Consider the following 43758-nt stretch of genomic DNA (forward strand, 5'->3'; position numbering starts at 1 on the left):
TCTTGACGATCCCGTCAGCCAGGTTGGACACCGCCGACGCCGACCAGAGTCGCCAGAACCGGCCCCCGAGTCCGCGCTCGTCGACTCGGCTCGCCGCCCCTTCATCGGTACGTTCCTCGACCCCCGCCACGCCGCCGATCATCGCAGCATCCCGCCCGCCAGCGACCGGCAGCGCCAGCGCCAGACAAATCCCGGCAGCGACAGCGGCAGCCGAGCTTTCACTCAGTGAAACCGGAGCTGCCGATCAGCGGCCCGGTCACGGGATCATCCGACCGCACCCCCGACCCGTCGGCGAGAGAGGTGGGGTCCACCATGGCGTTCGCCCGCAACCAGTGGTACGTGACGGCCTACAGCAACGAGGTCGGGCGGGATCTGCTCGCCCGCACCGTGCTGGGCGAACCGCTGGTGCTCTACCGCACCGAGTCCGGGGAGGCGGTGGCGCTCGCCGACCGGTGCGTACACCGCCGCTATCCGCTGTCGGAGAGCCGCCTCGACGGCGACACCATCGTCTGCGGTTACCACGGCTTCACTTACGACCGGACCGGCACCTGCGTCTTCGTCCCCGGTCAGCAGCGCATCCCGCGTACCGCCCGGGTTCCCGCGTACCGGGTGGTGGAGCAGGATTCGCTCATCTGGGTCTGGATCGGCGACGCCGACCGGGCCGATCCGACCACCATCCCCCGCGCGCCCTGGTTGGACGACCCCCGGTACGCGGTGGTTCGCGGCATGGCGCCGCTGAACGCCCGGTACGGCCTGCTGGTGGACAACCTGATGGACCTGTCGCACGAGACCTACCTGCACGGCGGTTACATCGGCACCCCCGAGGTGGCGAACACGCCGATCACCACGGAGGTGGACGAGGAACGGGGCATCGTCTATGTCAGCCGACACATGGACGACGCCGAGTGTCCGCCGTTCTACGCCAAGTCGACCGGCATCCAGGGCCGGATCACCCGCTGGCAGGACATCGAGTTCCACCCGCCGTGCCTGTACCTGCTGCACAGCCGGATCGCGCCGCAGGGCGTCTACCCGCCGGCCGAGGGTGAGGACAGCGACGCCTTCCACGCCGAGATCGTGTACGCCATCACCCCGTCGACGGAGAACACCACCTACGACTTCTGGGCGGTGGCCCGCGACTTCGCCATCGACGACGAGTCGGTGAGCGAGTACCTGCACCAGAGCAACCACACGGTGGTCATGCAGGACGTGACGGCGCTGAACATCCTGGAGCAGGTGATCGCGTCCGAGCCGGACAAGTACCAGGAACTCAGCATCAACATCGACACCGGTGGTCTCGCCGCCCGACGTCTGATCGCGCGGATGGTCGAGGCGGGGGCGGTGGGGGCGCCCCGATGACCGGCCCGACCCGCATGCTCACCGGCGACCGGATCTACCGGATCCACTGGATGCCGGGCACCGACACCCTGCGCGGTATCTGTCACTGCGGTGCCGAGCGCGTCGCCGAGGAACCGGTCGAGCTGTGGGAGTGGCTGCTCGCCCACCCGTACGGCCACCAGCCGCCGGAGGTGGTCACGCCGAGCCCGCCGGCCGCGCCGACCCGGTCGGCGGTGCCGGCGTGACCGCCGACGAGCTGGACGGCGCGGAGCTGGTGGTGGCCCACCGGGACCGGGCGGCGGCGGGTGTCGCCGTGTTGAGCCTGTGCCGCCCCGGCGGCGGCGACCTGCCCGCCTGGTCCCCCGGCGCGCACCTGGACCTGGAACTCGGGCCCGGGTTGGTACGCCAGTACTCGCTCTGCGGCGACCCGGCCGACCGGGCCACCCTGCGGATCGCGGTCCAGTTGGAGCCGGAGGGGCGCGGTGGTTCGCGCCACGTGCACGAGCGACTCACCCCGGGCGCGACCGTCCGGGTACGCGGTCCACGGAACAACTTCCCGCTGGTGGCGGCGGCGCGGTACCTGTTCGTCGCCGGTGGCATCGGGATCACCCCGCTCAGGCCGATGGTCGCCGCCGCCGACGCCGCCGGAGCCGACTGGCGGCTGGTGTACGGCGGGCGCAGCCGCGCCACGATGGCGTTCGCCGACGCCCTGCGGGAGAAGTACGGCGATCGGGTGAGCCTGTACCCGCAGGACGAGACCGGCCTGCTCGACCTGGACGAGCTGCTGGGGCGGCCGGTCGACGGGCTCGTCTACTGCTGCGGCCCGGAATCGTTGATCACGGCGGTGGAACAGCGTTGCCGGACCTGGCCCGCCGGAGCCCTGCACGTCGAACGCTTCACGCCGCTGGCTCCCGTCGAGGGTGCCGACACCACCGTCGAGGTCGAGCTCGCCCTCAGCGGCCGGACGCTGACCGTACCGCCGGGCACGTCGATCCTGGAGGCGGTGGAGGCGGCGGGCGTGCAGGTGTTGTCCTCGTGTCGGGAGGGCACCTGCGGCACCTGCGAGACGGGCGTCCTGGGCGGCGTGCCGGAGCACCGGGACAGTCTGCTCACCGAGGCGGAACGGGCGGTCGGCGACACCATGATGATCTGCGTTTCCCGGGCCGTGACGCCCCGACTCACGCTCGAGTTGTGACCGTCGGGGTCGGCATGATGGCGAGATGAGCGCGCAACCCGGACGGTCGGTGACCAGCAAGGTGCTGGCCCTGCTCGACTCGTTCACCCCGGCCAGTCCGGCGCTGACCCTCAGCGAGTTGGCCCGGCGTGCCGGGCTGCCGTTGCCGACCGCGTCCCGCCGGGTCGCCGAGTTGGTCGCCTGGGGTGCCCTGGAACGCGGCGACGACGGGCGGTACCGGATCGGGTTGCGGCTGTGGGAGGTGGGTTCGCTCGCGCCCCGGGGACTCGGGCTGCGTGAACTGGCGCTGCCGACCATGGAGGACCTGTACGAGGTGACCCACGAGAACGTCCAGCTCGCCGTGCGGCAGGACGTCGAACTCGTCTTCATCGAACGCATCGCCGGGCGGCACGCGGTGCCGGTACTCACCCGGGTCGGTGGCCGCTTCGCGTTGCACGCCACGGGGGTCGGGTTGGTGCTGCTGGCGTACGCGCCGGCCGAGGTCCAGGAACAGGTGCTGGCCGCGCCGCTGGAGCGCTACACCCCGCTGACCGTCACCGATCCCGGGCGGCTGCGGCGCGGTCTCGCCGAGGTGCGCCGCACCGGGTACGCGGTCAGCGACCGGCAGGTCACCATGGACGCCCTCTCGGTCGCCGCGCCGATCTGTGGACCGGAGGGCTCGGTGGTCGCCGCGATCTCACTGGTGGTCGCCCAGCACCGGGCGGACCCGGTGGCGCTGGCCCCGCTGGTGCAGGCGGCGGGCCGGACGATCTCCCGGGCACTGGGCACGCCGTACGGGTCGCAGCAGTCGGTCGGGTGAGGCGACGTCACCGGGCCCGGCGCGGTGACCGCCTGGTTCAGTCCGGAAAGGCGAGCAGCCGCAGCAGCCCGGCGAGCCGCTCGTGCTCCTCGGGCGTCACCGTGGCCAGCAGGCCCAACTCGACGGCGCGGGCGGCCTGCTGGGCACGGGCGAAGAGGTCCCGCCCGGCGTCGGTGGCGACGAGGACGTTGGCCCGCCGGTCGGCCGGATCCGTACGGCGCTCCACCAGCTGACGTTTCTCGAGACCGTCGACGAGCGCCACGACCTGGCTCGGGTCGAGGCGGAGGAACTCGGCGAGTTCCCGCTGCGTGGGTCGGGCCCCGTCGGCGGCCAACGCGAGCACCGAGTAGGACCGCGCCTTGAGCCCGTGCTCGGCGAGGGCGGCGTTGGCCGCCGCCAGGGTGAGCGCGTTGGCGCGGGCCAGCAGAAAGACCAGGTCGCCGCCGAGCACGCTGTCCCGCAGGGCGTCGCGCCCCGGCAGCCGGGTCTTCCCGCTAGACATGGCGACGATGGTAGCAAGATTCACCAATGATTGACATTTTCAACGGTCCGTGCTCAGATCGGGTGGACACGAAGGAGTTCGCATGTCCCTGGACGGCAAGGTCGCCATCGTCACCGGATCCGGGCGCGGTCTCGGCCTCGCGTACGCGCAGGAGCTGGCCCGGCAGGGCGCTTCCGTGGTGGTCAACGATGTCGACGCGCAGACCACGGCCGACGCCGTCGCGGCGATCGAGGCGCTCGGCGGCCGGGCCGTCGCGGTGGTCGCACCGGTCGGCCCGACCGAGACCGCCGAGCAGCTGGTCGCCACCGCGGTCGAGAGCTTCGGTCGGCTCGACATCCTGGTCACCAACGCCGGTGTCCTGCGCGACACCGTGCTGTGGAAGATGACCGACGAGGACTTCGACACCGTCATCAACGTGCATCTGCGCGGCACCTTCACCACGGTGCGCGCGGCGGTGCGGCACATGCGGGCGGCAGGTGAGGGCGGGCGCATCATCTGCATCGGCTCCCCCACCGGCCAGCGCGGCAACTTCGGCCAGACCAACTACGCCGCCGCCAAGGCGGGCATCGTCGGCATGACGCGGACCTGGGCGCTGGAGCTCAAGCGCGCCGGCATCACCGCCAACACCGTCGTACCGGTGGCCGCGACCGCCATGACCGCTACCGTGCCCTACTTCGCCGCCGCCGTGCAGGCAGCCGACAAGGGCGAGCCGATGCCCGCGTTCTTCCGGCACGACCTCGGCTTCGGCACGGCGGACGACGTCGCCGGGCTGGTCGCGTTCCTCGGCTCCGACGCCGCCGGTGGCATCACCGGGCAGGTGATCGGGGTGGGCGGCGACCGGCTCCAGATCTGGACCCACCCGGAGGCGGCGCTGACCGCGCACCGTGCCGGTGGCTGGACGTACGATGCCCTGCTCGAAGCCTGGCCGGAGCAGTTCGCCGGCGCGGTTCAGAGTGTCGGCGAGCAGTTCCCGGATCTCCCCGAGGAGTTCAAGACCGCCGCCTCCTGACCCGCTGGACGAAGGCTTCCACCATGTACCGACCCGCCATCGACGTCGACGCCGTCACCGCGATCGACATGCACGTGCACATCGAGGTCGACGCGCACGGCCACAACTCGCTGCCCGACGACCTGGTGGCCGCGGTGTCGAAGTACTTCAAGGCCGACGGGCCACGCCCGGCGATCGACGCGGTGGCGCAGTACTACCGGGAACGCCAGATGGCGGCCGTGGTGTTCACGGTGGACGCCCGCACCCAGCTGGCCCACCAGCCGCTGTCGAGCGTGGAGATCGCCCGCGCGGCGGCCGAGCACGCCGACGTGCTGATCCCCTTCGGCTCCGTCGACCCGCGCACCGGGGCGGCGGCGCTGGACCTCGCCACCCGGCTGATCGAGGACGAGGGCGTACGCGGCTTCAAGTTCCATCCCACCGTGCAGGGCTTCGACCCGAGCCACGAGGAGTACGCCCCGCTGTGGGGTCTGCTGGAGAAGGCCGGCGTGCCCGCGCTGTTCCACACCGGGCAGACCGGGATCGGTGCCGGGATGCCGGGCGGCTACGGTCTCCGGCTCGGCCTGTCGAACCCGATGCTGCTCGATCCCATCGCGGCCGAGTTCCCGGATCTCCAGATCATCATGGCCCATCCGTCGGTGCCCTGGCAGGACGAGGCGTTGTCGGTGGCCACCCACAAGCCCAACACCTGGATCGACCTGTCCGGCTGGAGCCCGAAGTACTTCCCGGCGGAGCTGGTGCGGTACGCCAACTCGCTGCTCAAGCGCCGGGTGCTCTTCGGCACCGACTACCCGCTGCTCACCCCCGACCGTTGGCTCCGGGATGTGCGCAGCACCGAACTCAAGCCCGAGGTGCTCCCCGGCATCCTGAAGGACAACGCCGTCCGGCTGTTGCGCCTGTCCAGCTGACGACGAGAGGGAAGCTCATGACGACGACGATCACCTACGAACAGCTCACCGACCTTGCCGGCACCGACCTCGGCTACACCGAGTACCGGACGGTGACCCAGGACCAGGTGAACCTCTTCGCCGACGCCACCGACGACCACCAGTGGATCCACGTCGACCCGGAGCGGGCGAAGAACGGGCCGTTCGGCGCGCCCATCGCCCACGGCTTCCTGACGCTCTCCCTGGCGGTGCCCTTCTGGACCGAACTGCTCGACGTCAAGGGTGTCACCACGAAGGTCAACTACGGCCTCGACAAGGTGCGCTTCCCGGCTCCCGTCAAGGTCGGATCCCGGGTACGCATGAAGGCGACCGTCGTCGACGTCGTCGAGGTGACCGGCGGCTACCAGATCTCCGTCGACCAGACGATCGAGATCGAGGGCGGCACCAAGCCCGCCGTGGTGGCCCGCGGCCTCTACCGCTTCTACGCCTGAGCAGCACGGGCGGACCGGCCGGGACGGTCACGCGCCGACGCACCCCTCCACCACCGGGAGACCGCTGATGCACGAACAGGGAATCGGTGCCTGGTTGGCCAAGCGCCGGCTCAAATCCCCCGACAAGGTCGCCCTCGTCCACGGCGAGGACGCCACGGTGACGTACCGCCAGTTCGCCGACGGCGCGGACCGGGTCACCGCGCTGCTGCGGAGCCTCGGCGTCGGCAAGGGCGACGCGGTGGCCTACCTGGGCGAGAACAGCCCGGACTTCCTCCAGGTGATGTTCGGCGCGGCCCGGATGGGTGCGGTCTTCGTCCCGGTCAACACCCGGCTGGCGCCGCCCGAGGTCGCCCACGTCCTCACCGACTGCGGTGCGCGGGTGCTGATCCACGATGCCGAGTTCACGCCACGGGTGCAGGCCGCCACCGACGCCGGGCCGTCGCCGCACGTCGTCGTCACCGGCGCGGGCACCGCCGACCGGCCGGGCCTGGCCCACCTGCTGAGCACGGTCGCCGGGGACGACGCGGTCGCCGCCGAGGTGGGCATGGACGACCCGGCCGCGATCATCTACACCTCGGGTACGACCGGCCGGGCCAAGGGCGCGGTGCTGACCCACGGCAACCTCACCTGGGTCGCGCTCAACTGCGTGGTCGATTACGACGTCGTCTCGACCGACATCGCGCTGATGATCTCGCCGTTGTTCCACGTCGCGTCCCTCGGCATGGGGGCGCTGCCGGTGATCCTCAAGGGCGCCACGCTCGTGCTGGAGAAGGGCTTCGAGCCGGGTCGGGCGCTCGCCCAGATCGAACGGCACGGCGTCACCATGCTCAGCGGCGTCCCGACCACCTACCAGTTGATGGCCGACCACCCGAACTGGGCCACCACCGATCTGTCCACGTTGGCCAAGCTGACCTGTGGTGGTTCGGCCGTGCCCACCCGGATCCTCACCGCCTACGAGGAACGCGGCCTGTCCTTCTCGCAGGGCTACGGCATGACGGAGGCGTCGCCGGGCGCGACGTCGCTGCCACCGGCGATGACCCGCGCCAAGCAGGGCAGCGTGGGCCTGCCGCACTTCTTCACCAGCGTGCGGATCGCCGACGAACACGGCAAGCCGATCGCCGACGACGGCATCGGCGAGATCCAGATCTGCGGCCCGAACGTCTTCCCCGGTTACCACCTGCTGCCCGAGGCGACGGCCGACGCGTTCACCGAGGACGGCTGGTTCCGCTCCGGCGACCTCGGCTACCTGGACGCCGACGGCTACCTCTACATCGCGGGCCGACTCAAAGACATGATCATCTCGGGGGGCGAGAACATCTACCCGGCCGAGATCGAAGTCCTGATCGGCGAGATCGACGGGGTGACCGGGGTGGCGGTCATCGGCGTACCGGACGAGCAGTGGGGCGAGGTTCCCTGGGCGATCCTGACGGTACGGGAGGGCACGACGATCGACGTGTTCGCCGTGCGGCAGTTCCTCAACGGCAAGGTCGCCCGCTACAAGCTGCCCAAGAACGTCATCGTCGTCGACGAGCTACCGCGTACCGCGTCGGGCAAGGTGCGCAAGGCCGAGCTGCGGAACCGGTTCGGTGGGGCCGGGTGACAGCCTGACGCCGGGCGGTCCGGCGCGGCGCTACACCTTGCCGGAGCGCCGCCCGGATCGCACCGCGACCCGGGACCCGGCACCGCCCCCGTTGACGAGCGTGTCGAACTCCTCGGCGGAGGCCGCCGCCAACCGCTCGTGCATCTGCCGGTAGACCTGGGTGGAACGCCCGGCCGGCCACTGCGCGTCCATGAACTCACGCGGCAGTCGCGGGTCGGCGCGCAGCAACGCCAGCCAGTCGGCCACCAGCATCGTCCGCAGGGTCAACGCGCTCGACGCCTGGGCCGTGGCCCCCGGGTCGTCCCACACCTCGATGAACGCCAGGTGCTCACGGCGGATCGCCTCGATGTCCCACGCCGAGCGGACACTGTCGGCGATCGGGAACCCGGCCATCTCCCGGGCGTGGAAGGCGATGACCGTCTTGGGGGGAAGGTCCCGGCACAGCGGCTCCAACGACCCGGCGAGCTCCACCTCGCCGGGAGCGAGCCAGAGCCCGTCGCGCAACGGCGCAAAGCCCTCCCAGGTGAGGGTGGACCGCAACCGGTGCCGCAGGGTCCGCTGCCCCTCCGGGATCGTGAACGTCACGAGGGTCCACCCGGTGCCCTGTGGATCGAACGGGCGCGGGCCACGCACCCGGGCGGTGGCCTCGCGCAACACCGCCACCCCGTGCTCGGTCAGCGAGAACAGGATCTCCCGGCCGCTCTTGCTCCGGTCGAGAATGCCGGTCTGCACCAGCCGGTCCAGGGTGGCCCGCGTCGCCGGTGCGGCGACGCCGGCTCCTTCGAGCACCCCGATCAGGACGCTGGCGCGAATGGGGCCCGGATCATCGTCGACGACGTGCTCACCAAAGAACGCGAGCAACAGTTGCTTCGGCTGACGACTGCGCACAGCTCTTCCTCCCGGGCGAAACAGCCCCTCGGCACGATCACGGGGCGACGGTCTGCCCGCGCTTCGCCCGCTGGATCTGGTCGTAGACGTGGGTACGCAGCTCGGTGAAGCGCGGCATCGCCCGGGTGCTGATCTGGTCCCGCTCCGCCGGTAGGTCAACGGTCAGATCCTCCTGCACCCAGGTCGGCGACGCGGACAACACCAGCACCCGCTCGCCAAGGTAGACGGACTCGTCGATGTCGTGGGTCACGAAGAGGACCGAGATGCCCCGTGTCGTGTGCAGCTCACGGACGAGGTCCTCCAGGTCCGCGCGGGTCTGCGCGTCGACCGCGGCGAACGGCTCGTCCATGATGAGCACCTCGGGTTGGTACGCGATGGCCCGCGCGATCGCCACCCGTTGCTGCATACCGCCCGACAGTTGCCACGGGTGGCTGCGTCCCGCGTGGCCCAACCCGACCGCCTCGATGGCGTCGGTGACGAGCTTCTCGCGGGCCGCCCGGGAGAGTCGCTTGTGGCGCAGCGGCAGCTCCACGTTGCCCCGGACGGTCAGCCACGGGTAGAGGCTGCGGCCGTACTCCTGGAAGACCACGGCCATCGCGGGGCTCGGCCCGGTCACCGGCTGCCCGTCCATCTCGACCAGGCCGCTGGTGGGTCGCAGCAGGCCGGCGAGGCATTTCAACAGGGTCGTCTTGCCGCAGCCCGACGGCCCGACGATGCAGACGAGTTCACCCGAGCGCATGGTGAAGCTGATGTCCCCGATCGCCTCGACGTCGCCGTTCGCGGACTCGTAGACCTTGCGCAGGTGCTCCACCCGCAGCAGCGTGCTCCGGTCAGGCACGATTGACCTCCCTGATTCCGTGGTACCAGCGCAGCACCCGTCGCTCGACGACACCGAAGGTCGCGGCGAGGAGAACGCCGACGAGGCCGAGCAGGAGAATGCCGCTCCACATCTCGGCGATGAGGTAGTTACGTTGGAAGTAGGCGATCCGGTAGCCCAGACCGGCGGACGAGGCGAACATCTCCGAGATGACCATCAGGATCAGCGCGACCGAGAGCCCCTGCCGCACTCCGGTCATGATCCGCGGGCTGGCCGCCGGGAGCACCAGGAACCAGAGCCGCTCCCACCAGGTGATCTGGAACGAGTCGGCGGTCTCGGACATCACGCTGTCGGTGGACCGGACCCCGTCGATCGTGTTCAACAGGATGGGCCAGACCGCGCCGAAGACGATGACGGCCACCTTCATCGTGTCGGTGATGCCCAGCAGCAGCATCATCACCGGGATCAACACCGGCGGTGGGATGGCGCGGAAGAACTCCAGCAACGGTTCGAGCAGTTCGCGTAGCCATTGGAACAGCCCGATGAGCGTGCCGGCGGCGACCCCGACCACGATCGAGGCGGCGATGCCGAGGGCGAGCCGGTAGAGGCTCGGCAACACGTCGTCGACGAACGCGGGGCCGATCCAGGTCTCCCGGAAGGCCTCCAGGATGGTGAGCGGGCCGGGGAAGAAGCGGTTGGTCGACGAGGTCGACGCCACTGCCCAGATCACCAGCAGCAGGAAGGGCAGCCCGAGCGAGTAGAGGAAGCCGGCGGCGACGCGACGCCCGAGGGCGCGACCGCGCGACCGGTTGGCGATCCGTGCGGTGTGGCCGGTCACAGGACCTCCTCTCCGCGTACGGACTGGTGCCAGGACAGCGAGCGCCGCTCGATGAACCGGAAGACCAGGTTCACCAGGAGCCCGAGCAGTCCGGTGACCACCACGAGGGCGTACAGCCCGACGGCGTCACCGGCGGAGCGGGACAGCTCGATCATGCGTCCCAGGCCGGGATTGCCGATCACCATCTCGGCGGTGATGGCGAGGATGAGGGCGACCGCCGCGGCGAGCCGGACACCCGTCATGAGGTACGGCAGGGCGGTCGGCAGCACCAGGTGCGACAACCGTTCCCGGCGGGTGAGTCCGAAACTGCGGGCGGTGTCTCGGGCTACCGAGTCGACGTCGGCGACGCCGTAGATCACCTGCACGAACACCTGCCAGAACGACGCGTAGATGATGATGAGGAGCGCGGCCTGCATCCGGATGCCGAACACCAGCACGGCGAGCGGGATGAGCGCCACTGAGGGGATGGGCCGCAGGAATTCCACCACCGTGTGGGTGGCGCGGCGCAGGAAGGGCACCAGCCCGACGATCGTGCCGAGGACGACCGCGGCGAGAGTGGCCACGGTCAGCCCGATCGCCCAGGAGGTCATGGTGTGCCCGAGCCGACGCCAGAAGGCGAGGTCGCGAAGCTCCTCGGCGAGCCGGGCGAGCACGTCTGTGACGTACGGCAGGTACTCCGAGTTGACCAGGCCCAGCGTCGGGATCAGCTGCCAGACGACGAGGAACCCGGTCAGCCCGACGACGCCCAGCAGCACCTTGCGTAGCGAACGGGGACGCCGGATGGACAAGACGTGCATGTTGCTCCCGTGGTCGGCGGCGACGCCCTTCCCGGTCGGTCACCGGGAAGGGCGGGACCGCGCCGGCTACTGCTGTTGGATGAGGCGATCGAAGTTGGGCTGCTGGTCGAGCACCTGGTACTTGCTGGCGAGCGTGGCCAGCGACTCCAGGCTCGCCCGGTCCAGCTCCCAGCTGAACCGGGGCAGCTTCACCGAGTCCGCGACCGCCTCCGGGAGTTCCAGGTTGTCCTTGATCGCCTGACGGACGGCCGCCTCGTTGGCGGAGTCCTCCGCCCAGGCGAGCGTCTCCTTCATCGCCGCCGTGAAGTCGGCGATCAGCTTGGCGTCGGAGTCCAGCCGCTCCTTGGTCGCGATGGTGGTCAGCGTCGCGAGCCCGGGAGCGACCGCCTGGTAGGGCGCGACGATGAAGGTGTCACCACGATTGCGCAGCTGGGTGACGAAGGGCTCCGGCACCCAGGCGGCGTCGATGTTGTCGGCTTCGAGTTGGGCCGGGACGTCGGGGAAGGCGACCTCGACGAACTTGATGCTCTTGGGGTCACCACCGTCCTTCTCCACCGCAGCCATGATCGTCACATCGCCGGCCGCGCCCAGGCTGTTGACCGACACCCGCTTGCCGGCGAGCTCCGCCGGCCTGGTGATGCCCGACTTGGCCGAGGCCACGACGGCGTTGATGTCGTCGCCCTCGGCGTAGGACGACGCGTAGTTGCCGATCATCACAACGCCGAGGTCCTGCAGGTCGGCCCGGAACGGGCCGAACGGCTGACCGATGGCGAAGTCGATGTCACCGTTGATGAGCGCCGGGATGGCCTGGGCGCCACCCTGGGCGGGCAGCACCTCGACGGTGAGCCCGTGCTTGGCGAAGATGCCGGCCTTCATCCCGCCCCACAACGCGGCGGTCTCGGTGATGGGCAGTGCCGCGACGCGAACCTGGCGCAGTTCGCCGCTGCTCTCGTCCGAGGGGGTGGCATCCGAGTCCGTACATCCGGCGAGCGCGACCGCGAGACCCGCGATCAGCCCGAGCGTGAATACCTTCTTCATCGACAAGGCCCTTCCTGGGCGGGGGTGGTGGGTGCGTGAACACCGACAGGTGCCTTGGGACCTGCGGCCGGTGCATGTGAGTGAGATCACCCGGCCGTGTTGGCCATCGTCGGCCACCGTCCCGCAAATGTCAAGAAATTCTGACGCCCGTCAAGGATCGTTTAAATATCGGTTTCGAAGGTGGTCAGCCCAGCGCTCGGACCAGCTCAGTGCGGGAGCGGATGCCCAGCCGGTGGTAGATGTTGCGCAGGTGGTGGTCCACCGTCCGGGTGGACAGGAACATCTGGGTGGCGACCTCCCGGTTGGTGGCGCCGGAGGCGACCAGGCGGGCGATGCGCAGCTGTTGACCGGTGAGCAACCGCACGGCGTGCGGGTCCGGCGCGCCGACGGACTCCCCCGCCGCCCGCAGCTCCACGGTGGCCTGCCGCGCCCAGCTCTGCGCACCGAGCAGGGTGAAGTCCTGCCAGGCCCGGTGCAGATGACCGCGCGCCTCGCGGGGGCGGCGAGCGCGGCGGAGTTCCCGACCGAACAGCAACTCGGTACGCGCCCGTTCGAAGGTCGCCGCGTCGGAGGGGTGCAGGGACAGCGCCCTACGGAACTGCTGCTCGGCCTCGGCGCTACCGCGCGGGGCGAGCAGGGCGTGGCAGCGGGCCGACAGGGCCCGACGCAGCGGGCTGGCGGTACTGCCGGCCCAGTGGTCGAAGACGGCGAGCGCGGTGCGGGCCCGAGCCGGCCGACCGTCGTACGCGGCGGCCTCGACCAGGTGCGGTGTGGCCATCACCTGCACCAGGACCTGGCCGCGCCCGGTGCCGGAGCGGGCCAGCGCGGCCAGCCGGTCCGCCGCGTCGGCGTACCTGGCGTCGACCAGGTCCAGCAAGGCCAGAGCCCACTGGGCGAGGGCGTGCGACCGGCTGCCCGGTACGGCGGCGTCGCCCAGCTCGGCGACGTACGCGAGGCTGGCCTCGCGGTCGGCCCGGACCGCCGCGAGCACGGCGAGCAGGCCCAGGTGCACGCCGGCACTGGTGTGCTGGCCGGCGGCCCGCGCCACCCGTAACCCCTCGCGGCAGCTCCTCGTCGCGGCGTCGTGCCGGCCCAGCCAGTACTCGCTCATCGCGCGCAGTTCCAGCGCCCTGGGCAGCAGGGACACCTCGCCCCGGTCGGTCGCCAGGTCGATGGCGCGGTCGGCGAGCCGGTACGCCGCGGCGTCCACCGCCACCAGCAGACCGGCCACGGCCGCACCGGTCAGCGCGGTCGGGGTCAACGCGGCGTCGGGCAGCCGTCCCCCGAGCACCACCGCCCGGCGCAGCAGCGGGCCACCGTCGGCGTGCTCGCCGCGCAGCGTGGCGGCGACCCCGGCGACCAGGCTGGTCAGCAGGTCCACCCACGGCGGATCCCCGGCGCGGCGAAGCGCGGCCATCCGGCGGGCCACCTCCGCATAGCGGTACTGGTCGCCGGAGAAGCAGACGGCCTCACCCGCCCGCACCAGCGCGACCAGCGCCGACTCGCGGTCGACCTCGGCCAGCGCGGTCGCGGCGGCCAGCAGGGTGGGTAGGGCGGCCGACGCCGAGCCGCACCGCAGTCGCATCTCGCCGCGCAGCATGTCGGCGAGACCGCCGACGGCGGTGTCCGGCAGACCCGCGACGCGATGCAGCAACGCCTGGGCCCGGTCGGGCTCCCCCGCCTGCCAGGCGTAGCGGGCGGCGGCGACCTGCCGCCGGGCCGCGAGCCCCGGGTCGTCGCTGAGTTCGGCGGCCCGGGTCAACACCGTCGCGGCGGCCGACCGGTCCGCGTCGTCGCCCACCGCCTCCTCCAGCTCCGCCGCCAGCGCCGGGGCCGGTCCGTCGGTCGCCGCGGCCAGGTGCAGCGCCCGACGCAGCCGGGCCCCGGTGCCGTCCAGGGTGGCGGCGAGCAGCAGATGTGCGTCACGACGCGCGGCCGGGGAGGCGATGGCCTCGACCATCGTCCGGGCAAGCGGCCGGGGAAAGACAGCGCCACCCCGGGCGGTGAGCCGGATCAGGCCGGCGGCCTCGGCCGGGGCGAGCGCCGCGAGGCTGTCACCCCCCGCGCGCAGCGCCCGGCCCAGCGTCACCGGGTCCACGGCGTACCCCTGGGCCGTGGGCGTCGGGGCCGCGAGCGCGGCCAGCAGCAACGCGCGCCGCGTCTCGGCGGACAGCCGGGACAGCAGGACGCGGTACGCCCGGCCCAGGCCGCCGTCGGCGGGCGGTGCCGTGGGCAGGGGTTCCGCACCGTGCCACTGGTCGGGCGTCAGCGAGTCGGCGAGATCGACGAGCGCCTGCGGGTTGCCGGCGGCCAGGGCGCTCAGCGTCGCCAGCACCGGTGCGGGCGGCGGCGGCCCCGGGCGGCACTCGGTCAGCAGGGCCTGACCGTCCGAGGCGTCCAGCGGCAGCAGCCGGCGGCTGGGGATCGCGTCCGCGCCGCTGTCACTGCCGGCGGTGAGCAGCAAGACGACGGGCAGGTGCGACAGCCGCCGGGCCACGAAGGTCAGCAACCGCGCGGTCGGGGCGTCTCCCGCGTCGAGGTCGTCCATGGTGCACAGCAGCGGGCCGTCGTGCGCGGCCTCGGCGAGCAGCCCGAGAACGGCATGGGAGAGCAGCAACTGGTCCTGGTCCGGGCAGCCCTCGCCGGCCACGGCACGACGGAGCACCTGCCGTTGTCGGTCGGACAGCGCACCGGTGCGGTCGAGCACGGGGGCGAGCAGCCGCTGCACTCCCGCGTAGGGCAGCATCGCCTCGTCGGGCAGACCGGCGGCGGCGAGCAGCCGGCGACCCCCCGCGTGCCGGTGGGCGTACGCCAGCAGCGCACTGCGCCCGGAGCCGGGCTCACCGTGCAGCAGCAGCGCCTTCCCGGCCGGTGCGGCGAGCAAGGTTCGGATCTCCCGGCACTCCGCCTGCCGGCCCCGCAGCACAGCTTTTTGCACCGTCGATGCATGAACCATACATCGAGTCTCGCCTATCATCCGGCGCTTGGAAAGGGGTGAATATCGGGTGACCGGCGCCGACGGCGCGGGTCAGCGGTCGGTCGCCTCGGCCAGCAACGCGCCGACGGTGCGGGTCATCACCGCCCGCGCGGCGTCGACACCCAACCCGAGGCTGTCCCGCAGGGTCGACCACGCCGGCCAGGTGCTCGCCGCCACGATCGCGTGGACCACCTGCTCCCGCGCCGTCCCGGCGCGGTCCAACTCCTCGGCGAACAACTGCTCGATCTCGTCGCGCACCCGGGCGATGTGCTTGAGCCGGTTGCGGCGCAGCTGCGCGGAGACCGGTTCGCGCATCTGCGCGGCCCGCGCCGACGGCGCGATCAGTTGCAGCAGCTTCGCCCGCTGTCGGCAGAACGCGTCGACCCGTTTGGCCAGCGGCAACGCGGTCGAGATGGGCCGCCACGCGGCGTCCTGCTGGCGCAGCAGCTCCGCGCCGCTGGCCTCGAAGAGCGTCTCCATGTCCTTGAAGTTCGTCCAGAGCGTACGCAGGGAGATGCCGGCCCGCTCGGCGATGCGCTCACCGGTCGGACGTAGGTCGCCCTCGGAGATGAGCGCGAGATGCGCCTCGACGATCGCCGCCCGGGTGCGCTCGGCCCGGGCAGTTCGCCCATCGACCCGACCGGCCGCCTCCGCACTGACCATCCCGGCTGTCCCCTCACCCTGGGTTGCGTTCCGTGCGAGCCCGAGTCTAGGCCGCGTCCGCCGACGGGACGGACACGGACGTCGGCCCGCGCTCGCCTGGCGCGCACCGCCCGGGGTCCGGGGCCGGTCGGTGCGCGCCAGGCGGGCGGATCAGGCGGTCGGCACGCCGTTGGCCGGCGGCGTCACCGGCGGCACGGTGTACTCGTTGACCGGACCGTCGGCCTCGTCGGTCTCGTACGTCGGGCCGAAGAAGCGCTGCTCGCCCTTCTCGACCCGGCTCAGCCGGCCACCGCCGTAGCCGGAGTGGTCGGTGTCGGAGAACCGCAGGGGCGCCACGCCCGGCCCCTGGTAGCCGCCCTTGCGGACGGCCTCGATCAGCGACTCGCGGGTGAGGTCCTTGCCGGCGGCCTGCAACACCTGCACGAACAGGTACCCCACCGCCATGCCGTAGACGGTGTTGCCGTCGAACTCCGCGCCGCCGTTGTGCTCCGCGTTCACCTTGGTGAACAGCTTGATCCACGGATCGTCGGCGTCGTTCTGCATCGGCAGGTAGTTCAGGCCGACCATGCCCTCCAGCAGCCCGGCGGCGTCGCCGAGTTGCCGAGCCAGCGTCGGGTGGTCGGCACCCACGTTCGACACCACCCACTGCGGGCGGTAGTCGAGCCGGGCGGCGGTGCCGACGGACAGCGCGGTGAAGCCCGGCACGGTGGCCAGGATGACGACCTCGCAACCGGCCGCCTTGAACGCACCGATCTGCGGCGCGACGTTGGTGTTGCTGGTGACGTAGGTCTGGCGGTCGACCACGCCGTCGGCGCCGAGCACCTTCTCCACGCCGGCCAGCGCGTCCCGGCCGAAGTCGTCGTCCTGCCCGAGGAAGCAGACCTTGCGACCGGGCATGGTGGTCTTCACGTGGTTCGCCAGGATCTTGCCCTCGACGGTGTAGTCGGGGTTGAAGCCGAAGGTGTTCGGGTAGCGATCGGGCTGGTCCCAGTTCCGGCTGCCGGAGGCGACGAAGAGGTCGGGCACCCGGTTGGTGTGCAGGAAGTCCAGCACGCCGGTGTGGGTCGGGGTGCCGAGCCCGTTGAGGATGGCGAAGACCTTGTCCTGCAACACGAGTTGCCGGACCACCTGCTGCGTGGTGGCGGGGTTGTAGCCGTCGTCCATCACCTTGTAGGTGATCTTGCGGCCGTGCACCCCGCCGTTGGCGTTGACGTAGTCGAAGTACGCCTTCGTCGCCGGGGAGATCTTCGAGTAACCGGCGGACGCCGGACCGGTCAGCGGCATGTGCGTGCCGACGGTGATCTCCGTGTCGGTGACGCCGGGCACCGGCTCCCCCGATCCGGGACCGTCGTCGGAACCACAGGCGGTGGAGCTGAGCAAAAGGGTGAGGGTGGTGGCGATCACGAGACCGCGCCGTGTCGTGCTGCGCATGGGACACCGACCTTTCATCGGTCCGGTAGCGGTAGATGGTTGGTTGGGGGGTGAGGAGGTGGAGCGGTTACGACCGCCCGACCGGCCAGCGCGCGCGCAGCGCCCTGGCCAGCCGGGACAGAAGCCCTTGCACGCCGCCGGGCGCGGCGATCATGACCACGATCAGCGTGCTGCCGAAGATCGCCAGTGGCAGGTTGCCCTCCAGCCGCTGCGCCGCCGCCGGTGAGAGGGTGAACAGGTTGGTCAGCGAGTGCGTCAGGTCGGGCAGGACGACCAGCAGGAAGGCACCCCAGACCGCCCCGGCGAGGCGACCGAGACCGCCGATGACCACTGCCATCAGGAGGAACAGCGACAACGTCAGGCCGAAGGCGCCGGGTGACACGCTCTGCGCGAGCACCGCCAGCAGGGCACCGCCGAGGCCGGCGCTGGCCGCGCTCACCACGAACGCGATGACCTGGGTACGCGCCACGTGGATCCCGGCCAGGCGGGCGGCGACCTCGTCGTCGCGTACCGCCCGGAAGGAGCGGCCGTACCGGCTGCGGACCAGGTTCGCCAGCAGCACCAGGCAGAGCAGGGTCGCCGCGGCGGCGATCCAGAGCTGCCACCGCTCGTGCGGGAAGTAGACGCCCAGACGTTCCGGCGCGGGCGCCATCGGCACCCCCAGACCCTGCTCGCCGTTGAAGACGCCGTCGAAGGTGACGGTCAACGCCGGCACCACCACCGCCACGGCCAGGGTGAGACCGGCCAGGTAGGGCCCGCGTAGGCGGGCGGCGGCGACCCCGACGACCGCGCCGACGACCACCGTCGCCAGCACCGCCACCATCAGCGACACGATCAGCCACCCACCGGCGGTCAGCCCCCGGTCGGCGAACGCGTTCTGGGTGAGCGCCAGGGCGTACGCGCCGGTGGCCATCAACGCGCCGTGCCCCAACGAGAGCTGCCCGCAGAGCCCGGTCAGCACGGTCAGCCCGGCGGTGGCGCAGAGGTAGGCGGCCACGGTTGCCAGTTGGAAGTTGCGGAACGAGTCGAGTTGGTAGCTGGCGGCCAACACCAGCAACGCGACGCCCGCCGCGACGACGAGGTGGCGAAGCAGGGTCGGCACCGTCCAGCCGGGACGGGTGGACTCGACGGCGGCGGCTCGGGCGGGCGGCGCCGACGCCCGGGTGGCGCTCACACCCGCCTCGCGGTGACCGCGGCGAACAACCCGCCGGGGCGCAACAGCAGCACCGTCAGCAGCAACGCGAGCACCGCCAGCGGGATGAGGTCGCCGCCGGCGTACCCGCTGACGTAGGAGAGCAACAGACCCACCCCCAGGCCACCGACGACCGCGCCCGGCGGGCTGTCCAGCCCGCCGATCACCGCGGCGGTGAACGCGGTGACGAAGACCAGGTCCATCGCGTGCGGGTGCACGCCCAGCTCGGTGGGGATGACCAGCATCCCGGCCAGGGCACCGACGCCCGAGGCCAGCGCCCAGCCGAGGGTGAGCATGCCGCCCACGTTCACCCCGAGCAGCCGGGACACCTCGGGGGCGAACGCCGCCGCCCGCATCCGGAGCCCGATCGCGGTCCGGGTGAAGATCCAGACGAGTGCCGCCACGACCACCCCGACGGTGGCGAAGACGAACAGGTCGTACGGGGACAGCACGGCGGTGCCGCCCACCGTCATCGCGGTCCGACTGAACGGGGCCTGCGCCGGCAGGTACTCGTTGCCGTACACCATGCCGAGCACCGCCTGGATCAGCAGGACCAGACCGAGTGCGACGATCACCGGGTTGAGCGGTGACCGGTGGTCCACCAGCCGCATCACCGCGAGGTCGACGACCGCCCCGAGCAGCAGCCCGGCGAGCAGCGCCGCGCCGAAACCGAGCCAGTACGAGCCGGTCGCGGCGGTGACGCTGTACGCGACGTACGCGGCGGCGACCGCCATCGCGCCCTGGGCGAAGTTGACGATCCGACCGGCCCGCCAGATGAGCACCAGGGCCAGCGCGAACGCGGCGTAGACCGCGCCCCTCGACAGGCCGTCGAGGGTGAGGAAGAGGAAGCGGTCCACGGTCCTCCTTGAGTTTCAGAATCCGAGGTACGCGTGGCGCAGGTCGGCGTCGTCGCGCAGCCGGGCGGCCGGGGCCGCCAGGACGACCCGGCCGAGCGACATCACGATGCCCTGGTCGGCCACGGCCAGGGCGCTGCGCACGTTCTGCTCCACCAGCAGCACGGTCAGCCCGGTGTCGTCGCGCAGTCGGCGCAGCAGCGCCATGGTCTGGGCCACCACGCGGGGGGCCAGACCGAGCGACGGTTCGTCCAGCAGCAGCAGGCGGGGTCGGCCGACCAGGGCCCGACCGAGGGCCAGCATCTGCCGTTCGCCACCGGAGAGCTGGTGGCCGAGGTGTCGCCGCCGGGTGGCCAGCGGCGCGAACAGCTCGTAGATCTCGTCGAGGGCACGCGCGGCGTCGGCGCGGTCCCGCCGCCAGAGCGCGCCGAGGCGCAGGTTCTCCTCCACGGTGAGTTCGCCGATCACGCCACGGCCCTCCGGCACGTGCGCCACCCCGCGCCGGACGAGTTGCTCGACCGGGGTGCCGCGCAGGTCACGGCCGTCGAGGAGGATCCGGCCCGAGGTAGGGCGCAGCATCCCCGAGAGGGTGCGCAGCAGGGTGGTCTTCCCGGCGCCGTTGGCGCCGATGACGGCGGCGATGGTGCCGGTGGGCACCCGCAGGTCGACGTCGTGCAGCACCGGCACCGGCCCGTAGCCGGCGGCCAGGGTCTCGACGGTGAGCAGGTCGCCGCTCATCAGGCGGCCTCGTCGACGGTCGCACCGAGGTAGGCGTCCACCACGGCCGGGTTCTCGCGGACCGCCTCCGGCGGCCCGGCGGCGACGACCCGCCCGAAGTCGAGCACCACGATCCGGTCGCAGACCGCCATGACCAGGTCCATGTGGTGCTCCACCAGCAACACGGCGCAGGGGTCGGTGGCCCGGTGCGGCAACCCTCGGATCAGCTCCGCGAGGGTGTCCACGTCGTCCGCGCCGAGGCCACCGGCCGGTTCGTCGAGCAACAGCAGACGGGGGCGGGCGGCCAGTGCGCGGGCCAGCCCGACCCGCTGGCGTACCGCGAAGGGCAGGGTGTCGGGCGCGGCGTCGGCGTACCCCCCGATGCCCAGCTCGTCCAGGACGGCGCGGGCGTGCTCGCGCAGCCGACGCTCGTCGCGGTCGCTGCGCGGCAGCCCGAGCAGCGCCGGCAACAGGCCGGCGCGGGCGGTGTGGCTGGCCCCGGCCATCACGTTCTCCAGGACGGTGAGCCCGGCGAACAGGCCGGTGCCCTGCAACGTCCGGGCGATGCCCAGCCGGGTGAGGCGGTGCGGTCGTGGTCGCAACGGGCGGCCGTCGAGGGTCAGCGTCCCGGTGTGCGCGGTGACGAAGCCGCACACGACGTTGAACAGCGTGGTCTTGCCGGCCCCGTTGGGGCCGATCACCCCGACCACCTCGCCCGGATTGACCTCCAGGGAGACGTCGTCGAGGGCGGTGAGGCCGCCGAAGCGCACGCCGACCTGGTGCAGTGCGAGACCGTCGGCCATCAACCCGCCTCTCACCTCGCGGTCAACTTATTACACTCGGAGTGTACATTTCGCGAGTGTTTCGTCAACACCTTCGATAGGGCGGTCATCACCGGACGGCCGCGCCTTGCGCAACCGGCGGCGCGGGCAGGTCGACCAGCCGGGCGAGGGCCGCCCGGTGCCGATCCGCGGTGCCGAAGGCGATCGCGGTGCTCTTGGCCCGCTTGAGGTAGAGATGGGCCGGGTGTTCCCAGGTGAAGCCCAGTCCGCCGTGCAACTGGACGCAGGTCTCCGCCGCCCTGACCGCCACCGGGCCGCAGTACGCCTGCGCCAGCGCGGCAGCCAGCGCCGCCTCGTCACCGGCGTCGAGCCGGTCGGCGGCGTACCGGGCCACCGCCCGCGCCTCGGTCAGCTCCACCCAGAGGTCGGCCAACCGGTGCTTGACCGCCTGGAAGGAGCCGACCGGACGGCCGAACTGATGCCGCTGCCGCACGTACTCGACCGTCGTGTCCAGACACCACTGCGCCACCCCGACCTGCTCGGAGGCGAGCAGTGCCGCGCCTGCGGTCAGCGCCTCCGTCACCGCCGCCTCGGCCGCCGCACCCACCGCGACCGGACGGGCCGGCGCCGCGGTGAACTCGATGTCGACGAGCGGCCGGGTGACGTCCAGCGACACCACCGGTTCGTACCGGACCGCCGGCTCGACGGCGTCGACCGCGTACAGCCCGTCGCCGGCCGGGACCAGCAGCAGACCGCGCGGCGCGGCGTCGGCCACAGCGGTCACCCGACCGGACAGCGTCGGCCCGGGACCCACCGTCACCGGCGGCGGGTCGGCGTCGGGCGCGGTGGCCAGACCGACCGCCAAGGCCACCTCGCGTTCGGCGGCGGCGACCTGGCACAGCAGGGTGGTCTCGCCGCAGGCGAGCAGCGCCCGGGTGGCCACGACCGCGCCCAGGAAGGGCACCGGCGCGACGGATCGGCCCAGTTCCTCCAGCACCACCGCGACCTCGCGGAAGCCGGCCCCCACGCCGCCGTGCTCCACCGGCACGGCCAGGCTGGTCACCCCGATCTGGTCGACCAGCCGGCGCCACAGCGTCTCGTCGCGCGGGTCACCGTCGTCGACGGCGGTGAGCACCCGCTGCCACGGCGCGTGCGCGGCCAGCAGCGCCCGGACGCTGTCGCGCAGCGCCTCCTCGTCGGCGTCGTAGAGCAGGTCGGTCATCGGTCCACCCGGGGTTCGGCGGGCAGTCCCAGCACCCGCTCGGCGATGATGTTGCGCAGGATCTCCGACGTGCCGCCCTCGATGGAGTTGCCTCGGGCACGCAGGTAGCGGTAGGTGGCGGTGCGGCCGAGCAGGTCGGGTTCGGCCGGGCGGCGCATCGTCCAGTCGTCGTGCCGCAGCGCCTCCGCGCCGCGCAGTTCCACCTCCAGGCCACTGATCCGCTGGCTGAGCTCGGCGAAGGACAGCTTCACCGCGGACCCCTCGGGACCGGGTTGACCGGCGGCGACCAGCTGACGCAGGCGCAGCGCGGCCAACCGGGCGGCCTCGGCGCGTACCCACGCGCGCAGCACCTCCTCGTGCAGCCCACCGGTACGCAGGTCGGGTCGTTCGCGCCACAGCCGCGCCAGCACACCCACCATCCCGCCCTCCCGGGGCAACGGCCGACCACCGATGGCGACGCGTTCGTTCATCAGCGTGGTGCGGGCGATCTGCCAACCGTGCCCGACCTCGCCGATCCGGTGGGCGTCGGGTATCCGGACCCCGGTCAGGAAGACCTCGTTGAACTCGGCCTCACCGGTGACCTGCCGCAGTGGGCGTACCCGCACCCCCGGCGCGCTCATGTCGCAGACGAAGTAGGTGAGGCCGTGGTGCTTCGGGGCCGCCGGGTCGGTGCGGGCCAACAGGATCGCCCAGCGCGCCCGGTGGGCCAGGGAGGTCCACACCTTCTGGCCGTCGACCACCCAGTCGTCACCGTCGCGCACCGCACGGGTGCGCAGGCTCGCCAGGTCCGATCCGGCCTCGGGCTCACTGAACAGCTGGCACCACACCTCCTCGCCGGTCCACAACGGTCGCAGCCAGCGCCGGCACTGGGCGTCGGTGGCGTGGCGCACCAGGGTGGGCGCGGCCATCCCGAGACCGATGCTGTTGCGCCGGGGCTGATTGTCCGGTGCCCCGGCCTCGGCGAAGGCCGCGTCGACCACCGTCTGGAGGTGCGCGGGCGCGCCCAGGCCACCGCGACCGGGTGGGTGATGCACCCAGGCCAGCCCGGCGTCGAAGCGGGCGCGCAGGAAACCGGTGCGGTCACCGCCCGGATCGTGCCTACGCAGGAACGCGGCGACCAGCTCGCGTAGCCCGTCGGCCGTGTGGTCGGACACTCACCACCTCCAGGATTATTGCACTGCCAATGCAATATACGGCCGCCGGTCCTCGGGACGGAAGACCGGCGGCCGGACGACCCGGGGCGGACGCGTCACGTCCGCCCCCGGTCGGCCTCAGTGCGGGCAGGTGTTCCGGTACTCCTCGATCGCCGAGCCGCTCGGGCCGGGGCAGAGGAACTGGTCGTAGCGGGTGTCGTCGTCGACGAACCGCTTCAGCCAGGCCACCATCTGCTTGGCGGTGGGAGTGTTGACCGTGTTCGGGAAGAAGTGACCCGCGTTGTTGAGTTCCAGGTACGCCTTCTCGGTAGCGGCCGGGATGCTGTTGTAGAACGGCTCGGAGTGCGAGGAGACCGAGGCGACGGAGTCGGACTCACCACCGATGATCAGCGTCGGCACCCGCAGGTTCGACCAGTTCTTGGTCAGGTTCCACGGTGCCAGCGGCACGGCGGCCTGCAACGACGGCCGGCTCGCCGCAGCCTCCAGGCTGCCGCCGCCACCCATCGAGTGGCCAGCCACCGCGAGCCGACTCGCGTCGACCCGGTTGCGCACCGAACTGCGCTCGGTCAGGTAGTCCAGCGCGGCCAACAGCTGCCGACCCCGGCTGCTCGGCTGGTCCAGCCGGGTGATGGTGTCGATGCCGATGACCACGAAGCCGTGCGAGGCGATCCGTGGCCCCAGCCAGTCCAGGCTCGACCAGGAGGCGGTGTAGCCGGGCGAGATGGCCACCGCGCCGAAGGTGCCCGCCGTGGTGGTGGTCGGGTAGTAGATGACGCCGCCGCCGAACCCGAGGACCAGCGAGGAGACGCTCGTCGACGAGGTCGCGAAGGGGCCACGACTGGCCTCCAGGATCGCGTGGGTCGGGTCCGGCCCCCGCTCGTACGGGTTGGCGGCCTGGGCGGGGGACGAGGTGGCGACGACGCCACCGGCGGCCAGGACGGCGGCCATCGCCAGCCGGGCCAGGAGAGTGACGGTACGGGGACGGGTGGTGGTGGTTGATCGCACGTCGGATACTCCCTTGGGTTGGAGCGGTATCGACTGTGATCAGTGTTTGGGGCGACCTGCCGGTGCCGCATCGGCAAAATCACCAGTCCCCACCCGACCTGGGAGGTGAAAGGAAGGGCACCCTATTAACGCCTCCGGTAGAGGAAGGGCCCCTTCCTAACAGTCGCGCGCACGAACGCTGTTGAAGCACGAAGCCTCACGACGGCACGGATGAATCAGAGAGCCGTGCAGAGCGTGCCGTTGAGCCGGAACGCCGTCGGCGTGACGTTCGGCCCGCTGTACTCCCCGACGAAGCCGACGCTCACCGTGCCTCCGGCGGCGATCTGGCGGCTGTCGTCGTTGTGGGTCACCCGGACGGTGGTGTCGATCTGTTCCCAGTTGGCGTTCCAGCCGCTGCCCACCTGCTGCCAGGTGGTCGGCCAGGTCCAGGTCAGCGTCCACCCGTTGATCGGCCGCGCGGTGTTGTTGACGATGTCCACGTTCGCCACGTACCCGTTGCCCCAGTCCGTGGTGTTGGTGAAGCGGACCCCGCACGCGCTGCTTGCCGGGCTGCCGGTGGTGAAGGTCAGCGGCGGCGACGCCCAGGAGACCCGGCCTGCGGTGTCCCGGGTCAGCACGTTGACGGTGTATCTGCGGCCGGGCACCAGGTTGCCGACGGTGAACGAGGTGCCCGGGGTCTCGCCGAGCTGCTCACTGACCGCGCCGTACTGCCGGTGCACCTCGTACTTGGCGATCGGGCTCGCGCCCCGGGTCGCCGCCGCCCAGGCGATGGTGGCGGTCCGGTCGGTGACGTCGGTGACCGTGGGCTGTCCCGGGGCACCGGGCTGTCCGGTGGTGGCACCGGCCGGAGCCACCACGATCGTGGTCAGCGAGTACGGCGGCAGGGTCCGACTGGTCGCGCTGCCGGAGCGGCTGGTGGCGATGGCGGTGGCGCCGTTGGTGTGCGTGTGGACCGTCGGCTCCCCACTCGACGGGGCGAAGCCGGCGTAGTCGATGTCGACCTCCCGGGCGTTGTCCGGGTCCTTGTTCACCAGCAGCACCGCGACCTCGCCGGTGGCCCGGCGGACCGCGTGCGCGGCGACCAGCGGATCGTCGCTGGCCGCCCGGATGAACTGGTCACCGGTACGCGCGAAACGGCTCATCATGGACAGCCCGTGGTAGGGGGCGAAGGGGGTGTTCAGCGGCGGCTCGCAGACCGATCCGTCCGAGGTGCAGGTGCCGCTGGAGAGCATGCCGAAGTCGCCGTAGTCGGTCTGCCCGGCCACCGTCGACACCCGGCCGATGCCGTTGCGTACGTTCCACCAGTGGACGGTGAACACCCCGTCGGCCAGCAGTCCGCTGTAGGCGTCGGCCAGGAACAACGCGGCCGGCTGGCTGGTCATGCCCTCCGAGGTGACGTTCACCTCGGTCAGACTGATGCCGATACGCCCGGCGTTCGGGCCCGCGTACCGGGTGATCTGCTCGCGCAGCAGGTGGACCGCGTCGGTGATGTGGCTGGTACGCGGCAGCGACTCGGCGGCGCTGCCGCCCGGGTACCAGTGCACGTCCACGAAGTCGATCTTCTGACCGGCGATGGACAACACGGTCTGGTTCCACGGGCCCGGGTCCTCACCGGCGGTCAGCCCGTCGGGCCAGTTCGCCGGCATGGTGAGCACCGCGCCGACCTTGATGCTCGGGTCGACGGCCTTCATCGCGTCGGCGTACTCGACCACCAGGTTCGCGTAGTAGGTGGCGCTCTTGTCGGGGTGGTGGTCGGCCTCCCACGACGCGCCGTAGTGGCCGTTGCCGTAGTTCTCGTTGCCGACCGTCCAGTACCGGGCGTCGTAGCCCTTGGTCACGTTGGCGTACCGGACCCACTCGGCCGCCTCCTCGGCGGTGCCGGTGCCGTAGTTCGCGATGATCATCGGTTGGGCGCCGGCCCGGCGTACCCCGGCCACGAAGGTGTCGAAGTCGGTGCCGGGGGCGACGTAGCCACCGGGGGCGGTGTGGTCCCGCCAGTGGTAGATGTCGGCGTAGGAGCCGCCGGGATAACGCATCATCTGCACCCCGGCCGCACGCAGCAGGTCCGACGTCTCGGTGGTCCCCAGCTGCGAGTCCCAGATGGCGTGGTTGACGCCGAGCGCGGTGTCGGGCACGGTCGCCAACCCGGCCCGGGTGTTGACGGTGACCGTCGCGGGCGTGGTCGCCGCGTCGGCGATCGGTTGGTCGACCACCACCGCGGCGGTGCCGAGCAGCAGACCGACCGCGACGACGGCGAACCCGCGTCGGGTGGAGCGTCGAGGTGGGGTGAGCGGTCGAACGCCGTGCCGGTTCGAGGACGTCATGGGCTTCCTTGTCGATCACGCGGAGATCCATCGGTCCCGAGCCCGGCAGGCCGGGCTCGGGACCGATGGATACGGAGACGAATCCGTCTTCGGCCGTCGTCCCCCGGGACCCGGTCCCGGTTGCCCATCGGGCGACGGTCGCTCACACGCGCGACAACGCATCGGCGTCCAAGAATCCCACAGCATCGGGTCCGGCTCAATGCCCGATTCGGTACATCATGTGGTGATCATCGGCAACTGCCGGGCGGTCAGCCCATCTTCGGGGTGGCCCGGTCGATGATCGCGGCGAAGTCGACACCGGCCGGCAACGTGCCGTAGGCGTGCCCCCGATCGCCGCCGAGCCGGGAGGCGCAGAAGGCGTCGGCGACCGCCGGGTGACCGTGGCGCACCAACAGCGCCCCCTGCAAGACCAGCGCCAACTGCTCGACCAGCCGACGGGCGCGTACCTCCAGATCGGTCGGATCGGCCAGGGCGGACCGCACCTGGCGGACGGCGGCGTCGAGCCGGGCGTCGGCGCCCGCAGCGGCGTCCACCTCGGACTGGAACGCCGCCATCACCTCCGGCTGACCGCCCAGCGCGCGCAGCACGTCCAGCGCGGCGACGTTGCCGGAGCCCTCCCAGATCGAGTTGAGCGGCGACTCGCGGAACAGGCGGGGCATCCCGGACTCCTCCACGTAGCCGTTGCCGCCCAGGCATTCCAGGGCCTCGGCGGCATGACCGGGCCACCGCTTGCAGACCCAGTACTTGCCCACGGCGAGCGCGATCCGTTTGAACGCCGCCTCGGACTGGTCACCGTGCGCGGCCCGATCGGTCGCCCCGGCCAGCCGCATCATCAGCACGGTGGCGGCCTCGGACTCCACCGCGAGATCCGCCAGGACGTTGCGCATCAACGGCTGGTCCACCAGGTAGCGGCCGAAGGCCCGCCGGTGGGCCGCGTGGTGCGCGGCGGTGACCACCCCGTGCCGCATGCCGGAGGCCGCGCCGATCACGCAGTCCAGGCGGGTCAGGTTCACCATGTCGATGATGGTGCGTACGCCCCGACCCTCGTCACCGACCCGCCAGGCCACCGCCTCGTCGTACTCCACCTCGCCGGAGGCGTTGGAGCGGTTGCCGAGCTTGTCCTTGAGGCGCATCAACCGCATCGGGTTGCGGGTGCCGTCGGGCAGCACGCGCGGGACCAGGAAGCAGGTGAGCCCACCCGGTGCCTGGGCCAGGGTGAGGAAGACGTCGCACATCGGCGCGGAGGTGAACCACTTGTGCCCGACCAGCCGGTAGCTGCCGTCCGGTGCCGAGCGCGCCGTGGTGGTGTTCGGCCGCACATCCGAGCCGCCCTGCTTCTCCGTCATCGACATGCCCGCCAGCAGGCCCTGCTTGGACAGCGGCACCCGCAGCCCGAAGTCGTAGGTGCGGGCGGTGAGCAGCGGCTCGTAACGCGCGGCCAGGTCGGGGGCGTGCCGCAGCGCGGGCACCGCCGCGTACGTCATCGAGATCGGGCAGCCGTGCCCGGCGTCAGGACGCCAGACGTAGAACTTCGCGGCCCGCGCCACATGGGCTCCGGGGCGCTCGTCGCCCCAGGGCGCGGCGTGCAGGCCGTGGGTCACGGCGGTACGCATCAGCTCGTGCCAGGAGGGGTGGAACTCGACCTCGTCGATCCGGTGGCCGTAGCGGTCGTGGGTACGCAGCACCGGTGGATGCTCGTTGGCCAACCGACCGTGCTCGGCCGCCTCTTCGGTGCCGGCCAGTCGGCCGAGTTCGTGCAGCTCGGCCGTGGCCCAGCCGGCGCCCTCCCGCTCCAGCGCGTCGAGCAGGGCGGGCTCGTCCGCGGTGTCATGGCCGACCAGCGGCGGAACCTGGTTGAACACCTCGTGCGTGCTCACGACGGAACTCCCAACGCGCGGTGGATGAAGGTGATCAGACCGTCGACGGTGTCCGGGCCCGCGACACCGGCGGCCAGCGGGCCCACCATCGCCTCGGCCAGGGCACCGACCACGGCGGTGGAGGTCAGCTCGGGATTCTGCGGGGGCAACTCGCCACCGGCCACACCATCGGCGATGTAGCCGGCCAGCAGCGTCGCGTGGGCGCGCCGGAAGACCAGCCGTTGGGCCTCCACCGCCGGGTCGACCGGCTCGGCGAGCAGGGCGTACGCCAGTCGTGGGGCGCGCAGGGCCCGACCGGCGAAGGTCTCGATGACCGCCCGGACCCGGGCGGCGGCCGTGTCCTCGGCGGCGGCGGCCCGGGTGACGGCGTCGACCTCGCGTCGGCTGGCGGTGCGGAACACCTCGGCGAAGAGGTCCGCCTTTGTCGGAAAGTGCCGGTAGACGCTTCCGGTGGCCACCTCGGCCCGCGCGGCGACGGCCGCCACCGAGCACCCGGCGTAGCCGTGCTCGGCCAGGATGCCCAGGGCCGCGTCGATGATCCGCTCCCGCGAGGCGGTCAGCCGTGCCCTCACCCGCTCGGTGCTCCGGTACGCCACGCAAGAATTGAATCATCATTCATTTCTTGACCACAAGCGGCCCCGATCCCGCTCGACCGGTCAGGTCAGCGATTTGGCGAACCAGTGGTGTGCGTACGGGTTGCGGTTGTAGGGCGGGATCTCCCGGTAACCCGACCTGCGATAGAGCTGGATCGCCTCGGTGAGGCTGCGGTTGGTGTCCAGCCGTACGCTGTCCGCCCCGGCGGCGGCCGCGTGCCGTTCCAGCTCGTCGAGCAGGCGACGGCCGACGCCGAGTCCCCGCACCGACGGCGACACCCACAGCCGCTTGATCTCGGCGGGCTCACCCGACGGCAACCGCACCGCGCCACAGCCCACCGCCTCGCTGCCGACGGTTGCCACCAGGAACAACCCGGCCGGCGGCACCACCTCGTGGTCGTCGACTCCGCTGCTGTCCGGGTCGAACCCCGAGTCGAACCGCGCCGCGAGTTCCCGCGCGTACGCCCGCAGGCAGGCGCGGGCGCCCGGCTCGCCCGGGTGACAGGGCTCGATGGCGACCAGCGACGCCATCAACAGGTGCTCGACCTCGGCCATGGCGGCGGTGAGTCGGGTCCGCTGGCCGTCGGTCAGTGGCGCCAGCATCGACCAGGCCAGGTCGTCGGAGCTGCGGTCGAGCAGCTCCCACTCGGCCCGACCGGCCTCGGTGAGGCGGGCGGTACGCACCCGCGCGTCCCCCTCGCCCGGCCCGACGACGACCAGGCCCGCTCCCTCCAGGGTGCGCAGCAGCCGGCTGAGATAGCCGGCGTCGAGATCGAGCCGCGTCCGCAGCGCCGCCACCTCGGCGCCCTCGGGACCGATCTCCCAGAGCAGCCGTGACTGCGCGAGCGGCCGGTCGCGGGCGAGGTAGCTGTCGTCCAGCGCGCCGACGCGCTGGGTCACGGTGCGGTTGAAACGCCGCACCACGTCGACGAGTGCACGATCCATAATTCCTGACTTTAGTCAGGAATTGCGTCGAGGGCAGCATCCCGGTCGGGAAATCCCAGCCCGAGCCCGCGAGTCACCGTCGGGTGCGTCCACGCGTCTTGCGAACGCGCCGACGTAGCGCGTATGTTAGCGATAACATCGATGGGCTTGGCATAAGCCGCCACCGCGACGAACACCCGCCGGGTCCGGTCGACGCGTGCCGCGCATCACACGTCGACGTCATCGCACAGTTCCTCGCCGTCCGGTCGGCCACCACCCCCACCGGGCCGGGCGGCGCTGCCCTCATGCCCCACGGAGGTCGTGATGCCCTACCCGTCCCTCAACCGTCGACACGTGCTCCGGGCCGCCGGCGCGGCGGCCGTCGCCGCGGCCGTCGGCCCCGCGCTGACCCATGGCATCGCCAGCGCGGCACTTCCCCCGGCCCGGCCCGACCTCGGCGTCTCCGCCTACCCCTTCGAGCCGGGCCAGGTGCGGTTGACCGCCAGTCGCTGGCTGGACAACCAGAACCGTACGGTCAACTACCTGCGCTTCGTCGACGTCAACCGGCTGCTCTACAACTTCCGCGCCAACCATCGACTCTCCACCGCCGGAGCCGCGGCACTCGGTGGTTGGGAGGCCCCCAACTTCCCGTTCCGTACCCACTCCCAGGGGCACTTCCTGAGCGCCTGGGCGTACACCTGGGCCGTGCTCGGCGACACCAGCTGTCGGGACAAGGCCAACTACATGGTGGCCGAGCTGGCCAAGTGCCAGGCCAACAACGCGGCGGCGGGCTTCAACACCGGTTACCTCAGCGGCTTCCCCGAGTCCGACTTCACGGCCGTGGAGAACCGCACCCTCAACAACGGCAACGTGCCGTACTACGCCATCCACAAGACCCTGGCCGGGTTGCTCGACGTGTGGCGGCTCATCGGCAACAACCAGGCACGCGACGTGCTGTTGGCCTTCGCCGGCTGGGTCGACTGGCGCACCGGCCGACTGACCTCCGCCCAGATGCAGGCGATGCTGGGCACCGAGTTCGGGGGCATGAACGCCGTACTGACCGACCTCTACCAGCAGACCGGCGACAGCCGGTGGCTGACCGCCGCCCAACGGTTCGACCACGCCGCCGTGTTCAACCCGCTCGCGAACAACACCGACCAGCTCAGCGGGCTGCACGCCAACACCCAGGTGCCGAAGTGGATCGGTGCCGCCCGGGAGTACAAGGCCACCGGCACCACCCGCTACCGGGACATCGCCAGCAACGCCTGGAACATGACGGTGAACGCGCACACCTACGTCATCGGCGGCAACAGCCAGGCCGAACACTTCCGGCCGCCCAACGCCATCGCCGGATACCTGCGCACCGACACCTGCGAGGCGTGCAACACGTACAACATGCTGAAGCTGACCCGGGAACTGTGGCTGCTGGACCCGAACCGGGTGGCGTACTTCGACTTCTACGAGCGGGCGCTGCTCAACCATCTCATCGGGGCGCAGAACCCGGCGGACAGCCACGGTCACATCACCTACTTCACGCCGCTGAATCCCGGTGGACGGCGAGGCGTGGGCCCGGCGTGGGGCGGCGGCACCTGGAGCACCGACTACAACTCCTTCTGGTGCTGCCAGGGCACTGCGCTGGAGAGCAACACCACGTTGATGGACTCGATCTACTTCCACAACGGCAACACCCTCACGGTGAACATGTTCATGCCCTCGGTGCTCGACTGGTCGCAGCGCGGCATCACGGTCACCCAGACCACCACCTACCCGGTCGGCGACACCACGACCCTCACCGTCACCGGTAACGTCAGCGGATCGTGGACGATGCGGATCCGCATCCCGGCCTGGACCCAGGGCGCGACGGTCAGCGTCAACGGCACCGCCCAGGACATCGCCACCACCCCGGGCACGTACGCGACGTTGACCCGGTCGTGGTCCTCCGGCGACACGGTGACCGTCCGGCTGCCGATGCGCGTGATCGTGGAGGCGGCCAACGACGACCCGAACGTGGTCGCCCTGACCTACGGCCCGGCGGTGCTCTCCGGCAACTACGGCAACACCGCGCTCTCCGCGCTGCCCGCCCTGGCCACCACCTCGGTCAACCGGACCAGCACCTCGGCGTTGACCTTCACCGCCACCGCCAACGGCTCGACGGTCAACCTGCTGCCGTTCTACGACGCGCACGGCCACAACTACACCGTCTACTGGAGCGCCAACGGCCAGTCGCCGGGCACCGGTACGGCGACGTTCCGGCTCGCCAACGCCGCAAGTGGCCTGGTGCTCGGCATCGAGAACATGTCGACCACCGACGGGGCGCCGGCGTTGCAGTGGGGCGACAACGGCACCGCCGACCACGACTGGCACCTCGTCGTCGACGGCAACGCGGTCAAGTTCCGCAACGCCCACAGCGCCAAGGTGCTCGGCGTACAGAACATGTCGACCGCCGACAACGCACAGGTGCTGCAATGGTCGGACACCGGCACGGCCGACCACCGATGGACGATCGTGGACGTCGGAGACGGAACACACAAGATCCGTAACGGGCACACGGGCAAGCTGCTCGCCGTGCTCAACAACTCCACCGCCCAGGGTGCCCGGGTGGTCCAGGACCCGGACAACGGCACGCCGGACAACCAGTGGCGGTTCGTGCCCAACGGGGCCCGCCGGCTCCAGAACCTGGCCACCGGTCTCGTCCTGGGCGTGCAGAACATGTCCACCGCCGACGGTGGCCTGGTGATCCAGTGGGGTGACAACGGCACCGCCGACCACCTCTGGACCGCGATCGTGGACGGCGGCTTCCTGCGCCTGCGCAACTCGCACAGCGGCAAGGTGCTGGGCGTGGAGAACGGCAGCAGCGGTAACGGCGCGCGGGTGGTGCAGTGGGCCGACAACGGGGCGGCCAGCAACCGGTGGCGGTTGCGGTACGCCGCGAACGGCTACTTCCGGATCCAGTCCGCCAACGGCGGACGGGTGCTCGGCGTCACCGGCGCCTCGTCCAGCCAGGGGGCCCAGATCGTGCTCTGGGACGACAACGGTGCCGCCGACCACCGCTGGCGCTTCATCTGACCCTGGCCCCTGACCCCTGACCAGTTGATCAAGAGGTTTTGGTCGCGTCCGGCCCGGATCGCGACCGAAACCTCTTGATCAACTCATTCGGTCGTCAGCGACGGGGAGGTGGGGCGACGCTTCGCCGCGCCACCAGGGTCGGCGCGACGGTCTCGCGCAGCGCGCCGCCGCTGACCGACTCGATCTGGGTGAGCAGCATCTCCAGGCTCGCCCGTGCCACCGCGCCGAAGTCCGGCCGTACGGTGGTCAGCGGCGGGATGAAGTAGGCAGCCTCCGGCACGTCGTCGAAGCCGACCACGCTGATGTCGTCCGGCACCCGTCGACCGTGCTCGTGCAGGGCACGCAGCACCCCGAGAGCCAGGTGGTCGTTGGCGGTGAAGACCGCGGTGACGTCCGGCATCCGCGCCAGCATCTGTCCGCACCGGTACCCGGCCGCCGCGGACCAGTCCGCCGGCACCAGCGGCGGGACCTCCGCGCCGGCTGCGGTCAGCGCTTCCCGCCAGCCCTCGATGCGCCCGGCGCTGTCGAACCAGTCCGACGGACCGGAGACGTGCCAGACCGTGGGGTGACCGGCGTCGAGCAGGTGCTGGGTGGCGGCCCGCGCCCCGGCCGCCTGATCCACCGTCACCAGCGGCATCGGCCGGTGGGGGTCCCCGTCCACGGTCACCAGCGGCACGTCCTTGGGCAGTCGCTCCAGCGCCTCGCCTGCCGACTCCACCGGTGCGATCACCACGATGCCGGCGACCCGGTGGGCCAGGTGCCGCTCGACCACTGCGGATATCGACCGATGGTCGAGGTCACGCACGCTGCCCACGCTGACCGCGAAGCCGGACTCCGCGGCGGCCTGTTCCAGCGCGGCCAGCAGCGAGGCGGGACCGTAGAGGGTGGTGTTCTGTGCCACCACCCCGATCACTTGCGAACGCCCGGTGACCAACGCGCGGGCCGCCCGGTTCGGCCGGTAGCCCAACTCCGCGATGGCCGCCTGGACACGCAGGCGGGTCTGCTCGCGCACGTTCGGATGACCGTTCAGCACCCGTGAGACCGTTTGATGGGACACACCGGCGAGGCGGGCCACGTCCGTCATCGCAGGATCGCGTACGGCCATCTCACACTCCCCGCAATCCAGTCGCTCGCCGTAGCCCGTCGGCGATGACTGGCACGGCTCAGTACAAAGATCCCCTCGCGCGGTGCCCACACCGGCCCGTGCCGTCCGGGTGGAGAGCGCTAGATCACGCACAGTCTAGCGCCAGCAACCGATCCGGTGGCCGCCGCCCCGACCGAGTCGACCCGACAACTTCCTCCGACGCGCTCTGTTAGCGGTCACACTCGCCGTTGTCGTCCTCGGTCCGCCGTCCGCGCGGGGCCTGACGAGAGTGCGCGTACAGGACCGCCCAGGCAATTTACAGGCATTGATGATAGCGATAACATTCCTGTCATCGGAACGGCACCTGTCGGCAACGCCGGGGCTGCCCCGTCCAGGCCCGAAACAGCGCGACGATCCGGTGCCACCCGGGGGTCGCGTCGGCCCCGGACGAGCGCGCGAGTGAGCGCGGCGGGGTGTCCGGGCTCCACCAACACAGCTCCACGGCCGCACCCCCCGCCGACGCCGCCTGACCGGCGACCGGTGGCCGCACCGATCACCGCACCGACAAGGAGGAATTCAACGTGCGTAGCGCAAGAAGGTGGCTGACCGCCGCCCTCGGCATCCTGGCGGTGACGCTCACCGCGAGCTTCGCCGACGGGGTCGTCTCCCCCAAGCCGGCCCAGGCGCTCAACAACGGCGTCGCCCGCACCCCACCGATGGGCTGGAACACCTGGAACACGTTCGGCTGCAACATCAACGAGACTCTCATCCGCCAGATGGCCGACGCGATCGTCGACCACGGTCTGCGCGACCTCGGCTACAAGTACGTCGTCGTCGACGACTGCTGGTTCAACCCGGACCGGGACGCGCAGGGCAACCTCCAGGCCCACCCGCAGCGGTTCCCCAGCGGCATGAAGGCCCTCGGCGACTACCTGCACTCGCGCGGCCTGCTGTTCGGCATCTACCAGGTCCCGCTGGACCGCACCTGCGCGCAGTACTTCAACTCCTTCCCCGGCGCCACCGGCAGCCTTGGCCACGAGTACCAGGACGCCCGGCAGTTCGCCGCCTGGGGCGTGGACTACCTCAAGTACGACTGGTGCTCCCCCACCGGGACCATCAACGACCAGGTGGCGCGGTTCAGCATCATGCGTGACGCGTTGGCGGCCACCGGCCGGCCGATCGTCTACAGCATCAACTCGAACAGCATCCACGAGAAGACCGGGCCGCAGCGCAACTGGAGCGACGTGGCGAACCTCTGGCGCACCACAGAGGACATCACCAACACCTGGGACAGCGGTCAGACCAACGGCTACCCGATGGGTATCCAGAACATCGTCAACGTCAACGTGCCGCTGGCCGGCTACGCCGGACCGGGCGGATTCAACGACCCGGACATGCTGGAGGTCGGCAACGGTGGCATGAACGACACCGAGATGCGCAGCCACTTCGCCCTGTGGGCGATCATGGCGGCCCCGCTGATGATGGGCAACGACCTGCGCTCGGCCAGCACGGCGACCCTGAACATCCTGCGCAACCAGCACCTGGTCGCGATCAACCAGGATCCGCTGGCCTTGCAGGCCGTCCAGATCTCGCACGACGGCACCCGCCGGGTCCTGGCCAAGCGTCTGGCCAACGGAGACGTCGCGGTCGCCCTGTTCAACCAGGGCAACTCCACCACGACGGTCTCCACCACGGCGGCGGCGATCGGCAAGACCGGCAGCTCGTTCACCCTGCTCGACGCATGGACCAACAACACCTCCACCACCACCGGGACCATTTCCGCGAGCGTCCCGGCACACGGCACGGTGGTGTACCGGGTCAGCGGTGGCGACACCACCGACCCGCCGCTCCCGACCACCTTCCGGTTGCGCAGCGAGGCGTCCGGGCGTTGCCTCGACCTCGACAACTCCAACACCGCCAACGGCACCGGCACCCTGATCTGGGACTGCCACGGCAACCCCAACCAGCAGATCAGCCAGGAGGGCCAGTCGCTGCGGATCCTCGGTAAGTGCCTGGACGTGCCGACGAACGCGGCCAACGGCACCCGGGTGCAGATCTGGGACTGCCACGGCGGCACCAACCAACAGTGGACGTTCAACGGCAACGGCACGGTGAGCAGCGTCCGCTTCCCGTCACTGTGTCTGGACGTCAACGGCGCCGGCACGGCCAACGGCACCGCGGTGATCCTGTGGTCCTGCCACGGCAACGCCAACCAACGGTGGAGCCGGGCATGACAACCGCTCGTACCACGGCGCGGCGGATCGTCGCCGCGCTCGCGACCCTGGCCTGCACGCTCGCCCTGCTACCCGGTACCGCGCGGGCGGACAACCCGATCGTGCAGCACATCTACACCGCCGACCCGGCGCCCATGCTGCACAACGGCCGGATCTATCTCTACACCGGCCACGACGAGGACGGCTCCACCTACTTCACCATGCGCGACTGGCGGGTCTTCTCCTCGGCGGACATGGTGAACTGGACCGACCACGGCACGCCGATGAGCCTGTCGACCTTCGCCTGGGCGGACGCCAACGCGTGGGCCGGGCACGTCATCGCCCGGAACGGGAAGTTCTACTGGTACGTGCCGGTCCGGCAACGCTCGAACGGCCAGATGGTCATCGGGGTGGGGGTCGCGGACAGCCCGACCGGGCCGTTCCGCGACGCGCTCGGCCGCCCACTCGTCGGCAACGGCGAGATCGATCCGCACGCGTTCATCGACGACGACGGTCAGGCGTACCTGTACTGGGGCAACCCGAACCTGTGGTACGTCCGGCTCAACTCCGACATGATCTCGTACTCCGGCAGCCCGACCCAGATTCCGCTCACCACCGCGGGATTCGGTACCCGGACCGGTAACGCCAGTCGGCCCACCCTCTACGAGGAGGGGCCGTGGGTCTACAAGCGGAACGGGCTCTACTACAACGTGTTCGCGGCGGAGTGCTGCTCGGAGTTCATCGGCTACTCGACGGCACCCGGCCCGACCGGTCCGTGGACGTACCGGGGAACGATCATGCCCCGGCAGGGCTCCAGCTTCACCAACCACCCGGGGGTGATCGACTTCGCCGGTGGGTCGTACTTCTTCTACCACAACGGGGCGCTACCCGGCGGTGGCGGCTACACCCGTTCGGTCGCGGTGGAGAAGTTCACCTACAACTCGAACGGGACCATCCCCACCATCAACATGACCACCACCGGGGCTCCGCAGGTCGGCACGTTGAACCCGTACGTGCGCCAGGAGGCCGAGACGATCGCCTGGGGGTCCGGCATCGAGACCGAGCCGTCCAGCGAGGGTGGCATGAACGTCGGCTGGATCGACAACGGCGACTACATCAAGGTGAAGGGGGTCGCCTTCGGCAACGGCGCGACCAGCTTCTCCGCGCGGGTCGCCTCGGCGACCAGCGGTGGCCGCATCGAGATCCGGCTGGACAGCGCCAGCGGCCCGATCGTCGGCACCTGCACGGTGTCCGGTACCGGTGGTTGGCAGAACTGGACGACCACCAGCTGCGGGGTCAGCGGAGCCACCGGTACGCGCGATCTGTACCTGCGCTTCACCGGCGGCAGCGGCAACCTGTTCAACGTCGACTGGTGGCAGTTCGCCGGCAACGGCAGTGCCCCCACGGCGTACCGGATCATCAACCGCAACAGCGGACAGGTCGTCGACGTGCAGCAGCCCAACCTCGACAATCTCGCGGTGATCGGCCAGTGGAGCAGCAACGGCAACCCCTGGCAGCAGTGGCGCTTCCTCGACGTCGGCAACGGCAACGTACGGCTGCAGAGCGTGCACAGCGGCAAGTGTGTCGACGTGCGTGACGTCTCCACGGCCGACGGCGCACAGATCATCCAGTACACCTGCCATGACGGCCTGAACCAGGTGTTCAGCTGGCGGTCGACCGGCGACGGCTACTACCAGTTGGTCAACGTCAACAGCAACAAGTGCCTGAACGTGGTCGGCGGTTCCACCGCTCCCGGCGCCGCCCTGGAGCAGCGGACGTGCAGTTCGGCGTCCAGTATGCAGTGGACCCGCGCCACCTGACCGGTAGCGCGCGAACGGGTGCCGGGTGGGAGTTTCCCACCCGGCACCCGTGTTTCGGGCGTCGACACTGACCCGGTCACCCGCGCCCGAGGTCCGGCCTGCCGCCCGCTGGACGCGGAGCCCGTCCCGACCGCCACGTCACGGCCGGGTCCGTCGGCCCCGAAGCGGGGGCGGGGCGGGCAGCCCAGCGGATCCCGGGGGTACGGGCGGCCTCGCGGTTGCGGGTACGGGCGATGCGGACCCGGCGGCCGGACGGCCGCAGCCCGGGCGGCCTCCGCCAGGTCCAGGCGATTAATCTCCGGCTCCGGACGGTCTGCTCCGGCTGCGGTGACGCGGTGCAGTGGTCGGTCTGCTCCGGCTGCGGTGGGCGGTGCAGTGGCGATGTGTACGAGGCGGTGTCCGACGGTCCGTGGACGCACAGAAGGGGCCTGTCGTCCGCTCGGCGGGCAGACGACAGGCCCCGGCCGGTGGGTGACCGGCCCGGCGATCCCGCGCCGGGCCGGTCACCGCCGTGTCACGGCGTGCTCAACTCGAACCGGCGGACCGTCACCGAACCGCCCAGCGCCTGGGTGGCGTGGTTGAAGATGGCGAACCGGTATCCCATGAAGAACGTCCAGTTGTTGTTCAGCGTGAGGGCGTTGCCCAGCGGGACGAAGTTGACCCCGTCGGTGCTGTACGAGAAGCGCGCCTGCCGACCGGAGCCGGGCCGGATGTCGGCGTTGGCCCGCAGCCAGATCCGCCCGCCGGAGACCGGTGCACTGGCGATCTCGCTGCCGGTGCTGGTGGTGTCCCAGTTGCTGTTCATGTTCAGCCCGTTGGTCATGACCACCCGGGTGTTCCCGTTGTCCCGCCGTACGCCGATCCACGCCGAGACGTCACGCAGCATGGCCAGGCCGGTGCGGTCACCGTCTCGCATCGTCGAGTAGTCGATCTCGACGGTGCCGGTCGAGGTCGGGCCCTGGATGCGGTGGGTGATGGTGTTGCGTGCCTGGTAGAGGTCGTTGGTCACGCTGGCGGTCTCCAGCCGCAGGCCGTTGTTCACCGACCAGCGACTGTTGTCCGGGTTGTGGTTCCACTCCCACTGCGGGCCGAGGGTGGTGCCGGCGAACGTGTCGGCACCGGTGAGCGGCTTGACCGGGCGCAGCGGCAGCGGGTTCGGGTAGTTGACCCCCCAGGCGCCGTTGACCGTCTGCACCTGCGGCCAACCGTCGGCGGTCCAGGTGATCGGTGCGAGCGTCGGCACCCGACCGCCCGGGTACGCGTCGGTGAAGGCCATGTAGTACCAGGAACCGTTCGGCAGCTGCACCAGGCCGCCCTGGTGGGGCACCCCGCCGCCGGAGATCGGGCCCTGCATGTTGAGCAGCACCTGGCGCTGCTCGTAGGGGCCGAAGGGACCGTTCGTGGACTTGAGGACGTACTGGCCGTTGGCCGGGCGGGTCAGCCAGATGTAGTAGGCGCCGTTGCGCTTGTAGAAGCGCGCGCCCTCCAGGGTGCCGATGTTCGACGGGGTTTGGTAGACCTGCTGGGCCCGGACCTGGCTGCGACCGTCGGCGGAGAGCTGCGCGACGCTGATGGTGCCGTTGCCGTACGCGATGTACATGGTGTCGTTGTCGTCGATCAGCATCCCCGCGTCGTAGTAGCACTGCGGCAGGGTGGCGTGCCGGCTCCAGGTGCCGTCGACGGCCGTCGCGGTGTAGATGTGCGTCTGGGCGAAGTTGATGCACCCGGCCCAGTAGTAGGTCTGGTTGCTCGGCCGGTAGTTCAGTGTGGAGGCCCAGATGCCCTCCACGTACGCCTGTTGCCCGCTGGGCAGGTCGTACTTGGTGCCGAAGTCCAGTCGGGGTACCGAGTGCCCGGCGAACTCCCAGTTGACCAGGTCGTACGAGCGCAGGATCGGGGCACCGGGCGAGTAGTGCATGGTGGAGGCGGTCATGTAGTACACCTCGCCGACCCGGATGACCTCGACGTCGGCGAAGTCCTGCCAGACGACCGGGTTGGTGAACGTGCCGCTGGGCGGTGGGTTGTCATCGCCACCGCCGACCTGCACCAGTTGCCACTGCTGGTTGGCCCCGCCCCAGTCGTCGTACTGCACGATGTTGCCGCCGTCGGCGGTCGAGGCGTTCTGCACCTCCAGCACCTTGTTGGAGTTGCGGTTGATCAGCCGGACGTAGCCACCGGCCGAGTCGGCCAACCGGAACTGCTGGTTGGTCCCGTTGTGGTCGCTCCACTGCACGATCGACGCGCCGTTGGCGGTGGAGAAGTTGTACACGTCGAGCACCTTGCCCGAGTGCCGGGAACGCAGCCGGTAGTAGCCGCCGCCGGAGTCGACGAACTGCCACTGCTGCCAGGCGCCGTTGTTACGCGACCACTGGGTTATCCGCGCGCCGTCGTTCGTGGCCTGGTTGTAGACGTCGAGCACCTTGCCACTGTTGCGGTTGACCAACACGTACCACGCGTTGGTGTCGACCGTTGCCGCGACTGCGGGTGTCGGCGCCACCGCCGCGAGGGAACCACCCACCACCATCGCCGCCAGGATGGCGACCGCACGCGACAGCAGGCCGCGTCGGCTTGGCCTGGTCCGTGGGACCTCACCATTGGCAACCATGATCCTCCTTCAGGATGCGAGCAGAACGAGCAATGGGACGGTCTCTGCGGCTACGCCAGCCAGTTCCATCGCGGCGTGTGATCGCTAACATGACCGCTCTGCCCAAGGGAGAGATCAATTGACCCACCAGCTTCAGGACGTGCCCGGTCCCGGACGGCCACAGATATCGCCCGTCTTCACTATGACTGTGAGCGATAACACGGCCTTCGTCAAGACGTAACATCGACGACCGACGGTCCCCGGCCGGCGGGGGTGGCGCGCCGGCCGGGGACCGTCGCCGCCCGCGGCAGCGGGCAGCCGCCAACGCGGCGTCCGGGCCAGGTGCGCCCGGCACGCCACGCGGCGTCGAGGGACGGTCAGAAACCCCGGGCGAGCCGGTAGTACGCCTGGTTCCAGCGCAACTCGTCGGCGAACCGCCGGGGCTCGGTGTCGGCGTCGATGACGACGAGTTCGGTCCGGCTCATCTCGGCGAGGTCGTGCAGCTCCTCCACGCCCACCGCCTGGGACAGCACGGTGTGGTGCGGAGCGCCTGCGGTGATCCACGACTCGGCCGAAACGGGCAGGTCCGGACGGGGCCGCCAGACCGCCCGCGCCACCGGCAGGCGGCGCAGCGGCTGCGGCGGAGCGACCACGTCGATCTCGTTGGCCACCAGACGGAACCGCTCGCCCATGTCGGCCAGGCCGAGCACCACAGCCGGCCCCGGCGCGGCGTCGAAGACCAACCGGACCGGATCCTCACGACCGCCGATGCTCAGCGGATGAATCTCCACATTCGGCACCTCACCGGCGATCGAGGGACACACCTCGAGCATGTGGGCACCGAGCACCAGTTCCTGTCCGGGGGTCAGGTCGTAGGTGTAGTCCTCCATGAAGGAGGTCCCACCCTCGGTGCCGACGGCCATCGCCTTGAGGGTGTGCACCAGCACCGAGGTCTTCCAGTCCCCCTCACCACCGAAGCCGTAGCCGTCGGCCATCAGGCGCTGCACCGCGATACCGGGCAGCTGACGCAGCCCGCCCAGGTCCTCGAAGTTGGTGGTGAAGGCACGGAAGCCACCGGCGTCCAGGAACGTACGCAGACCCAGCTCAAGCCGGGCCGCGTACCGCAGCGAGTCGTGCCGCTCACCGCCGGGCCGCAGTTCGGCGGCGACCCGGAAGGTGTCGTCGTACTCCTTGACCAGGTCGTCGATCTGCGCATCGGCCACCTCGTCGACCACCCGCACCAGGTCGTTGACGCCGTAGGTGTTCACCGAGACCCCGAAGCGCAGCTCCGCCTCGACCTTGTCCCCCTCGGTCACGGCCACGTCGCGCATGTTGTCGCCGAATCGCGCCAGCCGCAACGAGCGCATGGCCGACCAGCCGAGCGCCGCCCGGGTCCAGGCGCCGACGCGAGCCACCACGCGCGGATCGGAGACGTGCCCGGCGACCGTCTTACGGGCCACCCCGAGGCGGGTCTGGATGAACCCGAACTCCCGGTCGCCGTGCGCGGCCTGGTTCAGGTTCATGAAGTCCATGTCGATGTCGTCCCACGGCAGCAGGACGTTCGCCTGGGTGTGCAGGTGCAGCAACGGGGTCTGCAACGCGTCCAGGCCCGAGATCCACATCTTCGCCGGCGAGAAGGTGTGCATCCAGGCGATCACCCCGACCGCCCCCTGCGTCGCGGCATCCCGGCAGATCCGCAGGATGTCGGCGCTGGTGGTCAGGACCGGCTTCCAGACCACCCGGGCGGGAATGTGCGGCGATTCGTCGAGCAGAGCGGCGATCTGACGGGACTGGTCGGCTACCTGCCGGAGCGTGTCCTCGCCGTACATTGCCTGGCTTCCGGTGAGGAACCAGACCTCGGGTTCAGGGTGTGTTGCCATGGGGTTGCCTTCCGCGAGAGGGGCGGTCACTTGTGGCGGATGCCGATGAGGCGCTGGAGCAGGATGAACGCGAAGAGCAGGCCTCCGATCACGATCTTGGTCCACCAGGAGTTGAGGCTGCCGTCGAAGGTGATCAAGGTCTGGATCACGCCGAGCACCAGCACACCCAGCACCGTGCCGAAGATGTATCCCGAACCACCGGTGAGCACGGTGCCACCGATGACCACGGCCGCGATCACGTCCAGCTCCATACCGATGGCGATCAGCGGGGCACCGGAGAGCGTGTAGAACGACAACAGGATCCCGCCGATCGCCGCGCACAGACCGCTGATGGTGTAGACGGCGATCCGGGTACGCCCCAACGGCAGCCCCATCAGCAGCGCCGACTGGGGGTTGCCCCCGATCGCGTAGACGTTGCGCCCCAGACGCGTGTACGCCAGCACGTACGCGGCGATCAGCACCACCGCGAACGCGATCAACACGCTGATCGAGACGAAGTTGCCGCGCGGATCACCGATCCGGTGCTGCGACATCGTGGTCCAGAACCCGTCGGTGATCGGAATCGACGCGTTGCTGATGAACGTGCACATGCCACGGGCGAAGAACATCCCGGCCAAGGTGACGATGAAGGGTTGGATGTCGAAGAAGTGGATCGCACAGCCCATCAGGAACCCGAGCGTCGGCCCGATGAGCAGCGCGATCACCAGCACCAACGCCGCCGGCAGGCCGGATTGCAGCAACCAGGCCGAGACCATCGCGGTCATCGCCGCCACCGAACCGACCGACAGGTCGATCCCACCGGTGAGGATCACGAAGGTCATCCCGACGGCGATGACCAGCAAGAAACCGTTATCGATGAAGACATTGAAAATTACCTGGATGTTCGAGAAGGCCCGGTACTGGGACACACCGATGCCGTACATCACCAGCAGCAGCGCCAGGGTCGCCAACACCGGCATGTGCTGCCGGGGCACCTTGGCCCACCTCGGAACCCTGCTCAAAGCCGTCGTACTCATGCCAGCACTCCGCTTCGCTCCGTGCCGTCATGAGGCACCACCACACTGAGCCGATGATTCGCTCGCTGACGCTCACTCATGCCAGCACTCCGCTTCGCTCCGTGCCGTCATGAGGCACCACCACACTGAGCCGATGATTCGCTCGCTGACGCTCACTCATGCCAGCACTCCGCTTCGCTCCGTGCCG

The 43758-nt window shown here is 70.7% G+C and carries 35 protein-coding genes and 2 pseudogenes (1 of these 37 running past the window's edge); 11 read left to right on the forward strand and 26 right to left on the reverse strand.

All coding sequences use genetic code 11. The annotated features are described in order from the left end of the window. A pseudogene (locus FF096_RS09625) lies at nt 1–142 on the reverse strand (MFS transporter); its annotated part reaches 1145 nt to the left of the window's first position; the annotation flags it as partial. A gap of 83 nt (nt 143–225) precedes the next feature. Here FF096_RS09625 and FF096_RS09630 point away from each other — a divergent pair. From FF096_RS09630 to FF096_RS09645, 4 genes are read left to right on the forward strand one after another with little or no spacing between them, the layout of a single operon-like run. Then, entirely contained in the window at nt 226–1356 is a 1131-nt protein-coding gene (locus FF096_RS09630; RefSeq protein WP_309222992.1) for an aromatic ring-hydroxylating dioxygenase subunit alpha, read from the forward strand. Continuing rightward, nucleotides 1353–1580 (forward strand): hypothetical protein, encoded by a 228-nt coding sequence (locus tag FF096_RS09635; RefSeq protein ID WP_155216491.1) that lies wholly within the window; start codon nt 1353–1355, stop codon nt 1578–1580. The genes FF096_RS09630 and FF096_RS09635 overlap by 4 nt, the downstream gene beginning before the upstream one ends. After that, on the forward strand, nt 1577–2530 hold the full coding sequence (locus FF096_RS09640) for a PDR/VanB family oxidoreductase (RefSeq protein ID WP_309222993.1): 954 nt from the start codon (nt 1577–1579) through the stop codon (nt 2528–2530). Before FF096_RS09635 ends, FF096_RS09640 begins: the two co-directional genes overlap by 4 nt. A gap of 25 nt (nt 2531–2555) precedes the next feature. Beyond that, entirely contained in the window at nt 2556–3329 is a 774-nt protein-coding gene (locus FF096_RS09645; RefSeq protein ID WP_196222499.1) for an IclR family transcriptional regulator, read from the forward strand. 37 nt (nt 3330–3366) lie between these two features. On the opposite strand, the gene FF096_RS09650 is transcribed toward FF096_RS09645, so the two are convergent. After that, nucleotides 3367–3831 (reverse strand): MarR family winged helix-turn-helix transcriptional regulator, encoded by a 465-nt coding sequence (locus FF096_RS09650; RefSeq protein ID WP_155216493.1) that lies wholly within the window; start codon nt 3829–3831, stop codon nt 3367–3369. Nucleotides 3832–3913: 82 nt separating this feature from the next. Here FF096_RS09650 and FF096_RS09655 point away from each other — a divergent pair, with 82 nt between their 5' ends. The 4 genes from FF096_RS09655 (at nt 3914) to FF096_RS09670 (ending at nt 7815) form a co-directional block, all read left to right on the forward strand. After that, complete coding sequence (locus tag FF096_RS09655) at nt 3914–4840, forward strand: SDR family NAD(P)-dependent oxidoreductase (RefSeq protein ID WP_155216495.1); 927 nt, start codon at nt 3914–3916, stop codon at nt 4838–4840. A 23-nt stretch (nt 4841–4863) separates the two neighbouring features. Continuing rightward, the gene (locus FF096_RS09660; protein WP_155216497.1) at nt 4864–5745 is read left to right on the forward strand and encodes an amidohydrolase family protein; all 882 of its coding nucleotides are present in this window, start codon (nt 4864–4866) and stop codon (nt 5743–5745) included. A gap of 17 nt (nt 5746–5762) precedes the next feature. Next, nucleotides 5763–6215, forward strand: a complete 453-nt coding sequence (locus FF096_RS09665; protein ID WP_155216500.1) for a MaoC family dehydratase — start codon at nt 5763–5765, stop codon at nt 6213–6215. Between the two features lie 67 nt (nt 6216–6282). Beyond that, complete coding sequence (locus tag FF096_RS09670) at nt 6283–7815, forward strand: long-chain fatty acid--CoA ligase (protein WP_155216502.1); 1533 nt, start codon at nt 6283–6285, stop codon at nt 7813–7815. 30 nt (nt 7816–7845) lie between these two features. On the opposite strand, the gene FF096_RS09675 is transcribed toward FF096_RS09670, so the two are convergent. The 20 genes and pseudogenes from FF096_RS09675 to FF096_RS09765 form a co-directional block, all read right to left on the reverse strand. After that, on the reverse strand, nt 7846–8703 hold the full coding sequence (locus tag FF096_RS09675) for a PaaX family transcriptional regulator C-terminal domain-containing protein (RefSeq protein ID WP_309222994.1): 858 nt from the start codon (nt 8701–8703) through the stop codon (nt 7846–7848). A 37-nt stretch (nt 8704–8740) separates the two neighbouring features. Beyond that, nucleotides 8741–9541, reverse strand: a complete 801-nt coding sequence (locus FF096_RS09680; protein WP_309222995.1) for an ABC transporter ATP-binding protein — start codon at nt 9539–9541, stop codon at nt 8741–8743. Continuing rightward, a complete protein-coding gene (locus tag FF096_RS09685; RefSeq protein ID WP_309222996.1) occupies nt 9534–10358 on the reverse strand; it encodes an ABC transporter permease in 825 nt (274 codons plus the stop codon). Before FF096_RS09685 ends, FF096_RS09680 begins: the two co-directional genes overlap by 8 nt. Next, a complete protein-coding gene (locus FF096_RS09690; RefSeq protein WP_155216506.1) occupies nt 10355–11155 on the reverse strand; it encodes an ABC transporter permease in 801 nt (266 codons plus the stop codon). The genes FF096_RS09685 and FF096_RS09690 overlap by 4 nt, the downstream gene beginning before the upstream one ends. Before the next feature lie 66 nt (nt 11156–11221). Continuing rightward, a complete protein-coding gene (locus tag FF096_RS09695) occupies nt 11222–12193 on the reverse strand; it encodes an ABC transporter substrate-binding protein (RefSeq protein ID WP_155216507.1) in 972 nt (323 codons plus the stop codon). 184 nt (nt 12194–12377) lie between these two features. After that, on the reverse strand, nt 12378–14153 hold the full coding sequence (locus tag FF096_RS27475) for a LuxR C-terminal-related transcriptional regulator (protein ID WP_375335323.1): 1776 nt from the start codon (nt 14151–14153) through the stop codon (nt 12378–12380). Nucleotides 14154–14666: 513 nt separating this feature from the next. After that, nucleotides 14667–15170, reverse strand: a pseudogene (locus tag FF096_RS27480) (ATP-binding protein); the annotation flags it as partial. 51 nt (nt 15171–15221) lie between these two features. Then, nucleotides 15222–15833, reverse strand: coding sequence for a TetR/AcrR family transcriptional regulator (locus FF096_RS09705; RefSeq protein WP_155216511.1), 612 nt, complete (start codon nt 15831–15833; stop codon nt 15222–15224). Nucleotides 15834–15983: 150 nt separating this feature from the next. Further along, a complete protein-coding gene (locus FF096_RS09710) occupies nt 15984–17264 on the reverse strand; it encodes an ABC transporter substrate-binding protein (protein WP_155216513.1) in 1281 nt (426 codons plus the stop codon). 67 nt (nt 17265–17331) lie between these two features. Beyond that, nucleotides 17332–18438, reverse strand: a complete 1107-nt coding sequence (locus FF096_RS09715) for a branched-chain amino acid ABC transporter permease (RefSeq protein WP_375335317.1) — start codon at nt 18436–18438, stop codon at nt 17332–17334. Next, nucleotides 18435–19313, reverse strand: coding sequence for a branched-chain amino acid ABC transporter permease (locus FF096_RS09720; protein WP_309222998.1), 879 nt, complete (start codon nt 19311–19313; stop codon nt 18435–18437). Before FF096_RS09720 ends, FF096_RS09715 begins: the two co-directional genes overlap by 4 nt. A gap of 15 nt (nt 19314–19328) precedes the next feature. Beyond that, on the reverse strand, nt 19329–20048 hold the full coding sequence (locus tag FF096_RS09725; RefSeq protein ID WP_155216515.1) for an ABC transporter ATP-binding protein: 720 nt from the start codon (nt 20046–20048) through the stop codon (nt 19329–19331). Next, nucleotides 20048–20830, reverse strand: a complete 783-nt coding sequence (locus tag FF096_RS09730; protein ID WP_155216517.1) for an ABC transporter ATP-binding protein — start codon at nt 20828–20830, stop codon at nt 20048–20050. Before FF096_RS09730 ends, FF096_RS09725 begins: the two co-directional genes overlap by 1 nt. Before the next feature lie 88 nt (nt 20831–20918). Next, nucleotides 20919–22031, reverse strand: a complete 1113-nt coding sequence (locus tag FF096_RS09735; protein ID WP_155216519.1) for an acyl-CoA dehydrogenase family protein — start codon at nt 22029–22031, stop codon at nt 20919–20921. After that, on the reverse strand, nt 22028–23185 hold the full coding sequence (locus FF096_RS09740; RefSeq protein ID WP_309222999.1) for an acyl-CoA dehydrogenase family protein: 1158 nt from the start codon (nt 23183–23185) through the stop codon (nt 22028–22030). The genes FF096_RS09735 and FF096_RS09740 overlap by 4 nt, the downstream gene beginning before the upstream one ends. 117 nt (nt 23186–23302) lie before the next feature. After that, nucleotides 23303–24133, reverse strand: coding sequence for a dienelactone hydrolase family protein (locus FF096_RS09745; RefSeq protein WP_155216932.1), 831 nt, complete (start codon nt 24131–24133; stop codon nt 23303–23305). 272 nt (nt 24134–24405) lie between these two features. Next, a complete protein-coding gene (locus FF096_RS09750) occupies nt 24406–26514 on the reverse strand; it encodes a cellulose binding domain-containing protein (RefSeq protein WP_155216521.1) in 2109 nt (702 codons plus the stop codon). Nucleotides 26515–26762: 248 nt separating this feature from the next. Next, nucleotides 26763–28391 carry an isovaleryl-CoA dehydrogenase gene (locus FF096_RS09755; protein ID WP_309223000.1) on the reverse strand — a complete coding sequence of 543 codons (1629 nt, stop codon included), beginning with the start codon at nt 28389–28391 and terminating at the stop codon, nt 26763–26765. Next, nucleotides 28388–28987 carry a TetR/AcrR family transcriptional regulator gene (locus FF096_RS09760; protein ID WP_309223001.1) on the reverse strand — a complete coding sequence of 200 codons (600 nt, stop codon included), beginning with the start codon at nt 28985–28987 and terminating at the stop codon, nt 28388–28390. The genes FF096_RS09755 and FF096_RS09760 overlap by 4 nt, the downstream gene beginning before the upstream one ends. A 60-nt stretch (nt 28988–29047) precedes the next feature. Beyond that, nucleotides 29048–29929: a helix-turn-helix domain-containing GNAT family N-acetyltransferase gene (locus tag FF096_RS09765; RefSeq protein ID WP_155216523.1), complete on the reverse strand. Its 882-nt coding sequence runs from the start codon at nt 29927–29929 to the stop codon at nt 29048–29050. 303 nt (nt 29930–30232) lie between these two features. Here FF096_RS09765 and FF096_RS09770 point away from each other — a divergent pair, with 303 nt between their 5' ends. Then, the gene (locus tag FF096_RS09770) at nt 30233–32974 is read left to right on the forward strand and encodes a beta-L-arabinofuranosidase domain-containing protein (RefSeq protein ID WP_155216525.1); all 2742 of its coding nucleotides are present in this window, start codon (nt 30233–30235) and stop codon (nt 32972–32974) included. A 94-nt stretch (nt 32975–33068) separates the two neighbouring features. Here the strand turns inward: FF096_RS09770 and FF096_RS09775 are convergent, their stop codons facing one another. Continuing rightward, nucleotides 33069–34058, reverse strand: a complete 990-nt coding sequence (locus tag FF096_RS09775) for a LacI family DNA-binding transcriptional regulator (protein ID WP_196222510.1) — start codon at nt 34056–34058, stop codon at nt 33069–33071. A 581-nt stretch (nt 34059–34639) separates the two neighbouring features. Here FF096_RS09775 and FF096_RS09780 point away from each other — a divergent pair. Further along, on the forward strand, nt 34640–36292 hold the full coding sequence (locus FF096_RS09780) for a ricin-type beta-trefoil lectin domain protein (protein WP_375335318.1): 1653 nt from the start codon (nt 34640–34642) through the stop codon (nt 36290–36292). After that, a complete protein-coding gene (locus FF096_RS09785) occupies nt 36289–38091 on the forward strand; it encodes a family 43 glycosylhydrolase (RefSeq protein ID WP_155216529.1) in 1803 nt (600 codons plus the stop codon). Before FF096_RS09780 ends, FF096_RS09785 begins: the two co-directional genes overlap by 4 nt. 514 nt (nt 38092–38605) lie before the next feature. Here FF096_RS09785 and FF096_RS09790 read toward each other — a convergent pair. The 3 genes from FF096_RS09790 to yjfF form a co-directional block, all read right to left on the reverse strand. Beyond that, nucleotides 38606–40696, reverse strand: a complete 2091-nt coding sequence (locus FF096_RS09790; RefSeq protein WP_155216531.1) for an RICIN domain-containing protein — start codon at nt 40694–40696, stop codon at nt 38606–38608. A gap of 356 nt (nt 40697–41052) precedes the next feature. Next, nucleotides 41053–42555 carry an L-arabinose isomerase gene (gene araA, locus FF096_RS09795; protein WP_155216533.1) on the reverse strand — a complete coding sequence of 501 codons (1503 nt, stop codon included), beginning with the start codon at nt 42553–42555 and terminating at the stop codon, nt 41053–41055. A gap of 26 nt (nt 42556–42581) precedes the next feature. Next, nucleotides 42582–43571: a galactofuranose ABC transporter, permease protein YjfF gene (yjfF, locus tag FF096_RS09800; RefSeq protein WP_155216535.1), complete on the reverse strand. Its 990-nt coding sequence runs from the start codon at nt 43569–43571 to the stop codon at nt 42582–42584. Between the last annotated feature and the right edge of the window lie 187 nt (nt 43572–43758).

Origin of the sequence: Micromonospora sp. CP22 (genome assembly GCF_009712475.1) — a bacterium.
GTDB lineage: Bacteria > Actinomycetota > Actinomycetes > Mycobacteriales > Micromonosporaceae > Micromonospora.

What these genes read in the sequence shown, in the direction of transcription:
- FF096_RS09635 (WP_155216491.1), top strand. Translation starts at nt 1,353, where the DNA reads ATGACCGGCCCGACCCGCATGCTCACCGGCGACCGGATCTACCGGATC.
- FF096_RS09645 (WP_196222499.1), top strand. Translation starts at nt 2,556, where the DNA reads ATGAGCGCGCAACCCGGACGGTCGGTGACCAGCAAGGTGCTGGCCCTG.
- FF096_RS09650 (WP_155216493.1), bottom strand. Translation starts at nt 3,831, where the DNA reads ATGTCTAGCGGGAAGACCCGGCTGCCGGGGCGCGACGCCCTGCGGGAC.
- FF096_RS09655 (WP_155216495.1), top strand. Translation starts at nt 3,914, where the DNA reads ATGTCCCTGGACGGCAAGGTCGCCATCGTCACCGGATCCGGGCGCGGT.
- FF096_RS09660 (WP_155216497.1), top strand. Translation starts at nt 4,864, where the DNA reads ATGTACCGACCCGCCATCGACGTCGACGCCGTCACCGCGATCGACATG.
- FF096_RS09665 (WP_155216500.1), top strand. Translation starts at nt 5,763, where the DNA reads ATGACGACGACGATCACCTACGAACAGCTCACCGACCTTGCCGGCACC.
- FF096_RS09670 (WP_155216502.1), top strand. Translation starts at nt 6,283, where the DNA reads ATGCACGAACAGGGAATCGGTGCCTGGTTGGCCAAGCGCCGGCTCAAA.
- FF096_RS09690 (WP_155216506.1), bottom strand. Translation starts at nt 11,155, where the DNA reads ATGCACGTCTTGTCCATCCGGCGTCCCCGTTCGCTACGCAAGGTGCTG.
- FF096_RS09695 (WP_155216507.1), bottom strand. Translation starts at nt 12,193, where the DNA reads ATGAAGAAGGTATTCACGCTCGGGCTGATCGCGGGTCTCGCGGTCGCG.
- FF096_RS27475 (WP_375335323.1), bottom strand. Translation starts at nt 14,153, where the DNA reads ATGGTCGAGGCCATCGCCTCCCCGGCCGCGCGTCGTGACGCACATCTG.
- FF096_RS09705 (WP_155216511.1), bottom strand. Translation starts at nt 15,833, where the DNA reads ATGGTCAGTGCGGAGGCGGCCGGTCGGGTCGATGGGCGAACTGCCCGG.
- FF096_RS09710 (WP_155216513.1), bottom strand. Translation starts at nt 17,264, where the DNA reads ATGCGCAGCACGACACGGCGCGGTCTCGTGATCGCCACCACCCTCACC.
- FF096_RS09725 (WP_155216515.1), bottom strand. Translation starts at nt 20,048, where the DNA reads ATGAGCGGCGACCTGCTCACCGTCGAGACCCTGGCCGCCGGCTACGGG.
- FF096_RS09730 (WP_155216517.1), bottom strand. Translation starts at nt 20,830, where the DNA reads ATGGCCGACGGTCTCGCACTGCACCAGGTCGGCGTGCGCTTCGGCGGC.
- FF096_RS09735 (WP_155216519.1), bottom strand. Translation starts at nt 22,031, where the DNA reads ATGACCGACCTGCTCTACGACGCCGACGAGGAGGCGCTGCGCGACAGC.
- FF096_RS09745 (WP_155216932.1), bottom strand. Translation starts at nt 24,133, where the DNA reads ATGGCCGCCGTCCTGGCCGCCGGTGGCGTCGTCGCCACCTCGTCCCCC.
- FF096_RS09750 (WP_155216521.1), bottom strand. Translation starts at nt 26,514, where the DNA reads ATGACGTCCTCGAACCGGCACGGCGTTCGACCGCTCACCCCACCTCGA.
- FF096_RS09765 (WP_155216523.1), bottom strand. Translation starts at nt 29,929, where the DNA reads ATGGATCGTGCACTCGTCGACGTGGTGCGGCGTTTCAACCGCACCGTG.
- FF096_RS09770 (WP_155216525.1), top strand. Translation starts at nt 30,233, where the DNA reads ATGCCCTACCCGTCCCTCAACCGTCGACACGTGCTCCGGGCCGCCGGC.
- FF096_RS09775 (WP_196222510.1), bottom strand. Translation starts at nt 34,058, where the DNA reads ATGACGGACGTGGCCCGCCTCGCCGGTGTGTCCCATCAAACGGTCTCA.
- FF096_RS09785 (WP_155216529.1), top strand. Translation starts at nt 36,289, where the DNA reads ATGACAACCGCTCGTACCACGGCGCGGCGGATCGTCGCCGCGCTCGCG.
- FF096_RS09790 (WP_155216531.1), bottom strand. Translation starts at nt 40,696, where the DNA reads ATGGTTGCCAATGGTGAGGTCCCACGGACCAGGCCAAGCCGACGCGGC.
- araA (WP_155216533.1), bottom strand. Translation starts at nt 42,555, where the DNA reads ATGGCAACACACCCTGAACCCGAGGTCTGGTTCCTCACCGGAAGCCAG.
- yjfF (WP_155216535.1), bottom strand. Translation starts at nt 43,571, where the DNA reads ATGAGTACGACGGCTTTGAGCAGGGTTCCGAGGTGGGCCAAGGTGCCC.